Raw genomic sequence first — 55,809 nt, forward strand, 5'->3', positions numbered from 1 at the left:
TGTCGCCGTCGCCGGCCTCTCCCTGTCGCTTGTCCTCGATGGTGAGGCCGAGGCCGGGGATGAGGAACGCGGTCTGCCTGGCTCGACCGATGAGGTCGTCCATCTGGAAGGTCGCGCCCTTGGTGAAGATCTGTCTGTCGGCCCAGTAGCGGACCCTGGAGCCGGTGACACCCTTCTTGACCTTGCCGACGACGCGCAGTTCGCTGCCGAACTCGAAAGGTGTGAACGGAGCGTCAGGGCTCGGGTCCCCTGAGTCAGTGAAGATACCGGGCTCACCGCGGTGAAACGACATCGCCCAGGTCTTGCCGTCGCGGTCGACCTCGACGTCGAGTCGTTCACTCAACGCGTTGACGACGGATGCCCCGACACCATGCAGACCACCGGATGCCGCGTAGGAGCCGGAACCGAACTTTCCACCCGCGTGGAGCTTGGTGAAGACGACCTCGACACCGCTCAATCCGGTCTTCGGCTCGATGTCGACGGGGATGCCGCGTGCGCGGTCGCGCACTTCGACGCTTCCGTCTTCGTGGAGGACCACGTTGATGTGGTCGCCGTGGCCGCCGAGGGCCTCGTCGACCGAGTTGTCGATGATCTCCCAGAGGCAGTGCATGAGTCCGCGGGAGTCGGTGGATCCGATGTACATTCCCGGACGTTTGCGGACTGCTTCCAGACCCTCGAGGACGGAGAGATGGCGGGCGGAATAGTCGGAACTCACAATGTTCAAGCCTACCGACCATGCCGGCATCACCCGGAAGTGACACGATTTCACCGCTCAGCCGTACGCGCACAGCGAAATAGCAGACCCGATAGGAAGATATCCAGCCACGCGTGGTTTCATTAGTGGACAACACATGCTCGCACGCCAAGGTCAGGAGGAGCTCATGTCATCAGGAGAACGCGGTACCGGTCGAGTCGAAACCGGCAGCGTCGACACGCTTGAGCCACAGCTGACCGCCGCAGACCGCTGCGACAGCTGTGGAGCACAGGCTTACATCCGGGTGGTCGTGAACAGTGGAGAACTGCTGTTCTGCGCACACCATGGAAAGAAGTACCAGGAGAAGCTGTCAGCGATCGCGCACAGCTGGCACGACGAGTCCTCGAGGCTCCTCAACGACCAGCGCGTCTGATCCCTGCTTTCGAACGCTCAGCCGCCGCCCGCATCAGGGCGGCGGCTTCCGTTTGTCTGGAGACCTTTGCAAACCAGAATGCGGAGGCCAGACTGGTCGCGTGAATTCCGGGAACAATCCGTGGGTGCTGCATGTCGATCTCGACCAGTTCATCGCGGCCGTCGAAGTGTTGCGGCATCCAGAACTCGCCGGCAAACCGCTGATCGTCGGCGGCCGCGGCGACCCCACCGAGCGTGCCGTCGTCTCGACCGCGTCGTATGAGGCCCGTGCATTCGGTGTGGGCTCGGGGATGCCGTTGCGGATCGCCGCCGCTCGCAAGGTGCCGGATGCCGTCATTCTCCCCGTGGATGCCGAGACCTACCTCGCGGCATCGCACGAGGTCATGACGACGCTCAGAGACCAGCCGGGAGCCATCGTCCAGGTCCTCGGCTGGGACGAAGCCTTCGTCGGGATCGACACGGAGGGGCCCGAGTCGTATGCCCGTGACCTGCAGCGAGCGGTGCTCGAGCGGACCCGCCTGCACTGCAGCGTGGGAATCGGGGACACGCTGGTGCGCGCGAAGGTCGCAACCGGGTTCGGCAAACCGCGCGGTGTCTTCAGGCTGACCGCCGAGAACTGGCTCGAGGTGATGGGCGACCGCCCGACGATCGACCTGTGGGGCGTCGGGTCGAAAGTCTCCCGTCGCCTCACCGGGCACGGCATCACCACTGTCTCCGAGCTCGCCGCAGCGGATCAAGAGATTCTGGCATCGGAGTTCGGTCCGAAGATGGGTCCGTGGTACGGCCAGCTCGCCAGGGGCGAAGGAGAGCGGGAGGTCGACGACACGCCATGGGTGGCTCGTGGTCACAGCCGGGAGACGACGTACCAGCGGGACCTCACGACATCCGCTGAGGTGGATGCGGCGGTCGGTGAACTGGTCGATCGCGTGCTGCAGGACGTCCAGGCGGAGGCGCGCCCGGTTATCGGCATCACCCTCAAGGTGCGCTACGCGCCGTTCAGCACCAAGGTCTTCACGAAGAAGATCCCGGAGACCGCCGATCGTGACGTCGTGCTGGCGCGCGCCATGGACCTTGTCGACCGGATGGAAAAGGACCGTCCGATCCGGCTCCTCGGTTTCCGCGCCGAAATGACAATGCCCGCAGACGCGCGGGACGGCCACACGCCGACGCGGAGCGGCTGGTGACGGGTCAGGCGGTCGGCACCTTGGCGAGAAGGATTGAACGGGCCAGATCGACGACCTCGTCGAGGTCTGCGTGCTCAGGCCCTGGCCGGTAGTCGACACCGGCACGCTGGGCGGCGAGTCGGATCAGGTGGTCAGCCATCGCCGGGTTGAGAACGAGGAACGGCCCGTGGCAGTGCGTGCCGAGGCTGTTCTTCACCACGGCGCCGTCGGTGCCGTCACCGTTGCCGTGACCGTTGCGCACGCGGCCCAGCGACTTCTGGTCCGGGCGGCCCGTGTAGACCGAGGTGTGGTTCTCCGTGCCGATGAGCAGACCGAAGTCGCTCTCGATGGCGAACGCCTCTGTGATGATCCTGCGTGCGCTGTTGTCGACGGAACCGCCGAATACACCTGCGCCGGGGATCACCTCGGTCGGGCTGAGCCTGATCGAGGCGGAAAGCAGGTGGAAACCCGCTCCGACCGCGACGATGACCACTCCGGCCTCCGACCACTCACGCAGCGTCGGAGCGATCCGCTCGACGTCCGATGCGATCGACCGGACCGCACTTGACGTTCCTGTGCCGATCAGGACGATGTCCACAGACGAGGGAAGCTCGTCGCCGACCGAGTAGCTGAGCTCGTCGACCTCGAGGCCGGCCAGTCGCATCCGCCGGACGAGCGCCGTGCGGTTGCCGACGTCGCCGTTGAGTGACAGGTCGGCCGGGTACAGTTCGAGAACGCTGATACTCACGCGGCACCCGCTTCCAGATCCTTGTAGCCGAGATACCGGCGGGTGGCCATCATCTGGTCGTAGTCCAGGAAGAATGTGTGGCGACCGCTTGCAGGAGGCGGACCGTCCAGCATCCGCTGAACCGCCCTGGTGATGTCAGGTTCGATGACGCCGAAGTCCTTGCCCTCGTATGCCAGTCGAAGCGCAACGAACGCACCCTTCGGACCCGAGATGACGTCGACGTGGTCGAGCCGGCTGAGGTCTGCGGCGTAGAGCCACGACGGGTCCTTGCTCGACTCGTCGTAGGCGAAGAGCACCGAGTCCGGTGTTCCCTGCAGGTAGTCGAGGTTGAGCTGCAGGCTGGCCAGGTTCTTCAGCATGAGGATTTCGATCTCGACACCGTTCACCGTCAGGATCTCACCACGGCCGTAGACCGTCTTGGTGTTCTGAACGGCGGCAACGGCCTTCGCGACGTCGAACTTCTCGCCGAGATTGCGAGCAGCAAGCGTGAACGCCGCAGCGATGTCGACGGCGTAGTGGATGCCGCGCGACGGCATCCGGACGTCGTGGACGGTCTCACCGAAGCGGATCTTCGCGTCATAGCCGTCGGCGTGGACGACCTCCGCGACGGCGTGCCGTGATTCGGCGGCTGTCGCGCCGGAGAAGTCGCGTGCCGAGACCTGACCGTGGGGCGCTGAGGCCTGGACGTCGGGCGTGACACCGAAGTACTCGACCGCGAGGTGGCCTTCGGCTTCGAGTTCGCTGCCGAGGGTGCTGAGGAAGTTGTCGTCGCGGTTCAGGACGATGGACGTCCCGATCTCGGCGGCGATCCCGCGGAACATCGCCGCGACCTTGTCCGGTTCGCCGAACCGATAGATCTGGTCGACGAGGAGGTTGAGGATCACTGCGGTCTGCGGCTTCAGCTTCTTCGCGATGACGGCGCCATAGCCCTCATCGATCTCGAGGATGGCGATGTCCGCCTTGATCCTGCCGGTCAGCGACGTCTCGGCCAGCAGGGCGGATGCGATGCCCTGCGGCATGTTCGCCCCTGACGGGTTCGTGAAGACCTTGAGACCGTGCTCCCGCATGATCGCCGAAAGCAGGTTGGTCGTCGTCGACTTGCCGTTCGAGCCGAGCACGAAGACCACGCCGTACGGGAGCTGCGATGCGACATCCCTCATCACGTTCGGTGCGAGCTTCTGCACCACGACACCGGGCATCGCGCTTCCTCCGCCGCGCAGGCGCGTGACGAAACGTGTCAGGCGCCCGGCGAGGATGGGAAGTACGTAGTGCAGGCCGGTCGGTTTACTCAAGGTAGTCCCTGAGCGACTGCGACCGGGACGGGTGGCGCAGCTTGGCCATCGTCTTGGACTCGATCTGGCGGATTCGCTCACGCGTCACGCCGAACGTGTCACCGATCTGGTCGAGTGTCTTCGGCATTCCGTCGCCGAGCCCGAAGCGCATGCGGATCACACCCGCCTCACGCTCGCTCAGCGAATCGAGCAGGCTCTCCAACTGCTTCTGCAGCATGGTGAAGCCCACCGCGTCGGCCGGCACGACAGCTTCGGTGTCCTCGATGAGGTCACCGAACTCGCTGTCACCGTCTTCACCCAGCGGGGTGTGAAGCGAAATCGGCTCGCGCCCGTACTTCTGGACCTCGATGACCTTTTCAGGCGTCATGTCGAGTTCGCGGCTGAGCTCCTCAGGCGTGGGCTCGCGGCCCAGGTCCTGCAGCATCTGACGCTGGACACGGGCGAGCTTGTTGATGACCTCGACCATGTGCACCGGGATACGGATGGTGCGGGCCTGGTCGGCCATGGCGCGCGTGATCGCCTGGCGGATCCACCAGGTGGCGTAGGTCGAGAATTTGAAGCCCTTGGTGTAGTCGAACTTCTCCACGGCGCGGATCAGACCGAGGTTGCCCTCCTGGATGAGGTCCAGGAACTGCATGCCGCGGCCGGTGTAGCGCTTCGCGAGGGAGACGACGAGGCGGAGGTTGGCGCCGAGCAGGTGGCTCTTCGCCCTGGCACCGTCCTTGGCGACCCACTGCAGTTCACGGCCGAGCTGCGTGCGCTTCTCGGTATCGTCCATCTGCGAGAGCTTGTCCTCGGCGAAGAGGCCCGCTTCGATCCGCATGGCGAGCTCGACCTCTTCTGCTGCGTTGAGGAGGGCGACCTTGCCGATCTGCTTGAGGTAGTCCTTGACCGGGTCGGCGGTTGCGCCGGTGATGGCCGAGGAGTAGACGGGGACCTCGTCCTCGTCGTCGACGACCGACAGGACGAGAGCTCCCTGAGGGAGAGCCTCGGCTTCTGCCGCCTTCTTCTTACGAGCCTCTTCGGCTTCGTCGCTCTCAGCGTCGGCCGGGTCGACGTGCACTTCTTCGTCGTGCTCGTCTGCCTTTTTCTTCGCCGGACCGCGCTTCGCTGCGGCAGCCTTGGCCGGGGCCTTCGCGACAGGGGCGTCGGCCTTCGCGGCGTCTTCCGCCTTCTTGACTGCGGCCTTCGTCGGCGCTTTCGTTGCGGTTTTTGCTGGCGCCTTCTTCACGGGTGCCTTCGTCTTCGCGGGGGTCTCCTCCGCGGTGGTCGTGTCTGCTGCGGCCTTCGTTGCCGTCTTCTTTTCTTCCGTTGCCGAAGTTTGTGCGGCCTTGGTGGCCATAGGAGCACCTTTCAGTCCCGGAGCGCCGTTGTCACGGACGAGCACTTCTGGGCCCAGATTGTTTTCGGACATTACTAAGACCCATGTCAAGCCCTATGCGCTGTCCACGCGTCGGCAGACGCGGGAAGCACGGACTTGAACGGGTCCTTAGACAACATTATGTCACGCTTTGCTGTGAGGATGAGCCAACCCGCGCCGCTCGACGGGTCGCGGCCTGCTACGGGTGACGGCGACGGAAGGCTTCCATAGCTGCAACCCACAAAGGCCCCACCTGTATTCCCTCATCCTCCACGATCCTCCGCCTGGTTCGCCGCCTCGCGATCATCAGCATGACCACTCCGAATCCGATGACGAGGTACTGGACGAGGAAGGCGAGACGGAACGAATCGAGGCTGTACAGAACCGCTGCCGGCGCTCCTGGCCCTGCAAGCGAGTCGAGCACGAGACCGATGAGGAACATCATCACGAAACTCGCGGTGAAGCCGCCGACGTTGACGACGCCGTTGGCCGAACCGAGGACCCGGACCGGGTTGAAGGTGCGGGCGAAGTCGAAGCCGATGAGTGAGCCGGGTCCCCCTGCGCCGAGGACGACGAGGAGGAGGATCAGGACCCAGAGCGGAGGAGTGTCAGGCCAGAGCAGGAGGGTGGTCCACGCAGCGCCGATGGCGAGGACGATCCCGAGCACGAGGTTGCTTCTTCGATAGGGATAGCGCGCTGAGAGGAGACCGAGCACCGGTCCGATCACGACTCCTGATGCGACGATCACGAGCAGCATGGACGCGGCCATCTGCTCCGAGAGACCCAGGCCGTAGACCATGAAGGGGTACCCCCACAGAAGGGCGAATACCGTTCCAGAGGACTGCGTCACCCAGTGGGCCCAGAAACCGAGTTGCGTCCCCGGTCGCTTGAAGCTCAAGGCTAGCTGGCTGAGCGCCTCCCGGAGACTCGACACCCGGTGAGCTTCCGTCGAGTCCGCCGGGCGGTCCCTGATCACCGCGAGGCTGAGCACGAGGGCGAGAGCGACGAGGGACGCCGCAGCGAGGAAAGCCTGCGTCCAACCGGCAGTGTGCAGGAGCAGGGCGAACGGGATGGCCGAGAGAATCTGACCCACCTGCCCCAGGTTTCCCATCCACTGCGACAGCTGGGGAACGATCCGGCCGGAGAACCAGGAACTGACGAGGCGCATCACTGAGACGAAGATGGCGGCGTCGCCGGCGCCGACCAGGATGCGGCCGACCACGGCGACCGAGATGGACGGAGCGAAAGCGACGACGACCTGGCCGACGACGAGGAAGCTCAGACCTGCGGCGATGAGCACCCGAGGGCCGAGCCGGTCGATGAGGACGCCGATCGGTACCTGCAGCACGGCGTAGACGACGAGCTGGACGACAGCGAGCGTAGAGAAGGCCGAAGCGGAGGCGTCGAAACGCTCGACGGCCGAAACACCGGCGACTCCCAGGGTGGACCGCTGCATCACCGCTGCGATGTAGGCGAAGACCCCGATCCAGAAGACGAGCCAGGATTTCGCGGAATTCACCCTGTCAGCCTAGGGCAGCCGATCAGTCGGGCAGCCCGCCTGGCGACCGCCGTTCATCCGGTCCCTTGCGTCCGGCGAGGAACTTTTCGAGCTCTGCGGCGATCTCGTCGGCGGACGGCAGGGTGCCGTCTGAGTCCATGAGAGGGGATTTCAACGCGCTGCCCTCCATGTACGTGTCGTACCGTTCCTCGAGCGTGCCGACCAGCCTCTTGAGTTCGTCGTTCCCGCCGACCTGCTCGTCGATGCGCGACACGAACTCGCGACCCTCTTCACGGAGCTCGTCAGTGGGCAGGATCAGACCGGTCGCCGCGCTGATGCTGTCGATCGCGGCCAGAGCGGCCGTGGGGTATTCGGTGTCGGCCAGGTAGTGCGGGATGAGAAGGGCGAACCCGGCGACACCTGAACCACGTTCGGCGAGGCGGTACTCGAGCAGGTGGAGGACGTTCGACGGCACCTGGGTGTGCGGGCGCCAGACGCTCATCGATTCGATCAGCTCTTCGCGTGTTCCGCTCACCGTGACCCCGATGGGCCGCGTGTGAGGTACAGGCATGGGGATGGCGTGCACCCATGTCGTCCTGGCAACCCGGAACCGGTCGATCAGCTCGATCACGTCGCGGACGAACCGTTCCCAGAGGAAATCGGGCTCGTACCCGGTGAGCAGAAGGAACGGGTGGTGCAGGTCGTCGTACGCCAGCGACACCACGAGCTGAGGGGGCGTGTACTCGGTGAGGTGGTCCTGGTCGAAGTAGATGATGGGCCGACGAGCACGGTAGTCGAGCAGCAGATCGTTGTCGAAGACCGCGACAGGCTCACTCTCGACCGAGCCGCGCGAGTACTCGTTGAACTGCCCCGCCGCCCCGCCAGCGTCAGAGAAACCGGTGAGCGAAACGACGAGGTCGAGCCCGTCCGGTACGTCGGATGCCGCAGCCGTCAGCTCGTAAAGTTCGGCGGGAATACTCATGCGTCCACTCTAATCGGCGTCGCGAAACGGGGAGGGGCGCGGGGAACGCGCTCAGCGAACACGGCGGGGGTTCCATCCGACCCAGCGTCTAGCATGAGGGGCATGTCTGTCCCCGAACTTTCCGTGTCCTCCTCTGCCCCGACCGACTCGACCGCCGACGTCCTCGTCGTCGGCTCACTGAGCTCAGGCTCATCGGCCACCCTTCACGCCGCGCCCGGTTTCTCATCGCTCGGCGACGTCTTCGACGCCATCGGTGTCTCGGGTTCGGCCGACCAACTGGTGCGGATCCCCGCGTCTGTGGGGGCGGCAGGGAGTATCGCGATCATCGGTCTCGGTTCGGATGCCGGACTTGACAGCCTGCGGAATGCTGCAGGCTCCGCCGTCCGCCAGCTCGCCGGCGCAGGAACCGTCGCTTTCGCCTTCCCGACGGCTTCCGCAGCAGAGGTCGAGGCCATTCTCGAGGGAGCAGCCCTCGGAGGCTACAGCTTCACCTCCTACCGCAACACCTCGCTCGACTCCGTAAAGGAGGGGGTGGCTTCTGTCACCGTCCACCTCGATGGTCAGTTCGACGCCCCGGCATTCGACGGCGCCGTCGAGCGCGCCGGGATCCTCGCCGAGGCGATCGCCCAGGTCAAGGATCTCGTCAACACTCCCCCGGGCGACCTGTACCCGGAAACGCTGGCCCAGGCGGCCGCAGACGCCGTCGCAGACCTTCCCGTCGAGGTGACGATGTGGGACGAGAATGCTCTCGCCGCTGATGGATTCGGCGGCATCCTCGGTGTCGGCCAGGGGTCGAGCCGCGGCCCCCGCCTCGTCAAACTGTCCTACACCCCTGCCGGAGCGGCGAAACACCTCGCCCTCGTCGGAAAGGGCATCACCTTCGACACCGGCGGCCTCTCGCTGAAACCACCGGCCTCGATGGTCGGCATGAAATACGACATGGCTGGCGCGGCCTCCGCACTGGGCGTCATCGTCGCCGCCGCCCGGCTGAACCTGCCGGTGAGGCTCACCGCCTGGCTGTGCATCGCCGAGAACATGCCGTCGGGAACGGCAATCCGCCCGAACGACGTCCTCCGGATGAAGGGTGGCCGCACGGTAGAGGTTACGAACACTGATGCTGAAGGTCGCCTCGTCATGGCCGACGGCCTCGTCGCCGCCAGCGAAGAGCATCCGGACGCCATCATCGACATCGCTACCCTGACAGGCGCGGCCGTCGTGGCACTCGGCAAGCGGTACACCGGGGTGATGGGCGACGATGAGCTTGTTGCGGATGTCCTCGCGGCGGCGAAGACGCAGGGTGAGCCGATGTGGGCGATGCCGTTCCCCGCGGAGACACGCGCCCTGCTGCGTTCGGACGTCGCGGACCTCGCCAACGCCAAGGTCGGGAACACGGCAGGCGGGATGCTCGTGGCCGGCGTCTTCCTCCGTGAGTTCATCGGGAAGCAGAGCGATGCGGATGACGCGAAGGCGATCCCCTGGGCACATCTCGACATCGCCGGCCCCGCCAACAACCCCGATGCGCCGTACGGTTTCACCGCAGGCGGTCCGAGCGCAGTCGGCGTTCGCACGCTCGTCAAGGTGGCCGAACAGATTGGTCGCCCGTAGTAAGGTCGTATGGGCTAGTCAGCCCCCAACCGTCGCCAGCTCGAACCCGTGTCGGCGGCTTTAGCACGAACCCAGATGCACGAGGGAGAAGCTCAGTGTCGGAGCAGAATTTTGACATCGTTGTTCTCGGTGGTGGAAGTGGCGGATACGCGGCAGCATTGCGCGCGTCCGAGCTTGGCTTCACCGTCGGACTTGTAGAGAAGGACAAGCTCGGAGGCACCTGCCTGCACCGCGGTTGTATTCCGACCAAAGCACTCCTGCACTCGGCCGAGGTGGCTGACGTCTCGCGCGAGTCGTCGAAGTACGGCGTGAACACCACGTTCGAAGGCATCGACATCGCCGGCGTCACCGCCTACCGCGAGGGAATCGTCGCGAAGAAGTACAAGGGGCTCCAGGGCCTGATCAAGGCTCGCGGCATCACGGTCATCGAGGGTGAAGGCCGACTGACCTCCCCCACGACCGTCCAGGTCGGAGACCAGACCGTCACCGGCAAGAACGTCATCCTCGCCACCGGATCGTACAGCCGCTCGCTTCCCGGACTCGAGATCGGCGGCCGCGTCATCACGAGCGAGCAGGCCCTCCAGCTCGACTTCATTCCCCAGAAGGTCGCCGTGCTCGGCGGAGGCGTGATCGGCGTCGAGTTCGCCAGCGTCTGGAAGTCCTTCGGCTCGGACGTCACCATCATCGAGGCCCTCCCCCACCTCGTCCCGAACGAGGACGAGGCGATGTCGAAGGGACTCGAGCGCGCGTTCCGCAAGCGCGGCATCAATTACTCACTCGGCGTCCGGTTCCAGGGAGTCACGCAGGACGAGAACGGCGTGGTCATCACGCTCGAGGATGGCAAGACCATCGAAGCCGAGCTCCTGCTCGTCGCCGTCGGCCGCGGCCCGTCGACCGCCAACCTCGGTTACGAGGAAGTCGGCGTCACCATCGATCGCGGGTTCGTCATCACCAACGATCGCCTCGAGACGAACATCCCGGGGCTCTACGCCGTCGGAGACATCGTTCCCGGCCTGCAGCTCGCTCACCGTGGATTCCAGCAGGGCATCTTCGCTGTCGAGGAGATCGCCGGCCTCAACCCGGTCCTCATCCCAGACGTGAACATCCCGAAGATCACCTACTGCGACCCCGAGGTCGCATCCGTCGGCCTCACCGAGGCGAAGGCCGCTGAGCAGTACGGCGCAGACAAGATCACCGCGTACGAGTTCAACCTCGCCGGCAACGGAAAGAGTGAGATCATCGGAACGACAGGGAACGTCAAGGTCATCCGGGTCAATGACGGCCCCGTCATCGGCGTCCACATGATCGGCGCCCGCGTCGGCGAGCTCATCACCGAAGGCCAGCTCGCTGTGAACTGGGAGGCCTACCCCGAAGACCTCGCTCCCCTGATCCACGCGCACCCGACTCAGAGCGAAGCGCTGGGCGAGGCATTCCTCCACCTGGCGGGCAAGCCGCTCCACGCACTGTAGGTCACGCCCGTCCGGGTGCGATCAAACTAAGCTACATACGTAAGAACTGGTTTCAAAGGAGACAAGGTCATGGCAGAATCCGTAAGCCTTCCGGCGCTCGGTGAGAGTGTCACCGAGGGTACGGTCACCCGCTGGCTGAAGAACGTTGGAGATCGGGTCGAGGTCGACGAGCCGTTGCTCGAGGTTTCGACCGACAAGGTCGACACCGAGATCCCTTCCCCCATCGCCGGTGTGATCGAAGAGATCCTCGTGCAGGAAGACGAGACGGTCGAGGTCGGCACGGCACTCGTGAAGATCGGTGACGGTTCGTCATCCGGCGAGAGCGCCCCCGCCAATGAGGCACCGGCCGAAGAGGCACCGGCCGAAGAGGCACCTGCCGAAGACGAGCAGCCCGCTGCCGAAGCACAGGAAGAGGCGGCACCTGCCGTCGAACCGTCGACCGAGGTACCCGAGGAAGCCGAAGTGCCCGCCGAAGGCGAGTCCGCTCCAGCTGAGGCTCCAGCGCCTCCGGCTCCTGCTGCACCCGCACCAGCACCTGCCGCTCCGGCAGCACCGGCAGCGCCTGCCGCTCCGGCGCCTGCTCCCGCTGCGCCTGCTCCGGCTGCCCCTGCTGCTCCTCCTGCCCCGTCAGGGGACGCCATCGGAAGTGGCTACGTCACTCCTCTGGTCCGTCGTCTCGCCAATCAGCAGGGCGTCGACCTCTCCACGATCACCGGCACCGGTGTCGGCGGACGTATCCGCAAGGAAGACATCCTCCAGGCCGGTCAGGCGACATCCGCAAGCGGAGCGCCGGCGAAGGCCGCTCCGCTCGAGGTGTCCCCGCTCCGTGGAACCACGCAGCCGATGTCCCGTCTCCGCAAGGTCGTCGCGGAGCGCGCCGTCATCTCGATGCAGACCTCGGCACAGCTCACCAGCGTCGTCGAAGTGGATGTCACCAACATCGCCACGCTGCGCGACAGGGTGAAGTCCGACTTCCAGTCGAAGACCGGCTCGAAGCTGTCGTTCCTCCCGTTCTTCGCGCTTGCCGCCGCTGAGGCCCTCAAGGCCTTCCCGGTGATCAACGCGACGATCGATGGCGACTCGATCGTCTACCCGGACCACGAGAACATGAGCATCGCGGTCGACACGGAGCGCGGCCTGCTCACCCCTGTGGTCCGCAATGCCAGCGACCTCAACCTCGCCGAACTTGCCGGGCAGATCGCAGATCTCGCCGAACGAACCCGCGACAACAAGCTCAAGCCCGACGAGCTCGCCGGCGGCACATTCACGCTGACCAACACTGGTTCGCGCGGCGCCTTGTTCGACACCCCCGTCGTGTTCCTTCCCCAGGTCGCCATTCTCGGCACCGGCATCGTCACCAAGCGCGCAGCCGTCGTCAAGGCCGCAGGCCAGGAAGCGATCGCGATCCGTTCCATGGTCTACCTGGCACTCTCCTACGACCACCGGATCGTCGACGGGGCGGATGCCTCACGGTTCCTCGTCGCGGTGAAGAACCGCCTCGAAGAGGGCAACTTCGAGGCAGACCTCGGAATCTAGTCCGGTTCGAACAGATCACGCAGACGCCAGCCGGTGTCCGTCCTCACCACGAGGACGAGTACCGGCTGGCGTTCGCTGTTTGCAGGAATGGCTCGTGTGAGTACGGCGTCGCCGTAAGCCTGGACGAGTTCGACCCGTTCGCGCGATTGGGGCTCGGCGAGCAGTATCCCGCCCGCCCGTCGGCTCCCGAACGCGTGCCGATCGGCATCGTCGATGGCTGATCCGGCTTCGGCGAACAACCCGACGCAGGACGGCTCTGCGCGAACGGCGCAGCGACCCCGCAACTCGAGCAATGCGGCGGCAGCCGTTGCAGCATCCTCGCCGGCGACAGCGGTGGCTTCCTCTGTCGAGAAACCGAGACCGGCGATCACGCCACCCGGTGACGGCCTCCCGGCAGGCGCCGAGATGGCCGGGCTCTGCGCCGTACTCCGGCTCTGTGTCGGAACCTTCTGCCGTCCTTCGGCGGCACCGGGGATCGCCGTCAGCCCTGCGCTGACGACCAGCGCACCGACCAGAACTGCCAGACCGATCGGAAGGCCCCTGCGGCGAACGACCCGCCCCAGCCGGCCGCGGAAGGCAGCACCCGACAGCGAGACGGCGAGTCGCTTCGCCCGGGTCAGCGCCGACAGTGCGACCCGCAGCGGCGGAACCGCCGACTGGCGGACCTCCCGTATGTCCCGTTCCACCAGCTGGGTGCGCCGGTCGGCCACCAGGACGACGGGCAACGAGGGCGCCACGGCGAAGATCCTGCACTCGAGCTGGCTCGCTCGTGAGCGATCTGCCCCCGCGTCGTCGATGGAGGTGTCGAGCCATTCGGCGACCCCGCTGAACCCCGTCCTCGCCGGTTCATCCACCACTTCACCGATGGCCCGGATCAGAGTGGACAATGCCCGGTAGTCGGCGAGGATGCCGGGCGTCGACGACGAGCTGCCGTCCGCTTCGTTCGTCGTGATGGCGACTTTCCTGAGCCCGTCGAAGCCGCCGATCACCGGCCGTCCGTCCGTCGCGAAGAAGACCGACGCGGCGGTCAAACCGCCGTGGACGAGTCCGGCGGCGTGGATCTCGGCGAGCCCTGCCGTGATCGGCGCCAGGATGGTCACGGCTTCGCCGGCCGCGAGGCGAGAACGTGCGGCGAGAAGAGTGGCGAGTGACCAGTCCGTCTGTTCACACGCGAGGAGCAGCCGGCCATCCGAGATCGTTGCGATGTCGATGAGAGACAGGACGTGCGGCGAACGAACACGGGTATGCGACTCAACGCGACGCATGGCGGCTTCGTCCTCACGGCAGATCGTGAGGACGACGGCGAGGTCGCGGGCCTCCGCGTGGGCGAGCCAGACGGAATCGCTCGTGTCACTGCCCAGGCGGCGGACGAGCCGGTACCCACCGAGTACGACACCGGGTGCGAGACGCGTCCCGCCCGGTTCCGCCGGTCTCTTCGGTTCTGCCATCCGACCATGATCGCCGGGGACTGGTGGCATCCGTCAGGGTGTGATCCGGTGGTGGAGGCACGCGTTCGGGTAGCGGAGTTGTGAGGGACAGGAGCCCTCGCGTTGGTCGGCGACAGGCGCCGACGGGCATCCACATTGCCGGTATCCTTATTCACATGGCACGCAAAGAAAAACCCGTCAAGGCGGCGAAGGAACCAGGCCGTTTGAAGCAGATGGGGCAGGTCTTCCAGATGACCCGCCGCTACGACAAGAGCGTCGTGTGGTGGATGCTCCTCGGATTCCTCGGTCCCATCGCCGTCGGTGTCGCCGCGGCGCTGATCCTCTCTGGCGGCAACGTCTTCGGTCTCGTCCTCTGGATCATCGCGGGTGTTCTCGCCGGTGTCCTCGTGGCCATGATCATCCTCGGGCGCAGGGCCGAACGGGCCGCATATGGGCAGATCGCCGGTCAACCGGGAGCTGTCGGCGCCGTCTTCCGGAGTTCGCTCCCCCGCGGCTGGCAGGGCAGCGAGATGCCTGTCAACGCCAATGCGAAGACCCAGGACGCTGTATACCGTGCCGTGGGTCGCGGCGGTGTCGTGCTCGTCGGCGAGGGGCCACGCTCCCGCTCGAGTCGCCTCGTCGAAGACGAGAAGCGCAAGATCAACCGTGTCGTCCCCAACGTGCCCGTCACCGTCTTCTTCGTCGGACCAGACGAAGACTCGGTGCCCCTGTACAAGTTGACCAAGTCGTTCCGCAAGGTCAAGAACACGCTGACCAAGCCCGAGGTGCTCGCGGTCGTGAACCGGCTGGCGTCGCTCAGTGCCGGGTCCCTGCCGATACCGAAGGGTGTCGACCCGTTCAAGGTCCGCCCCCAGCGCGCGCGATAGCACTCCACGACACAGAAAACCCGCCTGGACGACACTGTCCAGGCGGATTTTCCGTTTTCACTGAGACGGATACCGCTGAGCTCATGCCCTGACGAGTACCGTTCCTGCGACCTTGTCGTGGAACCCGCGCTGGTCCGAGTCCCAGATCAGGGCGGGCAGGATGAGGACGAGGAGCAGAGTCCTGACGGCGGGTCGCCAGAGGCCGACGTACCCTCCTGTGAGCGGTACGACCCTCATGCCCAGGATGCGGTGGCCGACGCTCGCTCCCGTGGTGATGAGAAAGAGGATCTGCAGCACAGCGAAGACGAACAGGTTCGCCCAGCCGTTGCCGACGGTGTTCGCGCTGGGGAAGAACGTCGCCACGATGAGCAGGGCTGACGCCCAGTCGATGGCGAGAGCGGCAATACGGCGCCCGGCCCGGCCGACACTGCGAGGTCCGTGCTCCGGGAGGCCGAGGCGTTCCCCCGGGTATCGGCTGGGCGCGAGGTCGCCGAAACGGGGGTTGGGCTTCGGTTCGCTCGTCACACTCAAATCTTACGCGGAGCAACACGTGTAACATGCCAGAAACATGGGTGTGACCGCGGGGTAATCCCCTGTCAATACCCTCTCTAGAGGTTGCATGTCGCATCCTTCTCTCGGTACCAACCCTTTTGGAGCTATCCATATGTTCAGCGATTCATCCGAGGTGCTTAAGTTCATCAAGGACACCGACGTCAAGTTCGTCGACATCCGATTCACCGATCTGCCCGGTGTACAGCAGCACTTCAACATCCCGGCAGCGACCGTCGACGAAGAATTCTTCACCGTCGGCCAGCTGTTCGACGGCTCGTCGATCCGGGGCTTCGCCAACATTCATGAGTCGGACATGCAGCTGATTCCGGATGTCACCACGGCTTACCTCGACCCGTTCCGCGTCGAGCGCACCCTCATCATCCTCTTCGACATCTACAACCCGCGTAATGGCGAGATCTACGCGAAGGACCCGCGTCAGGTCGCCAAGAAGGCTGAGAAGTACCTCGCCTCCACCGGCATCGCCGACACCGCCTACTTCGCTCCAGAGGCCGAGTTCTACATCTTCGACGACGTCCGTTACGAGATCAACCAGCACTCGAGCTCGTATTCCGTCGACTCCAGCGAGGGCGCCTGGAACTCTGGCAAGGAAGAAGAAGGCGGAAACCTCGCCAACAAGACGCCATACAAGGGCGGCTACTTCCCGGTCAGCCCTGTCGACCAGCACGCCGACCTCCGCGACGACATCTGCCTCAAGCTCATCGACGCCGGCCTGATCCTCGAGCGCAGCCACCATGAGGTCGGCACCGCCGGCCAGGGTGAGATCAACTACCGCTTCGACACGATGGTGCACTCCGCTGACGACATCCTCAAGTTCAAGTACATCGTCAAGAACACGGCGCACCAGTGGGGCAAGACGGCGACGTTCATGCCGAAGCCGCTGTTCGGCGACAACGGTTCGGGCATGCACACGCACCAGTCGCTCTGGAACGGCAGCACACCGTTGTTCTACGACGAGGCCGGTTACGGCGGACTTTCCGACGTCGCGCGCTGGTACATCGGTGGACTGCTCAAGCACGCCCCGGCTGTGCTCGCGTTCACGAACCCGACCGTCAACAGCTACCACCGTCTCGTCCCCGGCTTCGAAGCTCCGGTGAACCTGGTCTACTCGGCGGGCAACCGTTCGGCGTCGATCCGAATCCCGATCACGGGCACGAACCCGAAGGCCAAGCGCATCGAGTTCCGCGCGCCTGACGCATCGGGCAACCCGTACCTGGCCTTCGCCGCCCAGCTCATGGCCGGCCTCGACGGAATCAAGAACCGCATCGAGCCGCACGAGCCTGTCGACAAGGACCTCTACGAGCTTCCCCCCGAGGAAGCCAAGAGCATCCCCCAGGTTCCGTCGTCGCTCGAGGGTGCCCTCCAGGCGCTCGAGGCCGACCACGAGTTCCTGCTGCAGGGCAACGTGTTCACGCGTGAGCTGATCGAGACCTGGATCGACTTCAAGCGCGAGCACGAGATCAAGCCTCTGGCTCAGCGTCCGCACCCGTTCGAGTTCGAGCTGTACTACGGCGTCTGATCACGAGAATCCATCTGACCGGGGAATCTGTGGACTCGTCCCTGGCGACTGCCCGCACATAGTCCGCTAGATCCCCGACCAGCGTTCCAGCACGCAACGCAGAACGTCCCCCGCCATCCTTTCGGAGCGGGGGACGTTCTGTTTACCTGTTGAGAGTCAGGCTGATGCGCTGGACATCAGCTCGCAGGATCGGCTTCCGGCCCGGCACGCCTTCGAAGGCGACGGACGACAAGTCCTGCCGTCGCGAGCGCGAGGACCGCGGCGGCGAGCACCAGAGCACAATTCATGCCGAACGTGATCCATGTCGGAAGAACCCCCTCGCCACCGTCGATGAATGTCGTCGTCCAGTCGGTCGTCGCCGCGGCCGTTGAGACGGCTGTCGGTATGAAGATGACCAGGGTCGTGGCGGAGATCACCAGCCAGGTGACGGTGTCGGCCAGTGAGAGTTCGCGGGACATGCCTGAGAGTTTACCTGCCGGGCCGGCGCGGGCAGGAGGAGCGGCGGGCGGTGCTCCGCCTTCCGTGGCCGCCGTGCGACACGACCGTCCTGTCGTCAGCGCGGGGTGGGATCAGGTCTCGCCTGGGTGCCGTAGAACTGCTTTTCGAAGACACTCCGCGCCCGTCGGGTGACCTGGAGGTAGTCCTGTTCGAGCTGTGCGGCCGAGCCGGGCGGGTACTCGAGCACCCTCGCGATCCCGTCGAGCTGCATGCGGTCACTCGGCAGGACGTCAGTGGTCTTGTTGAGCCACAGCGTCATGGCCGAGCGCAGGCGGGACGCGAAGATCCACGCGGCACGCAGCCGCTCGGCCGTATCCGTGTCTACGAGTCCGTCTTCCACGGCTACCCCGAGTGCGCCGAGCGTGCTCGTCGTCCGCAGCCCGGGGATCGCCGATCCGTGCTGGAGCTGAAGCAACTGCACGAACCATTCCACATCGCTCAGTGACCCGCGGCCGAGTTTGACGTGCCTCGACGGGTCAGCGCCCTGCGGCAGGCGTTCGTTCTCCACCCTGGCCTTGATCCGCTTCACTTCGCGGACGGCGTTCTCGCTGATCTCAGCCGGGTACCGGATGTCATCTGCCAGCGCCTCGAAATCGCTCCAGAGTGAGCGGTCCCCGGCGACGCCACGCGCCCGAAGCAGCGCCTGGGCCTCCCAGGTGAGGGACCAGCGCGAGTAGTACGCGCGGTAGGAGTCCAGGGAGCGGGCGACAGGGCCGTTCTTGCCCTCCGGTCTGAGCCCGACATCGAGATCGAGCGGCAGCCTGTGGTCCTCGCTCAGCCGGTTGAGCTCCGAGATGATCCGGTTCGCTGCGAGGTGCGTCTGCTCGTTCGGGAGTGCCGTGGTGCGGTACACGTACATGACGTCGGCGTCCGAGCCGAAGCCGAGCTCGGCGCCGCCATAGCGGCCCATCCCGATCACCGCGAACTCCAGGGAATCCTCGCCGAGGCCTTCCGCCCGACGCACCGTCCGCAGAAGGCCGTCGATCGTCGCGGTCGTGACATCTGTGAGGCCCTGGGCCAGGTCAGTCAGGCCGAGGGTGCCTGTCACCGAGCCGAGTGCCAGCCGGAGGATCTCGCGCCGACGCAGGCGCCTGATCGCTTTACCCGCAGGAGCATCCGTGTCGTGTCGTCGGAGGATGGCGGAGATCTCCTCGGTGAGCGCGTCGAGCGGGCGGGGCCGCAGCTCGCTTTCGTGCTCGAGCCACGCTGCGGCCTCAGGGATCTGGTCGAGGAGTTCGCCGATGAATCGAGATCCGCTCAGTACCCTGGTGAGTTTCTCTGCTACGCCGGACGAGTCACGGAGCATCCGGAGGAACCAGTGGGTCCCGCCGAGCGATTCGCTGAGCCGCCGGAACGCGAGCAGGCCGTAATCGGGATCTGCACCGCCCGCCAGCCAGCGCAGCATCACCGGGAGCAGGTTCCGCTGGATCGTGGCGCGACGTGACACGCCTGCGGTCAGAGCGGCGATGTGGGTGAGGGCTCCCTGCGGGTCGCTGAAGCCGATGGCAGCGAGCCTGGCGCCGGCCTGTTCAGGGCTGAGCAGGACCTCTTCCTCAGGGAGCGAGGCGACTGCGGAGAGCAGTGGTCGGTAGAAGAGACGCTCGTGCAGGCCGCGCACTTCGTGTTTGGTCTTCTCCCACAGCGCGACGAGGGCTTCGCCATTCGGGGCGAACGTCGAGGCGCGCGCCAGGACGCGGAGGGCGTCCGGGTCCTGCGGCATGAGGTGGGTACGGCGAAGCCGGGTGAGCTGCAGGCGGTGCTCGAGCACGCGCAGAAGCCGATAGTCACCGGCGAACTCGGCCGACTCCTCCCTGCCGATGTAGCCGCGGCTGGACAGCGCGTCGAGTGCGGCGATGGTTCCCCGTTCGCGGACCGCTTCGTCCGCTGAGCCGTGGACGAGCTGAAGCAGCTGCACAGTGAATTCGACGTCGCGGAGTCCGCCCGGCCCGAGCTTGAGCTGAAAGTGCACCTCACCCGACGGGATGTTCTCGGTGACCCGTTCACGCATCCGCTGGACGGATTCGACGAAGTTTTCGCGTCCGGCGCTGGACCAGACCAGCGGAGACACGGCGTCGACGTACCGGGTGCCGAGGTCGATGTCACCGGCGAACGCCCTCGCCTTGAGCAGCGCCTGGAACTCCCAGCTCTTGGCCCAGCGGTCGTAATACGCCAGATGGGACTCCAGGGTCCGGACGAGGGCTCCCTGCTTGCCCTCCGGCCGCAGGTTGGGGTCGACCTCCCACAGCTCCGGTTCGATGTCCGGCTGGCTGATGCCCCGCATGCTGAGCATGGCGAGCCGGGTGGCGATGTCGACAGCCCTGGCGTTGCTGAGCCCGTGCTCGTCGTCACCCTCCGCCACGAAGATGACGTCGACGTCGCTGACGTAGTTGAGCTCCCCTGCCCCTGCCTTGCCCATCCCGATGACGGCGAATCGCGTGCGCCTGACCTCGTCGGCGTCGAACTGTGCCGGGCCGGACCCTCCGGTCGTGACCTGGGTTCTGGCGACGGCGATGGATGCCTCGAGGGCCGCTGCTGCGGCATCCGACAGGGCGACGGCGACGGCGTCGAACACGTCGCGCGGGTCGGCGGCGGCGAGGTCATGGGCGGCGATCCTTGCCAGCCAGCGGCGGTATCTGACCCTGAGCCTGGTGTGTCCCTCGTCGTCGACGCAGTCGGCGAAGCCGTCGACGGCGCCGACGGCCTCGAGCAGGTCTGTGACGAGTTCGTCCCTCGTCGGCAGCCCGCCTTCCCACGCCGTGAAGGCGAGGAGCTCCTCCGGGTGGCGATGGAAGAAATCGGCGAGACCGAGGGACGCACCGAGGAGGCGGACCAGCGGCACACGCTGTGTGTCCTCGCCGAGCACGGCCACGACGGTGTCAGGGTGAGAACGGGCCAGCCCCAGCAGGCTCCTGAGGGCCTGGTCAGGGTCGGCCGCGCGCGCGAAGGCGGGCAGTACGTCGTTGACCTCGAGTGGCACCGTGTCGAACAGCTCGTCCAGCTGGGATCGGACGCTGCTCAGCGCCGCGAAACCGAGTCGGGCGAGTTCGGTGAGAGTGGCCTGGTCCCGTCGCATCCTGGTCGTTCTAGAGGATCTCGATGTTCTTCGAGAGCTCGAACGGCGTGACCTGGGCCCGGTACTCCTGCCATTCCTGCCTCTTGTTGAGCAGGACGTAATTGAAGACCTGCTCGCCGAGCGTCTCCGCAACGAGTTCGGACTCCTCCATCAGCTGGATGGCGTGGTCGAGGCTGGCGGGGAGCGCAGAGTACCCGAGGGCGCGGCGCTCGGAGTCGCTGAGGCTCCACACGTTGTCTTCGGCTTCCGGCGGCAGCTCGTAGCCCTCTTCGATGCCCTTGAGCCCCGCCGCGAGCAGCAGCGAGTATGCGAGGTACGGGTTGGCGGCGGAGTCGATGGCGCGGTACTCGACACGGGCGCTTCCGCCCTTGTTGGGCTTGTACAGCGGCACGCGAACGAGTGCGGAGCGGTTGTTGTGGCCCCAGGTGACGAAGCTCGGAGCCTCGGCCAGGCCGTTGTTGCCGACGGTTCCCCAGAGGCGCTTGTACGAGTTCACGAACTGGTTGGTGACCGCGGTGATCTCGGGGGCGTGCTGGAGCAGCCCGGCGATGAACTGACGGCCGATCTTGGACAGCTGGTACTGCGCGCCGGCTTCGTAGAACGCGTTCGAGTCGCCCTCGAAGAGTGACATGTGCGTGTGCATGCCTGAGCCGGGCTTGTCCGAGAGGGGTTTTGGCATGAAGGTCGCGTAAACGCCCTGCTCGATCGCCACCTCCTTGATGACGGTACGGAAGGTCATGATGTTGTCGGCGGTGGTCAGCGCGTCGGCGTACCTGAGGTCGATCTCGTTCTGGCCCGGACCGGCTTCGTGATGGCTGAACTCGACCGAGATGCCGAGGTCTTCGAGCATCCGAACCGAACGACGGCGGAAATCGTGGGCGGTTCCGCCGGGGACGTTGTCGAAATAGCCGGCCGAGTCGACGGGGATGGGTCCCTCGGGACCGATCTGCGCAGACTTGAGCAGGTAGAACTCGATCTCGGGGTGGGTGTAGAACGTGAAGCCCCGGTCTGCGGCCTTCTCGAGGGTGCGCTTGAGCACATTGCGCGGGTCGGAGAGTGCCGGAAGGCCGTCGGGGGTGGTGATGTCGCAGAACATCCGTGCGGTCGGGTCGATCTCACCACGCCACGGCAGCAACTGGAAGGTCGTCGGATCGGGGACGGCGAGCAGGTCGGACTCGTACGAGCGACTGAGCCCTTCGATGGCTGAGCCGTCGAAACCGAGTCCTTCGGCGAACGCTCCCTCGACCTCTGCAGGGGCGATCGCAACGGACTTGAGAGTGCCGACGACATCGGTGAACCAGAGCCGGACGAACTTCACTCCCCGCTCCTCGATCGTGCGAAGAACGAAGTCGCGTTGCTTATCCATCTGATCCCCTCGAAAGTCCGTCGGCGTCTGCATTCTTAGGCTATCCGTTTCGCGCTCCCCGCGTGGGCACCCGTGCCGACGACCGCACCGGCAAGCCTCGATAGACTGGCGCAATGTCTGAGCCATCGAAGCCCGCAGCGTCCAGTCCCGCCCGTGTCCGCACCCGCCACTTCCAGCGGGCGAAGGAGCAGGGCATCAAGATCACCGGCCTGACCAGCTACGACATGCTCACTGCGCGAATCTTCGACGAAGCAGGGATCGACTTCCTTCTCGTCGGCGATTCCGCCGGCAACAACGTGCTCGGTTTCGAGACGACGCTGCCGATCACCGTCGACGAACTCATCCCGCTGACCAGGGCGGTCGCCGGCGCAGCCAAACGCGCCCTCGTGATCGCGGACATGCCGTTCGGCTCGTACGAGAATGGCCCGGAGGATGCCCTGAAGACCGCATTCCGGTTCATGAAGGAGACGGGAAGCCAGGCGGTGAAGCTCGAGGGCGGTGAACGAAGCCACGAGCAGATCCGGCGGATCGTGTCGGCAGGCATCCCGGTGATGGGTCACATCGGCTTCACCCCGCAGAGCGAACACGGACTCGGCGGCCACATCATCCAGGGACGCGGCCCTGCCCTGGAACAGCTCCTCCGCGACGCGCGTGCGGTGCAGGATGCCGGTGCGTTCGCCGTCGTCCTGGAAATGGTGCCTGCAGAAGCCGCCGCGCGAGTGACAGCCGAACTGGACATCCCCACCATCGGTGTCGGCGCCGGTCCTGACGTCTCAGGCCAGCTCCTGGTCTGGACGGACTTCGCCGGCCTCACGACCGGTCGCATCCCCTCGTTCGTGAAGAAGTATGCGGACCTGCGGGGTGCGCTCACGGATGCCGTGACGAGCTTCCGGACCGAGGTCGCGGATGGCGTGTACCCCGGTGAGGAACACAGCTACAGCTAGAGCGGCAAGGGCCGGGGAGGCTACTTGTCTTCCGAGGCTTCCTCCGCCGCCCATGCGGCGCTGCGCTCGCGCAGGCGTTCCGGTGCGTGCGCGGCTTCCTCGGCCGAGGCGAACGGGCCTGCGCGATCGACGGACGGCGACTCGTAGCCGTGCTCGACCGCACCGGTCTTCAGGTTGTACCAGTACTGCTTCGACGGATCTTCGCTCATGAAACTGCCCTTCGCTGGGTGGCTAAGCTTGATCCTATGCCCAAGGACCGAAACGGCCATCTGATTCCCGGTGCGCGATCCGCTCAGCGAAACGTCCCCCCGGGCATCCCCCGCCCCGAGTACGTCGGCAAGGCAGGACCGAGCCCGTTCCAGGGCTCTGACGTGTACTCCGCAGAGGCCGTCGAACGTATTCGCCGTGCCGGAAGAATCGCGGCGGATGCCATCGCCCTCGTGGGCGAGAACGTCAGGCCGGGTGTCACCACAGACGAGCTGGACGAGATCGGTCACCGCTTCCTCATCGAGAACGGTGCATACCCGTCCACCCTCGGCTACCGCGGCTACCCCAAGTCCATCTGCAGTTCCGTCAACGAGGTGATCTGCCACGGCATCCCCGACGACACCGTCCTCGATGACGGCGACATCGTCAACATCGACATCACCGCGTTCATCGACGGTGTGCACGGCGACAGCAACAGAACGTTCATCGCAGGCACCCCGTCCGACGACGTGGGGCTTCTGGTCGAACGCACCGAAGAGTCGCTTCGACGGGGAATCAAAGCCGTCGCCCCCGGACGCCAGGTCAACGTGATCGGACGCGCCATCGAGTCGTACGCGAAGCGATTCGGCTACGGCGTCGTTCGCGATTTCACCGGCCACGGAGTCGGTGAGGCGTTCCACTCCGGCCTCATCATCCCGCACTACGACTCGGCACCCCAGTACGACACCGTCATGGAGGTCGGCATGGTGTTCACCATCGAGCCGATGCTCACCCTGGGCACCCATGAATGGGACATGTGGGCCGACGACTGGACAGTGACCACGAAGGACAAGAGCATCACGGCCCAGTTCGAGCACACCCTCGTCGTCACCGAGCGCGGCGCGGACGTCCTCACACTCCCGTCGCCTAAGGTGACAGCATGAACGGAACAGCCGTAGGGATCGATATCGGCGGCACGGGGATCAAAGGAGCCGTCGTCGACCTGGCGACCGGGACCCTGCTGACCGACCGGATCAAGCTCCCGACACCGAAGGGGGGAACCCCTGACGGCATCCTCGCGACGACGGTCGACCTGGTCAGGCAGTTGCAAGTACACGACCCAGATGCTCCCGTCGGCGTGTGTTTCCCAGCCGTCGTCAAACACGGGATCACGCTCTCTGCCGCGAACATCTCGAAGAAGTGGATCGGGCTGCACGCCGAGAAGCTCTTCGAAGACGCGCTCGGCCGCGACATCACGTTCGCCAACGACGCTGACGCGGCCGGCTACGCCGAGGCCGCGTTCGGTGCCGCCCGCGGCGTAGACGGTGTCGCGATCATGACGACACTCGGCACAGGGATCGGTACCGCGATTCTCCACAACGGCGTGCTCGTGCCGAACGCCGAGTTCGGCCACCTCGAGGTCGATGGCCACGACATCGAGACGAAGGCGTCGAATGCCGCCCGCGAACGCGACGACCTGTCCTGGGCAGACTGGGCGAAGCGACTCCAGAAGTTCTACTCCGCTCTGGAGGTGTACCTCTCCCCCGACCTGTTCATCGTCGGCGGAGGCATCTCGAAACAGCACGAGCACTTCCTGCCGCTACTCAAGCTGAACGCGCCGATCGTCCCGGCGATGCACCGCAACAACGCGGGCATCCTCGGCGCCGCCGCACTCGCCGTGCGCACCATCCCGCCGCTGAGCTGACGCCTGGCGCCGATCGCCTAGGTGACGATCGACCGGCTGTGGAACTCCGGCGCGTCCCACGCGCCGGAATCGAGGATGTCGCGCAGAGTTTCAACGGCATCCCAGACGTCCGTGTAGCCCAGGTACAGCGGCGTGATGCCGAAGCGCAGCACCTCGGGTTCGCGGTAGTCCCCGATCACCCCGCGGGCGATCAGCGCCTGCATGACCGCGAAGCCGTCCGGGTGACGGAAACTGACATGGCTTCCCCGGTGTGCCGGGTCCCGCGGTGTGATGAGCGTCAGTGGATGACGCGCGCACCGCTCTTCGACAAGGGCGATGAACAGCTCGCTCAGCTCGAGCGATTTGTGTCGCACGGCGGCAGGATCGGCCCTGAGCGCGATGTCGAGCCCGCTTTCCACGAGCGCAAGCGACACGACGGGCTGGGTGCCGCAGAGGAACCGCTGGATTCCGCCGGCCGGCTCGTACGACGGTTCCATGGCGAACGGCCTGGCGTGGCCCCACCAGCCGGAGAGCGGCTGGCGGAATGTGTCGTGGTGTCGTTGATTCACCCAGATGAAAGCCGGGGATCCCGGGCCACCGTTGAGGTACTTGTAGGTGCAGCCGACCGCGAAATCGGCGCCGGCGCCGGTGAGGTCGACGGGGACGGCGCCTGCCGAGTGGGCGAGGTCCCAGATCACCAGCGCGCCGGCCGCCTGGATCGCGGCCGTACAGCCTGTCAGGTCGAACATCGCGCCCGTCCGATAATTCACGTGCGAGAGCATCACGACGGCAACGTCAGAACCCAGCCCGGCGCCCAGGTCCGCCGGACTGTCGATCAGCCTGAGCTCGTAACCCCGATCGATGAACTCGATGAGCCCTTCAGCGATGTACAGGTCGGTCGGGAAGTTGTCCCGCTCGGAGAGGATCACCCGCCGCGACGGATCGAGGTGCTCCTGGATGCCGATGGCCGCTGAAAGCGCCTTGAACAGGTTCAGCGACGTCGTATCTGTGACGACGGCCTCGCCGTCTCCGCCGCCGATCAGTCGGGAAACCTTGTCTCCGAGTCGTGCAGGCATCGTGAACCAGTCCGCAGTGTTCCAGCTGCGGATCAGTCCTGTCCCCCAGTCGTCGGCGATGACCGCACCGGCTCGTTCGAGCGCTCCCACCGGTCGTGGACCGAGCGAGTTGCCGTCCAGGTAGATGACATCAGGGGGCAGAAGGAATTCTCCGCGGAACATCGCGAGCGGGTCCAGACGATCTGCGGTCAGGCACTCGTCCCGAGTTCTCGTCGGCATCGACTCTCCCTGTGTGAATGGGCCGGCTGATACGCCGGGTTCTGTTCAGGCGCTTGCGCGCCCTGGACGACCATCTCTCTCGAGACTGCGTTACCGCAGCCTTCCAGCGGCCTACCCGAGAACGGGACGAGCAGCCCCATAGTCCTCTGTCTGACCTTGCTCCGGGCGAGGTTTACCGAGCCGGCCGGGTCACCCCGGCCGCTGGTGGTCTCTTACACCACCGTTTCACCCTTACCTGGCGCTCGCGCGCCCGGCGGTTTGTTTTCTGTTGCACTGTCTCGCGGGTTGCCCCGGGTGGGTGTTACCCACCGCCCTGCTCTGTGGAGCCCGGACGTTCCTCGGCGCCATTGCTGGCGACGCGGCCGTCTTGCCGACCCATTCACACGTCGAGCCTACCGGCCCGGGTGCCGGGGACGTCGCCGCAGACCTACCAGAGGCCGGATTCCTCCGTGCGCACCATGATGGCCGAGCATTCAGGGCACTGCAGGACCTCGTCGATCTCCGCTGAACGGATCTTCTGCAGTTCGTTGCCGGTGAGGGTGATCGTGCACGCCCCGCAGGTCCCCGCACGGAACAGCGCCGCCCCGGTGCCGCCGCGGGTGCGGAGCTTCTCGTAGAGTGCCAGGAGGTCCGGCGAGACCGAGTCCTCGAGCAGCCCGCGCTGGGCGTTGAGCGTAGCTCGCTCCTGCGAGAGTGCGTCGAGCGCGGCCGTCCTGCGAGAACTGATGTCGTTGAGCTTCTCCAGCAGGTCGTCGTCTTCGCCCTGCGTCGCGGCGAGCTGCGATTCCGCCTGCTCGACCCGCTCCATCACGACGAGCTCCATGTCCTCGAGATTGTTCTTCCGTCGGTACAGCGAGTCGAGTTCGCTCTCCAGCGCCGTGACATCCTTCACCGAGGACGTGTGCGTGACCCGGTCGGTGTCGCGGGCGATACGGGCGTCGACCACTGCAGCATCCGATTCGAGCCGGCCGAGTTCGGTTCTCGCGTCCTCGAGCGTTCCGAGTTCAGCGGCCAGGCGACCGCTCAGCGCCATGCGTTCCGCCGACACCTGGGTGTGCTCCACAGTCTCCGGCAGGCTCCGCTCACGATGGGAGACACGGGCGAGCCCTGAATCGATGGTCTGCAGTTCGAGCAGTTTCTTCTGCTCGGCGAGGCTGGATTTCACGTGGGTTCTCTCTGAGTGGTGCTGCGGGTGTCCTGCAAGATTACTGGGTCACGACGAAATCCCACGGGTCGGTACGCAGGTCGCTCACGGCGACGTCGAGATCAGGCAGTAGTGCGCGCAACTGGGCTGCTGCCCGGTCGAGCCAGAGCCATTCGCTCGCCCAGTGCGAGACGTCGATCAGAGCCGGCCCTCCTCCGATTCTGGACTGCTCGATCGACTCAGAGGCCGGGTGGTGCCTGAGGTCGCTGGTGATGTAGACGTCGGATGAGAGTACGCCTGGCTCCGCGAGCAGTGAGTCCCCCGCCCCTCCACACAGCGCGACGGTGCGGACGGTCCTGTCGTAGTCGCCGGCGACGCGGATGCCCGTGGCTGTCGCCGGGAGCAGGTGCGCGATGCGGTGCGCCAGGTGACCGAGCGTGATGGGGTCCTCGAGGACGCCGACCCGCCCGATCCCCGTGGCGCCGTCCGCGCCAGGGACGAGAGGCTGGACGTCGAGAAGACCGAGCCGTTCCGCGAAGACGCCTGACGTGCCCTCGTCGACGACGTCGGCGTTGGTGTGAGCGGCGAGAAGCGCGCACCGTCCCCGGATCAGCGCCGTCAGGACGGACCCCTTGTACCGGTCGGCTGCCACGCTCGTGACCCCGCGAAGAAGCAGCGGGTGGTGCACGAGCAGCAGGTCCGTCCCCGTTCCGAGTGCCTCCTGCACCACGCCATCCACCGCGTCGACCGCGAGGAGGACTCGCGACACGGGGTCATCGGGGTGACCGGCGATCAGCCCGGAGGCGTCCCACCCTTCGGCGCCCGAAATAGGCCAGAGGTTTTCGACAGCCGAGCAGACCTCGGCGAGTGAGTAAGGCACCCACTCAGCCTAGCGAGCAGCGCTCGGCTGGATCAGTACCAGTTCATCGCGACGGAGTGCGACCACGCGGAGCAGGGGCTGCCGTATGCACGGTCGATGTAGTCGAGACCCCAGGAGATCTGCGTTGCGGCGTTGGTCTTCCAGTCCGAGCCTGCGCTCGCCATTTTGCTTCCAGGAAGGGCCTGCGGGATGCCGGTGGCACCGCTCGAGGCGTTGTACGCCGTGTATGACCAGCCGGACTCCTTCTGCCAGAGCTGGTTCAGGCAGGAGAACTCACCTGAGCCCCAGCCATAACGAGAGGAGGCGAGGGAAGCAGCGGTCGCACGGGCACCGTCAGGGGTGTTGCCGACGCGGATGGCTTCGGCCGCTGCCGCTGCCCTCGCTGCGGCGCGTGCAGCTGCGGCGCGGTCGGCTTCAGCTGCCGCGGCGGTGATCTTGTCAGCGTTCGCATCCGTATACGAGGCGAGGACGACGACAGTCTCGGGCTCGAGGGTGCGGTATCCGGACAGCGAGGCGAGAGAGGCAGTCAGGGGCGTCGTGTCGACCTTTTCCTTTGTGGCTGCGACGACGGCGTTGGCTTCGGCGATGGTCGCCTGGGCGAGCTGGTCTGCGTGTGCCTCGGTGATTGCGTCGGTCTTCTCGGCGAGGGTGCCGGTGACCTGGGCGACGGACGCGGAAAGTCTGGCCTGCGCCTCGGCCTGGGCGGCATTCGCCTGGACGGTGAAGAAGGTGGCGCCAAGGACGCCGGCTGCGGCGATCGCCGCGGTGATTTTCGTCGTACGGGTGAGCTTCTGGGCTGATCTGAGCATCTGTCTCCGGGTTTGTGTCCCCGCAGTTCAGCGCAGGCGGAAACCGAGCCGCGGTGAAGCGCTCCGGAAAAATACAGGGCAGGAGCTGCCTTCACCATGTGCGAGAACGCGGGCTGTGCCTGCACGAACTCAACGGCTGCATGGGGTGACGGGCGGTGTCGGGTCACAGCGGCTCTGGCTGGCTCGCTGCACGCCTGCACAAAAGAATCGGGTGTGTGCGCAGGCGGCTGAAGCGTCCAGTCTCAAGCACGACTCTGTGAGACCCATCCACTGGTCCTGTGTAAACCGTGTATGTGCCTCGTCCGAGGGTCAGGCTGGGGAGTCGTCCACGATCCCGATGAATCGACTGCCGATGCCATCGATCTCGGTGCGACTCAGCCCCCCTGCGGGTTCGGGCAGCTCGTCTGAGCCGTGGTGCTCGCAACTGAGGTAGGTGAACTCCGGCCACCACTTCTTCGGCCTGGCCGCCTCGGAGAAACCGCAGATGTCGCAGGTGAGCTGGACCCAGACCTTCTTCTTGCCCGTGCGGTTGGCACGGGATTGCACGAGCCACGCCGGTGGATTCTCGTCGAGTTCGGTCAGCTCGCCGGCGGTGAGTCGGGTCGGGATCCCGTGGCGCACCGCCATTTCGAGAGGAATGTCCAGGCGGAGGGCGGCTTCTCGTCGAGTGATCATGTCGTCCCCATCGTAGGCGACGAAGCATCCGTCATCTTCGACACGGACAGCAGCGGGCGCCGAGTCTAGTCGCGCCATCCGTCGACGGTCTAGCGTCTCCCGAACTTTTGCAACCAGGCGCAGAGTACGACCACGGCGACAGTCGGTCACCGATCCACAGGGGAGGACCACATGTATTTCCACGTGCAACAGCTGATTTCCGAGATCGCCCAGGACGAGCCGGATCCGGCGGCGGCCAACGCGCTGCAGGAGGGCCTCGGCGGTCAATTCGGCGAGATGCGCACGATGATGCAGTACCTGTTCCAGAGCATGAATTTCCGTGGGGCGGCGGCGAAGCCTTACCGGGACCTGATGCAGGGAATCGGCACAGAGGAGATCAGCCATGTCGAGCTCATCGGAACGACGATCTCGCGCCTGCTCGACGGGTCTCCGCGTTATCAGGGCAAGAAGACCGACCCACTGGACACACCCGGTGCCGGCGGCGCAACGCCACTGAGCATCGCGCTAGACCACAGCAACATCCACCACTACCTCGTAGGCGCGCAGGGGGCACTCCCCGTTGACGCGGCAGGGAACCCCTGGAGCGGCAGCTACGTGTACAACTCGGGGAACCTCGTCCTCGACCTCCTCTACAACCTCATGCTGGAATCGACGGGGCGCCTGCAGAAATGCAGGATCTACGAGATGACGGACAACAAGACCGCCCGCTCGACGATCTCGTACCTCATCGTCCGTGACCAGGCCCACGAGAACGCGTACGCCAAGGCGCTGGAGAGCCTCGGGGTGAAGTGGAACACGCTTCTGCCGATCCCCAAGACGAATGCCGAGAAATTTCCTGAAGTGAAGAAGCTCCTCGACCTCGGGCTGCAGAGCAAGCAGTACACGTTCGACCTGGCCGGCCAGTCGGAAGCGGGAAAGATCTTCAGGGGAATGTCGCCGTCGAACGATGGGACCGAGCTGGATGCCACAGAGCAGGCACCGACCGGGGTGCCGTCGACGATCGCGCCCGAGCGCTTTGAGGAGTTCGCGCCGGGCCTCGACCCTGAGCTGTTGAAGCTGATTCAGGCGACCGCCGACCTCGAGCTCGCCGAAGTCGACGCGATGTTCGGCCCGGTGGGCGGCGCGGCAACGTCGGCCGTTCCTGCGCCAACCGCCAACGACAAGAAGGCCTCGACGGTGAAGGACAAGAAGGCGAGGAAGTAACGCAGGCGTTCAGGCCGCGAAGTACTCCGGGAACTCGGACCGGAGCCACGGTTCCTGTTCGAGAACGTGTCCGGCGTGGCGGGTGACGAGTGCCACGCCGGGGCCGACCGACCCGACCTCGAGGTGGTCGGCGATCGCCTTGTGTTCCTCGATCAGGTCCCGGCGCTGAATCGCGAGCGGGAGCACCAGGCGGCGAATGCGGTCGATCTGGACCTTCGAACTCCTGACAACGTTCCACGCGTCCGGGAAGCCGGACAGTCGGAAGAGCTCCTGATGGAATGCCTCGTCCGCGACGAAGAACGCCTCCGCGTCGCGTGCCGAAACCGCGTCCTCCTGCTGCATCAGGATGCGGCGGAGCGCAGAGACGTCGCGATTGGTCCCGCATGCCCGGCTGAATGCCGCGCCCTCGAGCGCACTTCGGATGAACGCGGCTTCTGCGACGTCGTGCGGCTCGATCAGGCAGACCCGGGTGCCGACCTGCGGGACCACCCGGACAAGGCGCTGTTCGACCAGTCGCGCGATCGCGTCGCGCACCGGCGTCCGGCTGACACCCAGTTGGGCGGCCAGTTCGGTCTCGGACAGCGGGGCGCCCGGCGGCAGCCGCAGGTCGCGAATCGCTGTGAACAACTCGTCGTGGACGCGGTCCGACATCCGTTCGCGCCCGGGCCGCACAGCGGCCGCTTCCGCCGGGCTCGAGGAAGCACCGTCAGCGCTGCCGTGGGCGATGGGTGACATTCGGGCCATGGGGCCATCGTGCCAGTCGCGGCACTTGCATACAAGTGTGGCAGGACCTAAGGTCGAGACGCCGATCGATCGAAGGAGATTGCATGACGGTGACGGTCTACCCAGAACCCGACCTGGTCGTACGCGCTCGCGCCCTGGTTGGCGAGGGCCCGGTCTGGGACCAACGCAGCGGCCGCCTGTGCTGGGTCGATCTGGTCGCCGGGATGCTCTTCGAGGAAGATCTCGCTGCGGCACGGCACCGGCGCTGGACACTGGACACCCTCCTCGGGGCAGCGGTCCCCCGTCGATCGCAGCCCGGTTTCGCGGTCGCAATCGCCGAAGGATTCGGGTTCGTCGTCGACGGGGAGCTGTCGGTGGCCGACGCTGCTTTGCCCGAGCCGTACAGGCGGATGAACGACGCCGCGTGCGATTCGCGCGGACGGCTCTGGGCTGGGAGCACCCACCTGAACTTCACCCCGGCAGGTGGAGCGCTTCACCGCTGGGACGGAACCTCGCCGAGCACGGTCATGGCGACCGGCTTCACCCTTCCCAACGGCCTCGGCTGGTCCCCTGACGACACGACCATGTACCTGGTCGACAGCGTTCGTCACACCTTGCTCTCCGCTTCCTACTCGCCAGACGATGGGGTCGTCGGCGACTTCACCCCGCTCAGCACGATCGACGAAGGGCTCCCTGACGGCCTCACCGTCGATATCGACGGATGCATCTGGGTGGCGGTCTGGGGCGGGGCGGCTGTGCACCGCTACTCCCCCATCGGCGAGCTGATCGGCCGTGTACCTCTTCCAGTCGCGAAGCCATCGAGCTGCGCGTTCGGTCCGGACGGAACGCTCTACATCACATCGGCGTCGACGGACCTCGATGAGGCCGAACTGGCGATGCAGCCGCTCGCCGGTTCCGTCTTCGCTCTCGCGAGTGGAACCAACGGCGTCCCCGTCATGCCGTTCGCCGCGTGACCATGACCATGACCATCGAACTCGCGAGTGACGACATCCGTGTCGACATCGACGCAGGGCGGGGTGCTGACATCCTCGCTCTCGTCGATAAACGGACCGGAGTCGACGTCCTGTTCAGAACTCCGTGGCGGGATCGCGCCGACGCCATTCGAGCCGGGCAGGCACCGTCGACCACGAACCCGACCGCGGGCTGGCTCGAGGGTTACCGCGGCGGCTGGCAGACGCTGTGTCCGGTCGCGGGCGACCCCGCTATCGTCCACGGAGCACCCGTGACCTTCCATGGTGAGGCCTCCATCGTGCCGTGGACCGTGGATGCGTCCGGCGCTGACACGGTCCGCCTTCACGTCGACCTGTTCTCGGTGCCGCTCCGCATCGAACGGATCGTCGCGCTCAAGGGTCCGCGGCTCGCTGTCACAGACACGCTCATCAATCTCAGCTCGGTCGACCTCAGGATCGACTACGTCCAGCACCCCGCCTTCGGCGGACCTTTCCTGGAGGGAGAATGCGTTCTCGACACCGGGGCCAGGATGTTCGTGAACGACCCCGCCCACGACCCCCTGTTCGCCGCAGGCCAGGTGATCGCCTGGCCGATGGCGACGGCCATCGACGGCACACAGATCGACCTCAGGGAGATCCCCTCCCGTGGTGAGAGCCGCGAGCTATTCGGATGGCTCGCGGACTTCGTCGAACCGTGGGCGTCGATCACCAATCGCGACATCGGGTTGTCTGTGCGTGTCGAATGGGACGGCCAGCACCTTCCGTACGCGTGGCTCTGGCAGGAACTCGAATCGACGCCGACCTTTCCGTGGTACCGCAGGGCAAGAGCCGTCGCGATCGAACCGGCCAGTGTGCCGACCGGCGGCGTCGACCGGTCCAGTGTTGTCGTCGTCCCCGCGTCAGGCCGACGACGGATCGGCATGTCCGTCACCCTCGACCATCACCCACCAGGAGGCACCAATGCCTGAACACTCCGGCCGCGTCGCGCTCGTCACCGGCGGCTCCCGTGGCATCGGCCGCGGAGCCGCCATCTCACTGGCTTCGCATGGCGCAGCAGTTGTCGTCCACGGCCACGAACTCACCGAGGCCGAGACCACAGCCGCCGAGATCGTCGCATCCGGGGGTACGGCCATCGCCGTCGCCGGACCGATCGACGACCCCGCGACGAGCGATCGGGCGGTCGCGTCCGCGATCGACCGTTTCGGCCGGCTCGACAGCCTCGTCACATCCGCGGGGATCCAGCGGTACGGCGACGTGACGACCACGACGCTCGCCGAATGGAACGAGGTCTTCGCCGTGAACGTCACGGGGGTCTTCCTTGCGGCGAGAAGTGCGCTCCCTCACCTCAGGAGGAGCCCGGCGGGGAGCGTCGCCATCGTCGCATCCGTGCAAGGCACAGCCACCCAGAACACCGTCGCCGCGTACACGGCGAGCAAAGGCGCACTGCTCTCGCTCGCCCGCGCGATGGCCGTCGACGAGGCGGCATGGGGCGTGCGGGTCAACTCGGTCAGCCCGGGGTCTGTCGACACTCCGATGTTGAGGGCGTCGGCTCTGTCCCACAGCGACGGCAGCCCAGACGACGTCGAACGGGTCCTCGCCGAATGGGGAACGGCTCATCCGCTCGGCCGGATCGGGACGGCGTCGGAGATCGGCGAGGTGATCTCCTTCCTCTGCGGCCCCCGTGCCGCCTTCGTGACCGGTGCAGACATCCGCGTCGACGGAGGACTTCTGGCCAGGCTGGCAGCCCCCATCACCACCGGAACGGACGGGAAGACCTCATGATCCAGCTCAGCGAAATGCTCGCACCCCGACCGGAACCTCTCTGGCAACTCGTGAAGCAGTGCGGGGTGGACACTGTGGTCGCCACGCTCAACGGCGGTGAGCAGGACCAGCGGATGTTCGCCTCGGTCGGCAAGGACGGATACGTCGGACCGGCAGCGGACGAAGCACCGTGGACCGAATCCGCGATCGCACGAGATGTCGCCCTCTTCGCCGACCACGGCCTCCGGGTGATCACCATCGAGGACACGGCACCGATGGACAAGGTCAGGCTCGGTCTCCCCGGACGCGACGAACAGATCGACCAGGTCATCACCCAACTGCGTGCGATGGGCCGGTTGGGCATCGAGACGCTCTGTTACAACTGGATGGCGGTCTCGAGCTGGGGTCGGACGGCAACGGCTGAACCGGGCAGGGGCGGCGCGCTGGTGACCGGTTTCCGTGCCGCCGATGCCGATCTCCTCCCCCCTCTGGCTGCCGACGGCGAGGTGACGCACGAGCAACTGTGGGAGGGGCTCTCCTACTTCCTCGATGCCGTCGTCCCCGTAGCCGAAGAGGCGGGCGTCCGGCTCGGGATGCATCCGGACGACCCTCCGCGCGCCTGGGGCAGGAACGTTCCGCGGATCATGGGCTCCTCCGACGCGTATCGCCGCCTCATGGCCCTGCGCCCGTCATCGTCGAACGCGATCACGTTCTGCCAGGGCAACTTCGCACTGATGGGCGAAGACCTCCCCACGCTGATCCGCGAGTTCGGAGGGGCGGGGCAGATCGCCTTTGTTCACTTCAGGGATGTCGTGGGAACCCCGGACGATTTCCGCGAGGTCTTCCACGACGAAGGTCAGACGGATCTCCCCGAATGCATGAGGGCATACGCCCAGATCGGCTTCGACGGCCCGATGCGCCCCGATCACGTGCCGACGATGGCGGGCGAACCTAACGACCGGCCCGCGTACGGCACCCTCGGGCGCCTGTTCGCGATCGGCTACATCCGCGGGCTCGAACATGCGGTCTTCGGGAAGCCGCGGGTCGATACCGCGAGATGAATTGATTGTGGGCCCTACCGGGATCGAACCGATGACATCCACGGTGTAAACGTGGCGCTCTACCAGCTGAGCTAAAGGCCCTCACTGCGTGACGCAGCGAGTTCATGTTACACAGGTTCCCGAGCGGGCCGGAAACGAGCGGTGGTCAGACGGGCTGGTGCTGCAGCCGCTCGACCGCAGCGCGGTACGCGGCGAGCGAGCGGACCTCACCCGGTGCCGTGATGAAGCTGGCCCGGATGATCCCGTCGGTGTCGATCACGAAGGTCGCCCGGTTCGAGAAGCCCTTGTCCTGAAGGAAGACGCCGTACTCCTTGCTGACCTGACCGTGCGGCCAGAAATCGGCGAGGAGGGTGAAGTCGTAGCCCTCCTCCTCGGCCCATGCACGGAGGGTGAACTTGGAGTCGACGGAGATGCCGATCAACTCGATGCCCGCGTCCTGGAAGAGGGCGAGGTTGTCGCGCAGCTCGCAGAGTTCGCTCGTGCACCTGCCGGAGAACGCGAGGGGGAAGAAGACGAGGGCGACAGCGCGTTTGCCGCGAAAACTGCCGAGCTGGACGAGCTCTCCGAACTGGTTCGGAAGCGCGAAGTCGGGGGCTCGAGTGTCATTCTCGAGGGCCATGGTGGAACATCCTTTCAGGCGGATCGCCTGGATACGGTGCGGCGGGATCTGCCGCACAATGCAGTTCCACATGCTAACCCCGCTGGCCGTGTGCTCCAAGGCGGCTGGCTGTGTCGCCCAACTCGCGCGCAAGTCGCTAGGCTGATCAGTGGTGCCCGCGCGGGTCATACCCTGACCCCCACTGACAATTTGCACCGTGAGAACCAGGCACGATCTGCCCATACAGAAAGGTCGACGGTGACTGTAAACGACCAGGACCCCTACTCGGTTGACAACTTCGACGCTGATCCCGAAGAGACCGCGGAGTGGCAGGAGTCACTCGACCAACTCGTAGCGACGCACGGTCATGGCCGCGCGCGCGAGATCATGCTGAGCCTTCTGAAACGCTCGCGTGAACTGCACCTCGGCGTGCCGATGGTGCCGACGACGGACTACATCAACACCATCGCCCCGGAGAACGAACCCGAGTTCCCCGGCAACGAAGAGATCGAACGCCGATACCGTGCGTGGATCCGCTGGAACGCCGCCGTCACTGTGCACCGCGGCCAGCGCCCCGGGATCGGTGTCGGAGGACACATCTCCACCTATGCGTCCTCAGCGGCGCTGTACGAGGTGGGCTTCAACCACTTCTTCCGCGGCCACGACCACCCGGGCGGCGGGGACCAGATCTTCATCCAGGGGCACGCCTCCCCCGGCACGTACGCGCGCGCCTTCCTCGAAGGCCGCCTCTCTACCGACCAGCTGGACGGGTTCCGCCAGGAGAAGTCGCACGCGCCGAACGGCATCTCGTCGTACCCGCACCCTCGTCTCATGCCGGATTTCTGGCAGTTCCCGACGGTGTCGATGGGACTCGGCCCGATCAACGCGATCTATCAGGCCCAGGTCAACCGCTACCTGACCAACCGTGGCATCAAGGACGCTTCAGACCAGCAGGTCTGGGCCTTCCTCGGCGACGGCGAGATGGATGAGGTCGAGAGCCGTGGCCAGCTTCAGGTCGCTGCCAACGAAGGACTCGACAACCTCAACTTCGTCATCAACTGCAACCTCCAGCGCCTCGACGGCCCTGTGCGAGGCAACGGCAAGATCATCCAGGAACTGGAGAGCTTCTTCCGCGGCGCTGGGTGGAACGTCATCAAGGTCGTCTGGGGTCGCGAATGGGATGACCTGCTCGCCCGCGACGACTCAGGCGCTCTGCTCAACCTGATGAACGCCACCCCTGACGGTGACTACCAGACCTACAAGGCCGAGAACGGCGCCTTCGTGCGCGAGCACTTCTTCGGCCGTGATGAGCGCACCCTCAAACTCGTCGAGAACTACACCGACGAGCAGATCTGGAACCTCAAACGAGGTGGCCACGACTACCGCAAGGTGTACGCAGCGTTCAAGGCGGCATCCGAGCACAAGGGACAGCCGACGGTCATCCTCGCGAAGACGGTCAAGGGCTACGGCCTCGGCCCGTCATTCGAGGGTCGCAACGCGACCCACCAGATGAAGAAGATGACTCTCGACAACCTCAAGACGTTCCGCGACGAGATGCGCATCCCGTTCACGGACGCCCAGCTCGAAGAGAACCCGTACCTGCCGCCGTACTACCACCCGGGTGACCAGGACGAGGCGATCCAGTACCTGCACGAACGCCGCAAGGCGCTCGGCGGTTATGTTCCGGAGCGTCGGTCGAAGTACACGCAGCTCAACCTCCCTGACGACTCGACCTACGCGATCGCGAAGAAGGGTTCGGGCACGCAGGAGATCGCCACCACCATGGCGTTCGTCCGGCTGCTCAAGGACCTCATCCGCGCGAAGGACTTCGGCAACCGCATCGTCCCGATCATTCCCGACGAGGCACGCACCTTCGGCATCGACGCGTTCTTCCCGACCGCGAAGATCTACAACCCGAACGGCCAGCACTACACCTCGGTCGACCGCGAGCTTCTGCTCGCCTACAAGGAGAGCCCCCAGGGGCAGATCCTCCACGTCGGCATCAACGAGGCCGGCGGAGCTGCTGCGTTCACCAACGTCGGAACGTCGTACTCGACGCAGGGCGAACCGCTCATCCCGATCTACGTCTTCTACTCGATGTTCGGGTACCAGAGGACCGGCGACGCCTTCTGGGCTGCCGGAGACCAGATGACCCGTGGATTCATCATCGGAGCGACCGCAGGACGCACCACCCTCACCGGTGAAGGCCTCCAGCACGCGGACGGCCACTCGCCCCTCCTCGCTTCGACGAACCCCGCGACGGTCACCTACGACCCGGCATACGGCTACGAGATCGGGCACATCATGCGCTCGGGGCTCGAGCGGATGTATGGCGGCGAGCACGAAGACCCCAACGTGATGTACTACGTCACCGTCTACAACGAACCGATCGTCCAGCCGGCCGAACCGGAGAACCTCGACGTCGACGGCCTGATCAAGGGCATCTACAAGCTCAAGGACTCGGAAGCATCCGGTCCGAAGGCCCAGCTGCTCGCCTCAGGCGTCGCCGTGCCGTGGGCACTCGAAGCGCAGCACCTGCTCGAGCAGGACTGGGGAGTGTCGGCAGACGTCTGGTCGGTCACCTCGTGGACGGAACTGCGCCGCGACGGCATCAAGGCTGAGGAACACAACTTCCTCAACCCGGATGCCGAGAAAAAGGTCGCGTACGTCACCTCGAAGTTGCAGGACGCCAACGGTCCGTTCATCGCCGTCTCCGACTTCATGCATGCTGTGCCGGACCAGATCCGTCAGTTCGTCCCCGGTGACTTCGCAACCCTCGGTGCAGACGACTTCGGGTTCTCAGACACCAGGGCTGCCGCGCGTCGCTACTTCAAGATCGACGGCCCGTCGATGGTCGTCCGTGCGCTCGAACTCCTCGCCGATCGCGGCGAGATCGACCGCTCGGTTCCCGCCCAGGCGATCGAGAAGTACAACCTGCACGACGTGAACTCGGGAACCACCGGCAACGCCGGTGGTGAGAGCTAGACCATCAGCTCCCCGCTCGTGCCGCGTTCGAAGAGTGAGACGCTCGCCTGGCTGCGCAGGCTGTCAGGCGAACTCGCGACAACAACACTGAAGCGACTCGAAGACACGCTGCCCTGGTATGCAGAAATGCCGCCAGGGCGGCGGTCGGCGGTCGGCCTCGTCGCCCAGGCGGGCATCACGTCGTTCATCGCATGGTTCGACGACCCCAAGTCGACGCCATGGATCGCCGCTGACGTCTTCGGCGCCGCTCCACGTGAACTGCTGCGCTCGGTGAGTCTGCAGCAGACTCTTCAGCTCATCCGCGTCACCGTGGAAGTGGTCGAGGACCGTCTGAAAGACGGCGGAGGTGAGGACCTCCGTGAGGGCATCCTGCTGTACTCGAGGGAAATCGCGTTCGCCGCTGCCGACGTCTACGCTCGCGCAGCTGAGGCCCGCGGTCTGTGGGATGCCCGACTTGAAGCCCTCGTCGTCGACTCCATCCTCTCCGGCGAGGCCGATGATGAGCTTCCGAGCCGGATCGCTGCCCTCGGCTGGCACGGCCACGGCGAGGTCGCGGTTCTCGTCGGTACGACACCGCCCCAACTCGATGTCGATCAATTGCGCCGCACAGCCAGGCACATGGCAGCCGACGTCCTCATCGGCGTCCAGGGCGGACGGCTCGTGCTCGTGATCGGTCGGGCCGAGACGTCGCACGGCGTCGACGACGAGGAGATCGGCACAGCGGCCTCGCTGAGTTTCGTTGAGATCGCCACCCAGCTCGAGCCGGGCTTCGGCTCCGGGTACCTCGTCCTCGGACATGCGGTCCCCACTCTCGTCGAGGCATCGAAGAGTGCGCGCGCAGCCCTCGCGGGATTCGCCGTCGCTCGAGCATGGCGGCACGCTCCGCGCCCGGTGCAGGCAGACGATCTGCTGCCCGAGCGCGCTCTCGCCGGTGACGCTCTCGCACGGACGACGCTGATCGAGCGGATTTACCGCCCTCTCCAGGCGCACTCCACCGAACTCGTCACCACCCTGTGGTGCTACCTCGACAACGGCCGTTCACTCGAAGCGACCGCTCGCGAATTGTTCGTTCACCCGAACACCGTCCGATACCGCCTCAAACGCGTGTCCGACGTCATCGGCTGGGATGCGACAGGCGCCAGAGAGGCGCTCATCCTCCAGGCCGCCCTGATCCTCGGCTCCATCGCCGAACCGGATGCCGTCAAACGGCGACGCTGATCGCATCCGTCGCGTGGCTATGTGTGACATGCACAAGCGATCCTGTCATTCTTGTGACATGTTCAACACACCATCCGTGACGACGATTGGCAGACTGGTACGGTGATCGTTCTCGTCTGCCCTGGGCAGGGCTCCCAGACCCCCGGCTTCCTCGCTCCATGGCTCACCGCCCCGTCGAACCATGCGCTGATGGAACAGTACTCGGAGGCTGCAGGCCTCGACCTGATCCTGCACGGCACCGAATCGGACGCAGACACCATCAGGGACACCCGCGTCGCCCAGCCGCTCATCGTCGCCGCCGGTCTGCTCACGCTGCGCGCGCTCTCCGCGAACGGGCCATTGTCCGCCGATGTCGGCATCGCCGGACACTCGGTCGGTGAGATCACCGCAGCAGTCGGTGCGGGCGTGCTCGACGAGCTTGCAGCGATGCGCTTCGTCGCCGCGCGTTCCACGGCGATGGCTGCGGCAGCGGCAACCACTCCGACCGGCATGAGCGCCGTGCTCGGTGGAGACACAGACGCGCTCCTCGCACGGCTCGATGAACTCGATCTCCAGCCGGCCAACTTCAACGGTGGCGGGCAGATCGTCGTCGCCGGGGCGCTCGACGCACTGGCCGAGTTCACTGCGGCTCCCCTGTCAGGCACCCGGGTGATCCCCCTCCAGGTCGCCGGTGCATTCCACACGCGCTACATGGAACCGGCGAGGGACGTACTCGCTTCGAACGCTCACGCCTTCCAGGCATCCGACCCCGTGCGCCCGCTGTGGACCAACGCCGACGGCAGCCTGGTCGACTCCGGCTCGCGGTTCGTCGAACTTCTCGTCGGACAGGTCGCCTCACCGGTCCGCTGGGACCTGACCATGGAATCGATGCAGGCGGCAGGCGTGACCGGGGTCGTCGAACTCGCCCCGGCCGGCGCACTCACCGGTCTCGCCAGGCGCGGCCTCAAGGGCACGCCAGCCGTCGCGATCAAAACCCCTGACGACATCCCCGCAGCCATGGAGCTGCTGGCTGTCTGACATCCCCATTTCACCCGAATCAGCACCAGACGAGAGAGACGCATGACCACACCCATTCTGCGGCAGTCCCAGGGACCGGCCTTCACCCGCATCCTCGGATTGGGAGCGGCTCGCGGGGACCTTTCCGTCCCCAATGAGGACCTGATCGGCCCCATCGACTCCTCGGATGAGTGGATCCGCCAGCGCACGGGAATCATCACCAGGACGCGCGCCAGCCAGGACGTTCTCGCTGTCGATCTGGCGACGGATGCCGCGAAGGGAGCCATCGCCGCGTCCGGCGTCGACGCGGCCCAGATCGATGCGGTCATCATCGCAACCATCAGCAACATCCAGCAGACACCGTCGATGGCCGCCGTCGTCGCGGATCGCGTCGGCTCGAACCCCGCCGCTGCATACGACCTCAACGCCGCGTGCGCCGGATACCCGTACGCCATCGCCCAGGCCGACGCACTGATCCGTTCAGGTGCGGCGAACTACGTACTCGTCATCGGCGCTGAGAAGCTCTCGGACGTCGTCGATCCTGCCGACCGTTCCATCTCCTTCCTTCTCGGTGACGGTGCAGGCGCTGCCGTCGTCGGTCCCAGCGATTTCGCGGGCATCTCGAAGACGGTGTGGGGCTCGGACGGCTCGAAGGCCGGAGCCGTCGGAATGAACGCGACGCTTCAGGAGTACCGCAGGGGCGAAGCGCCCTGGCCGACTCTGCGCCAGGAAGGCCAGACGGTGTTCCGCTGGGCCGTCTGGGACATGGCTAAAGTCGCCAAGGAAGCCCTCGACGCCGCTGGAGTGACCTCGGACCAGCTCGCCGCATTCATCCCCCACCAGGCCAACATGCGCATCGTCGACGAGTTCGCCAAGCAGCTCAAACTGCCGGAGAGCGTCGTGATCGCCAGGGACATCGAGACGACAGGCAACACCTCTGCCGCCTCCATCCCCCTTGCAGCACACCGCCTTCTCACCGAACACCCCGAGCTGAGCGGCGGCCTCGCCCTGCAGATCGGCTTCGGAGCCGGTCTCGTCTTTGCCGCGCAGGTCGTCGTCCTGCCGTAGAACCCGCAATTCCGATGCGCCGCGCCGCATCAGCACCCCCATAGACTGTTCAACGGTCAATCGATACCCAAGGAGAAAAACAATGGCACTGTCCACCGAAGAAGTCCTCGCCGGCCTGGCGGAACTCGTCAACGATGAGACGGGCATCGCAGCCGACACCGTCGAGCTCGACAAGTCCTTCACCGACGACCTGGACATCGACTCGATCTCGATGATGACCATCGTCGTCAACGCAGAAGAGAAGTTCGACGTCAAGATCCCCGACGAAGAGGTCAAGAACCTGAAGACGGTCGGCGACGCCGTCGACTTCATCGTCAAGGCCCAGGCCTAAATCCGTTCCAGCGGTGCGCGGGAGACCAGGTCGAGCCTCGCCTGACCTCGTCTCCCGCCGCCGCGGACACGCCATTCCCCCTCGTATCGCTGACCACGCACCAGGAGAGTCCCACGCATGACCAAGAAGATCGTCGTCACAGGCATCGGCGCCAGTTCGCCCCTGGGAGGCACGGCCCGCGAATCATGGCAGGCACTCCTCGCCGGTGAATCCGGCATCCGCACCCTCGAATACGACTGGGTCGCCGAGCACAACCTTCCGGTCACGTTCGCCGGTGAAGCGAAAGTTCGTCCGTCAGAGGTTCTCGAGCGCGTCGAAGTGAAGCGACTCGACCCGTCCAGCCAGTTCGCCCTGGTCTCCGCCCGTGAAGCGTGGGCAGACGCAGGATCCCCCGACGTCGACCCCCTGCGGGTCGGTGTGGACTACTCGACCGGCATCGGTGGGCTGTGGACGCTCCTCGACGCCTGGGACACCCTCAAGGAGAAGGGCCCCCGCCGGGTTCTCCCGATGACGATCCCGATGCTCATGCCCAATGCCGCTTCGGCCGCGATCAGCATGGCCATCCCTTCCCGTGCCTACTCGCGCACCGACGTCTCTGCCTGTGCGTCGAGCACCGAGGCCATCGCGAATGCCTACGAGCACCTGCAGGCCGGACTCGCAGACGTCGTCATCGCGGGAGGAACCGAATCGGTCGTCCACCCGCTGCCGATCGCCTCGTTCGCAGCCATGCAGGCTCTGTCCCGCCGCAACGACTCGCCCGAGACGGCATCCCGGCCCTACGACGTCTCCCGTGACGGATTCGTCCTCGGTGAAGGTGCCGCCTCCCTGGTCCTCGAGACCGAGGAACACGCACTCGCCCGCGGCGCCCGCATCTACGCCGAGCTTGCCGGCGGTTCGGTCACCAGCGACTCGTACCACATCACAGCTCCGGACCCGGAAGGTTCGGCCGCCGCACGCGCGATGCTCGCCGCGGTCGAGCGTTCAGGTGCCAGCATCACCGATGTGATCCACGTGAACGCTCACGCCACAAGTACGCCGGTCGGCGACATCGCCGAATACAACGCGCTTCTTCGCGTCTTCGGCGACCACCTGCCGAACATCGCGGTTTCCGCGACGAAGGCAGCCACGGGCCATCTCCTCGGTGGCACCGGAGCGCTCGAGGCGATCTTCACGATCCTCGCCCTGCACGAACGCACCGCCCCGCCGACGATCAACCTCGCCGAGCAGGACCCAGCCATCCCGCTCGACGTCGTCACGTCTCCGCGCGACCTCGGTTCAGGCGACCTGCTCGCGATCAGCAACTCGTTCGGCTTCGGCGGCCACAACGCCGTCGTCGCATTCCGCAGCGTCTAGGCCCACGCACGACAGAACCCCCGACGAGCATTTTCGTCGGGGGTTCTTCTGTAGACAGGATCACGCTGTTTCAACGACGAACCGGCCGGGAAATCACCAACCGGAGCACCTGAGGCCACTGGCGCTCATCCTGCAGCTCTGTGAATCGAGGGTCAACCGACCTTGTGGAGCCAGACGACCGAGGAGTCGTCTGAGGCGTGCCTGAACGGTTCGAGTTCATCGTCCCAGGCCTGGCCGAGAGCGACGCGAAGTTCGCGCTGCAGTTCGGCGGCGTTCGACCCGGCGACCTCCATGGCGTAGCGGACGCGATCCTCCGGGATCACGACATTGCCTGCCGTATCGGTCTGGGCGAAGAAAATGCCAAGATCTGGCGTGTGCAGCCAGCGGCCGCCGTCGGATCCAGGAGTCGGATCCTCTGTCACCTCGAAACGCAGGTGTTCCCACCCGCGCAGCGATGACGCGAGAGCGGCTCCCATCCCCTGGTGGCCCTCCCAGTAGAACTCGGTGCGCTGGGCCCCTTTGAGGACCGGCTGGTCCTCCCAGGAGAAATTCACAGCACGACCAAGAGCGCGCCCAGCTGCCCATTCGACATGCGGGCAGAGCGCGCGCGGAGAAGAGTGAACCAAAATCACTCCTCGTGCGACTGATGCCACCATGATCTCCTCCATTTCCTGTGGTACGTCTTCCCCAACGACCGTGGAAATGCTTAGAGCTGCAGCATCATATGAAATTGTCGGCACAACGCCGTTGCAGTCATTATGCCTTACGGCGCTGGCAAATCACAACGGTGTCATTCGACGCGCCGTCCGGCCCGCGCGGGCAGCAGGAGGTAGGCGCCCGCGAAGAAGCAGACAGCTCCGAGGAAGGTGCCCGAATTGACGATCGTCAGATTGAGGATCTCGTCGGTCGACGGCAACGTCACGGAAGCGATCGCCGACAACATGAAGAAGACCGACCCCACATAGTTGAGCACAGCGATCCACCAATCGGGATCGTTCCTTCGAACTTGCCAGGGGCGTCCGCGCACGATCAACCAGGCCAGGTGGCTCGCGATCAGGAATGCGACCGAACCGAAGACATCCGGAGCCCAGACCAGCCTGTTCACCTCCCCCACCGACAGGTTCGAAAGCAGAGCATCGGCGGTGCTCCTGTTGAAGAAGAGTGTCCCGGCCAGCTGAACGATCGTTGCCCACCACGCCAGTAGCTGCGGTTGCCACGCGATGAAGCGGAAACGGCGCGCGGATCCTGCAGTGTCAGAATCGTTGATCACCTGGAGGAACTGGCTGTATGCCGCCGCGGTGAAGAAGATGGAGCCGATGAAGAAGGTGAGGCCGACGAGACGGGAGTCGACCAGCTGTGCGTACGGAGGGAACGAGCCCAGGGCGAAGACCGCAGATCCGACCATGAACAGGGCGGCCACCCGCCAGTCGAGCTCGCGAGGTCGCCACGACCCGTCCCGGCGCCATCGCATCGCGGTTTCCTCCGCCCGGACGGTCAGTGGCTGAAGCCCGGCTGCGGCGCAGGGTGTCCCGGCGGGAATGCCCGGAGATGATCGACGGCATGGCGCAGCGCGTCAAGCAGACCGTCTGCGAGGTCGAGGCCCAGGCCCTCCCGCACGACGATACGGAGCACAGCCACATCCGTGGCGTTGTCGGGCATCGTGTACGCGGGAACCTGCCAGCCACCTGTGCGCAGTTGCTCCGAGACGTGGAAGACGGTGAATGGCTGCGAATCCTTCATCCTGAACGCCAGGACAGGCATCGCCGATCCGTCACTGACGACATCGAACGGCCCCATCTCCGCGATCGCGGATGAGAGGTGCAGCGCGACGTCACGCAGCGACTCCATGATCCGGGTGTAGCCATCGCGACCGAGGCGCAGGAAGTTGTAATACTGCCCGATGATCTGGTTGCCGGCCTTCGAGAAGTTGAGAGTGAACGTCGGCATGTCGCCGCCGAGGTAGTTGACGTGGAAGACCAGGTCCTCAGGCAGATCGTCCTGCGATCGCCACACCACGAAGCCGATGCCCGGGTAGGTGAGCCCGTACTTGTGTCCCGAGACGTTGATCGACTTGACCTGCGGAAGACGGAAGTCCCATTCCAGTTCCGGATGCAGGAACGGTGCGACGAACCCCCCGCTGGCGGCATCGACGTGCACCGGAACGTCGAGGCCCCTGTCGGCGTTGAAAGCAACCACACGGTCGTGGATCTCCCTGATCGGCTCGAACTCTCCGGTGAAGGTGGTGCCGAGGATCGGGATCACCCCGATCGTGTTTTCATCCACCTCCTCCATGACCTCGTCAGGGTCCACCACGAACCGGTCGTGGGTGACCGGAACGTATCGCGGCTCGACGTCCCAGTAGCGGCAGAATTTCTCCCACACCACCTGCACGTTCGAACCCATCACCATGTTGGGTCGGTCCGTCGGCAAGCCGTCGGCCTCTCGGCGCTGGCGCCACCGCCATTTCATCGCAAGTCCGGCGAGCATCACGGCCTCACTCGATCCGATGGTGGACGTGCCGATCGCGTCACCCGTGTTCGGAGCGTTGAACAGGTCGGCGACGATGTTGACGCAACGCCGTTCGATCTCGGCTGTCTGCGGATACTCATCTTTGTCGATCATGTTCTTGTCGAACGACTCGGCCATCAGTCTTTCGGCCTCCGGCTCCATCCAGGTGGTGACGAATGTCGCGAGATTCAATCGGGAACTGCCGTCGAGGAGGAGCTCGTCGTGGATGAGGCGGTAGACCGCAGCCGGTTCACTCTCGAAGTCCGGCATCCGGTGTTTTGGTACCGGCGTCTGGCTGAATCGGGTCGCATATGCGGGGGTGAGAGCCCCGATATCGGGCCTGTTTTCGTGGATCATGACAAACACCTGGGCTTTCTCGTGCGGAAACGACGCGGTTTCGTGATGTGTACGCACGGGGCGGAGGGCCCGGACGGCGACCACGATGAGAGTGTGGCACGGGAGAGCGACGTCGGCTAGGGCTCTCGTGGGAACTCGTCCTTATCGGGCGACCGGCCGACCTCGTGACATATACCGGGTAGAATTTTCGCGAACTCACTTTGGAGGGCAGATGGCGGTCAAGGACGGCATCCTCGCGATCCTCTCGCTCGGCCCTGGCTACGGACTGGCGTTGCGTGACGAACTCGTGTCGAGAGCGCCGCACCGCGCGGAGCTCAACGTCGGCCAGGTCTACAGCACCCTCGATCGGCTGGGGCGTGCCGGCCTCGTCGCCGGAGGCAGCGTCACCGAGGACAACCTCCCGCTGTACACCATCACAGCGGATGGCCTGGCCGCCGTCGGGCGATGGCTGGAGTTGCCCGTCGCCCCGGAGCCGCGGTTCTGGGCAGATCTGCTGGATCAGGTACTCATCGGTTCGAGCCTTCCTGGGACCGACTGGGCGGGGCTCCTCGATCGCCACGACGTCGCGTGGCGCGCGCTGCTGGCCGCGTCCGCCGATCCCGGTTCCCTCCCCGTGCGAGAGCAGGTCGCAGCGGCAGCTGACAGACACTGGGCACGAGCCGCGCTCGGCTGGCTCGAGGAGACGCGAGCGGCATTCGCCGTCAGTGATCCCGCCCTGCCGCTCAGAGGCATCCGCCCCCAACGCGGCAGACGCCCATCGGCCACGGCGTCTCAAGGGACTTGAGCAACTTTCCTGGCGACGATACGCTGCCCCGCATGGTCCACCTGTTCACCGTCGGGCACTCGACGCATCCGATCGACGACATCATCGGTCTGCAGAGCGCCCACGTCGTCACAGACGCGCTCGTGGAAGAACCGGTCTAGGCCATGGCCGCGCGCGGAGGCTCCAGACAGATCGTGAGTGTCGACGGACGCAAGATCAGCGTCACAAACCTCGACAAGGTGATGTACCCGGAGACCGGAACGACGAAAGCCGACGTTCTGCGCTACTACGCGGAGATCGCCGATGTGATGGTGCCGTACACGGCGAACCGGCCGGCCACCCGCAAAAGATGGGTGCACGGTGTCGGCACCGCTGAGCACCCCGGCGAGGTGTTCTACCAGAAGAACCTCGACGAATCAGCACCGCACTGGGTCTCCCGGCGATCGATCGAACACTCGGGCGGGCCCAACGAGTACCCCCTCGTGAACGACAGGGCCACCCTGACCTGGCTCGCGCAGATGTCGGCGCTCGAGATCCACGTTCCGCAGTGGCAGTTCGAACGGACAGGAGGGCGTCGCAAGCCCGACCGGCTGGTGCTCGACCTCGACCCAGGCGACGGTGTCGGCCTGGCCGAATGCGCCGAGGTGGCCAGGCTCGCCCGCGAGATCCTCACGGACATGGGGCTGAAACCGTTACCAGTGACGAGTGGCAGCAAAGGGATCCATCTCTACGCCCCACTCGACGGGACGTTGACGTCCGAGCAGGTCTCGGCCGTCGCCCACGAACTCGCCCGTGCGCTCGAGGCCGACAACCGCGACCTGGTCGTGAGCGACATGAAGAAGACGCTTCGCACCGGCAAGGTCCTGGTCGACTGGAGCCAGAACAACCAGGCCAAGACGACCATCGCACCGTATTCTCTCCGCGGACGGATGCGACCGATGGTCGCCGCACCCCGGACCTGGCGCGAACTGTCGTCACCGTCACTCCGCCAGCTCGACTTCGAGGAGGTTCTCGACCGGGTCAGTGAACGCGGGGACCTGCTCGCCCCTCTCCTGTCGTCGCGCGATGCCGGACTCGAACCGACACCGAGCCACCAGGCCGCCTTCGAAGCGACCCCGGCCTCACTCGACCGGCTGGCGACCTACCGCAGCATGCGGGACGGCGCGAAGACTCCCGAGCCGGTTCCGGATGCCGTCGCTCCGCTGACGAGCGGCAACTCGTTCGTCATCCAGGAACACCACGCGAGGCGCCTGCACTACGACTTCCGCCTGCAATATGAGGGCGTCCTTGTCTCGTGGGCGGTCCCGAAGGGGCCGCCGCTCGATGGCTCGACGAATCATCTCGCGGTGCAGACCGAGGATCATCCACTCGAGTACGGCACTTTCGAAGGCGTCATCCCGAAGGGTGAGTACGGCGCAGGCGAAGTGACGATCTGGGATTCAGGCACGTTCGACCTCGAGAAATGGCGCGAGGGCAAAGAGGTCATCGCAACACTCACCGGCCAGCCCGATGGTGGACTCGGTGGAGTACCGCGCAAGTACGCCCTCATCCACACCAGCAGGCCCGGCGCAGAGAACAACTGGCTGATCCACCTCATGGACGGGTCGAAGAAGAAGGCCGGGGCGCACCGTTCGTCGTCGCGGCCGATGGCGCTGGCGGCGAATCTGGCGGACGACGTCGCGCCGATCACGAGGCCACTCCGCTCCCCCATGCTCGCGACCAACGGGACACCCTCAGACCTCGACGCGGACGAGGACTGGGCCTTCGAGATGAAGTGGGACGGATACCGCGCCGTGGCGTATCTGGACGGCGACGACGTCCGGCTGGTGAGCCGCAACGGCAAGGACCTGACAGCCACGTTCCCCGAACTGGTGAAACCCCTCCGCGCCGCCGTCAGCCCGACGTCGGCTGTGCTCGACGGCGAAATCGTCGCGCTGGATCGCAAGGGGCGGCCGAACTTCGGATTCCTGCAGTCCAGGGCGGGCCTGAGCGAGGACGAGTCCGCTGCCCGTTCGGCCACGATCGAGATGATGATCTTCGACCTGCTCGAACTCGACGGTCATGACATCACCGCGGACGACTACGACGTTCGACGTGCCGCGCTGGCCGCCAGCGTGACCCCGACCGGGCCGATCCAGGTTCCCGAGGAGTTCGACGGCGACGTCGAGGCCGCACTCGCATCCAGCACCGCTCTGAACCTGGAGGGCGTCATCGCGAAGGTTCGCGACAGCCGATACGCGGAGGGCAGGCGGTCGCGCGCCTGGATCAAGCTCAAACACCAGAGCACACAAGAGGTCGTCGTCGTCGGATGGAGACCGGGGGCGGGCAGCGCGGCCGGTGGAATCGGATCGCTGGTGCTCGGTATCCCGGATGCCGCCGGCATCCGTTATGCAGGACGCGTGGGGACCGGCTTCTCCGATGCTGAACGGCGCGCGATGGTCACCCGGTTCCGCGGGATGGCCCGACAGACTCCGCCCGTGCACGACGCGCCCCGAGACGAGCTCCTGCACGTGCACTGGATCGAACCGGACCTCGTCGGTGAGGTGACCTTCATGGAGTGGACGAGCGCCGGCGCACTGCGTCACTCGTCGTGGCGCGGCTGGCGCCCGGACAAGTCACCGGAAGAGGTCCGGGTCGAATGACCTCGGTCTCGTCAGAGACTCTCGAGCAGGCGCGCGCAGGCCGCTTCGCAACGCCGGCAGGCCTCGGCACAGACCCGGCAATGGCTGTACGTCTCCGCCTGGAGCTCGCATTGGTCTGCGGAGAGGGCACAGGCAGCCCGGCAGGCAGCGAGCAGGGCACGACGGAGATTCGCATCGTAGCCCGGGTGGCGTGACAACACCCTCGCGGTCGCCCCTGTGACGTCGGCGCAGTCGAGCCCGATGCGGATGCAATCGCTGAGGTCGGCGACCCTCTCCTCGCTCAGGCAGGCCTCCGCGCACGCCGTGCAGGCCTGGGAACACTGGAGGCAGGCCTCGATGCAATCGGCCAGGACAGCGCGGTCGTCACTGTCGAACGGGCGCGGGTCCGCTCGAAGAATGGATGTCGCGTAGCTCATCGCACTCACCTCCTGTGCCGGGTGTCTCCGTCGTGGTCGACACACTCTGAACAGTAAGGGTGACCCTGCCGAGCGTCCAGCCCTTCCGCAACGTCGCAGATCATGCATGTCATGCTGGGGTCATGCCCTTCGGTACCGCGTACAACTTCACCGGAGAGCCTTCGATCGACGGCCCAGGTCCCACCGGTTACCGCCTGATCACGCGGTCCCGGGTGATCGGAACCGGCCGGGACCGTTTCGAGTCGGCAGCGGCTGCCGTCCGGCGATGGCGCGTCCACTACGGATCCGGGTTCCACCCGGTCGACGTGCCCGAGCGTGTTGCCGTCGGCGCGACGTCGGTCTGGGCGATCCCATTCGGCCCCCTGCGCCCGCGCGTGGCCTGCCGCGTCTTCGCGGTGGTCGACGAACCGAGACGATCCGGCTTCGGCCACGGGGCTCTCGTCGGGCATCCGCAGAGCGGATGGGAGAGCTACACGGTGTCGATCGACGACACCGATGTCGTTCGCCTCGACATCCGGGTCGTGTGGCGCCCTGCCGCGTGGTGGATGCGGGCCTCCGGGCCGTTCGGGCGACTGGCCCTGGACCTGATCCTTCGGAGGAATCTGCGGGCGCTGGATTCTTATCGGTGACGGATGGCTGGCATCCGTGTCCGAGGATGGCGGCCTGTCGGGCGCTAATGCTTAGCTGGGGTCATGTCACCGAATGCACCTCTCGGCTACGACCCGGGTTTCCTCGCCGTTCCCGTCCCGCTCCCGATCGCAGATCGTGACGTCGTCCGGCTCGACTACGTGCACTTCAGCGTGCTCCTGGACGCCCGTCGTCGACTGGCGGCGGCGACCGCCGTCAACATCGACGGACCGTCCCTGGTAGACCTCGGGCGCGGTGACGACTGGCACCTCGACCCGCGGGTCGCAGATGACGAACAGGCAGGACCCGAGTTGTACCGCGCCAACGACCTCGACCGCGGCCATCTCGTTCGGCGCCGTGACCCCGTGTGGGGACCGAGCGATGTGGCCGCAAGGGCGAACACCGACACCTTCGCGTACACCAACGCCGCGCCTCAGGCGGCGGAGTTCAACCAGTCCAAGGAGTTGTGGCTCGGACTCGAGGACTACCTCATCGGTTACGCGGCTGAGACCGACCAGAAGCTCTCCGTGTTCACCGGTCCGGTTCTCGCCGACGACGACCCGGTCTACAGGGGCGTAGGCATTCCGCAGGCGTTCTGGAAGATCGCGGCCTGGACCGTTCCCGGCCCGGACGGACCGGAACTAGCCGCAACCGGCTATCTGCTGGATCAGCGTCCCCAGTTGGACGAGATCGATCTCACCGACGCCAGGCTTCGGGCCTCGTCGACGGATGCCCCGCCTCCGCTCGGACCGTATCGCACGTTCCAGGTCCCGATCCGTGACATTGCCGACCTCACGGGCCTCGAGGTCGGGCCTCTGCTTTCTGCTGACCGCCTCGAGGCGGTTCAGGGCATCCGTCCTCCGTCGACCGGCTGGGTCCGCCTCGAGTCGTTCGGCGACGTCCGCGTCTGATCGAACGGGTCCTCGCGGCCGCATCCCCGTTGTCAGCGACGACAGGTCGGAGTAGCTTTTCTTGCACAGGCGCCATCGGCGTCACCGGCCGGCACGATCGAACCGGCCGCGCGTCAGGCGCCCCTCGTCGAGGGAGGCCGAGATGCCACGACCGTTCAGGTGCCGGCTGATGATCCACAAGTGGGTCGTCAAACAACTCTCCCCGGATGCTCCGCCGTATGTCGCGTGCGCATACTGCGACGCACTGCGCGACAATCGCCCGGAGAACATGCAGAAGTCGCCTAACATGTACCTCCGCCTCGGCCGCGATCATCGGTGATGACGATGAATCGGCCACTGCGGTGCCGGCTGATGATCCACAGGTGGGTCGTCAAACAGGAGGCATCGGACTCCCCGAGATATGTCGGCTGCGCCCGGTGCGACGCGATCAAGATGGTGGATTCCCGACCGGAGGCGATCCTCGGCGACGGTGGACGGAACCTCCTGTTCGACGACGACCCGCACGATAACAACAGGTGACGCGACCACATCACCCGGCGAGATGGCAGTTTCGCACCCAAGACCCGTGAACGTGCGTGTTTTGGGTACAGATGTGCCATCTCGCGCGCCGTGCGCTGTCTGGGGATGGACGTAGCGTTGCAGAATGACTTCGTGCACGATCGAGCTGGACTCTGGCGCCCCCTGTGGCGCGGACGTCGAACCGGGTGCTCCGCTGAGCCTGTGCCCGCACCATCTCCTTGTCGCCTACGACTGGGCGTCACGGGATCTCGGGGTCACAGACGTCCTTCCGAGTCCGTGCCTTGCCTGCGGCTCGCGCCTGGGGGTGCGGTACCCGGCCGGCTGGCTGTGCGCTGTCTGCGAATGGAAAGTCGGCGACATCCCAGACGGAGACGCGTTCCTCAACCGTGTGGATGTCGTCTACTACCTCCGATTCCGGGACCGGATCAAGATCGGGACGACCGCCAACCCACGCCAGCGGCTCGCGAGCATCCGTCATGACGAGCTCCTGGCCTTCGAACGTGGGAACCGGCTGACCGAGCAGAAACGGCACGCGCAGTTCGCCGCGCACCGGTTCGACCGCACCGAGTGGTTCGACGCTCACGATGACATCATCGCCCACGTCGATGTACTGCGGGCGGGCATCGACGATCCGTGGGCCCGGTACGCCCTGTGGCTCAGCCAGCAGGCTGCACTGCACGGCTGACAGTGCGGAGTGGGCTCAGGGAGCGTCCGATCCCTGTCCGATGCTCAGCCACGAGTCCGAACTCTCACCCGGTGAACGGGAACGGCCGGACTCCGAACCCCGGGTGCTCCTCATCGTCTGCAACTGGCGTTCGACATCGGCATCCGTCGCGAGTGCTGCCAATTGACGCTCGAGGTCGGCGTCGGGGGCTTCGGTGAGGTCACGCAGCGCACCGCTGGACAGCAACTCATCGGTCGCGGCCGCGCGCGCACGCATCTGTGCAACCCGGTCGCGCGCTCGCTCGAGACTGTTGCTGACATCATCCATCTGGGAACCGATGCCGCCCAGCGTCTCGTTCACTTTCACCTGCGCCTGGGATGCGGTGTATGTGGCCTTGATCGTCTCTTTCTCGATCCGGAACGCGACGACGCGCTCGGCGAGATGACGCTCCTTGTCTTGCAACCCTGCTGTCTGCTTCTGCAATGCGACGTACTGAGTGCGGAGGGTGGCCACCTGCCCTTCCAGGAAGACACGTCGCTCCAGCGCGGCGCGGGCGAGATCCTCGCGACCCAGATCCATTGCCTCCTGAGCCTGACCTGCCAGACGGCTATGGCGGGCGCCCATCTCCTGCCCTTGCAACTCGATCCGCTTCTTCGCGGTCGCGACCTCGGCGAGTCCCTGCCTCACCTGTTGCAGCATGTTCACCAACTGGTCGTAGCTGTCGTCGAGCAATTCACGCGGATCCTCCAGCTTGTCGATCCCGCGGGACGTCTTGCTGCGCAGGATGCTTCGAATCCGTGATGTGTTGCTCATGCTCGCTCCCAGGTCATTCCTTGGTGAAGGGTTCCGTCAACGGCCGCCGGTCGGCATCGGAGATCAAATCCCGCCCGTTGAGGTCGTGCAGTTCCTGCATGCCGGCGCGCACCGCCGTCACCTCCCTGTCGACGTCGGATCGCAGCGCCGTGAGGCTGTCATCGGAGAGGTCTCCGAGACCGGAACCGACAACCGAGCGCAGCCGGCGTACGAGGTGCGTCACCTCGTCGACACGATGGCGAGCCGCTGGGAGCATCTCGGCGAGTACCGCCTCGTCGTTCTCACTCTCCAGAAGCCGCAACTGTGACTCCAACCGACCGCCTTCACTGGTGACTCGGCGAAACAGCTGCGGGAGCTCACCACGTGGGCCCTCGCTGCGCACCGCGAGGTCGATCGCTGCCTGTCCGCTATCGAGAGCGTCCTTCAGTCGCATCCGCAGTTTCAGCACCTCGCGTCGTGACCCATGGCTGAGTTGGGCGCGAACACGCAACGTGCTGCCGGAGATGCTGAGATTGCGGCGGATTCGGCGGTACAGGGAGCGGGCCGCGACGAACACCGCGACCCAGGCCCCGACGACAACCGACGCAAGAGCGAGGAGGAGCCATCCGAGGTCGTTCACGAGAACCACCGCGAAGGTGTGAGAGGGCGGATGAGCGTGCCGGCGCAGTATCGCATGGTCATCGACCCAACCAGGGTTGCCTCGTGATGTTCATCGGCTTGCCTTCATCGTGCAGCTTCGTGGTGCGACAGCGCCACACCTGTCACCGGTAACGCTACCCTCCTCGGCGCTCTTCATCTAGGGTGCGGTGCATCAGCGCTTGCACGCTGTCGACGTCGGAGAATACCGTCTGAGCGCGCGCCATTCACCAGCGCGCTTCAGCGGGTCCGGTAGCGCGCGTAGACCAGTCCGCTGGCGAAGGCACGTTCCTCGACCAGGTCGAGATCGAGGCGCACACCATCCGGGAAGAATCGTTTGCCCCCACCCACCACGCTGGTGGTGATGAACAGGTGATATTCGTCGACCAGACCGGCCCTGATCGCCTGCGCAGCGAGGTTCGGTCCGTCGACGGTGAGGTCGTGTTCAGACTCGGCCTTGAGCTTGCGTACCGCGTCGGGATCGAAGGTCCGCTCGATCCTGGTCTTCGCGCTGGACACCGATTCAAGCGTCGTCGAGTAGACGACCTTCTCCGCGGCCTGCCAGTCGCGAGCGTACTGCAGAATGTGCGGGGGCAGATCGGGCTCGGCATCGGCGGTCTCCCAATAGACCATCGTCTCGTACATCCGGCGGCCATAGAGGTACGTGCCGACCGGCCGGAACAGGTCGCCGATGAAGGAATGCACCTCCTGGTCGTCGGCCCCGGTACCGAGATCTCCGTCCGCAGCCTCTGCGAACCCGTCGAGCGAGGTGATCATTGAGTAGATGAGCTTGGCCATGGGTCTCCTCTGGCGATGTCTTCTGGGACCATAGCGGCGGTCAGGAGCGCAGCACAACACCCCCATCCGTCGATCACCATGCGGTGATCGAGGAGGAGAAGAGAGCCCTCGCAGAGCGGAACGAAGCGAAACACAGGGGGCAGGACGGGGG

The 55,809-nt window shown here is 65.7% G+C and carries 54 protein-coding genes, 1 tRNA gene and 1 other RNA gene (1 of these 56 running past the window's edge); 28 read left to right on the forward strand and 28 right to left on the reverse strand.

Features of this window, described 5'->3' with window-relative positions:
• A protein-coding gene (locus AC1M0F_RS02305) for a DNA gyrase/topoisomerase IV subunit B (RefSeq protein WP_480237348.1) crosses the window boundary here: on the reverse strand, positions 1-718 show its 5' end (the start). Its footprint begins 1,373 nt before the window's first position; 718 of the gene's 2,091 nt are visible here — the first part of the coding sequence; it begins with the start codon at positions 716-718; the stop codon falls past the left edge of the window.
• A 163-nt stretch (positions 719-881) separates the two neighbouring features.
• Between AC1M0F_RS02305 and AC1M0F_RS02310 the strand changes: the two genes are divergently transcribed.
• A complete protein-coding gene (locus tag AC1M0F_RS02310; RefSeq protein WP_480236587.1) occupies positions 882-1,127 on the forward strand; it encodes a DUF7455 domain-containing protein in 246 nt (81 codons plus the stop codon).
• Between the two features lie 100 nt (positions 1,128-1,227).
• Positions 1,228-2,310 carry a DNA polymerase IV gene (locus AC1M0F_RS02315; RefSeq protein ID WP_480236588.1) on the forward strand — a complete coding sequence of 361 codons (1,083 nt, stop codon included), beginning with the start codon at positions 1,228-1,230 and terminating at the stop codon, positions 2,308-2,310.
• A gap of 4 nt (positions 2,311-2,314) precedes the next feature.
• Here the strand turns inward: AC1M0F_RS02315 and AC1M0F_RS02320 are convergent, their stop codons facing one another.
• From AC1M0F_RS02320 to AC1M0F_RS02340, 5 genes are all read right to left on the reverse strand, one after another.
• Entirely contained in the window at positions 2,315-3,037 is a 723-nt protein-coding gene (locus AC1M0F_RS02320) for a type 1 glutamine amidotransferase (protein ID WP_480236589.1), read from the reverse strand.
• Positions 3,034-4,329 carry a Mur ligase family protein gene (locus tag AC1M0F_RS02325; protein ID WP_480236590.1) on the reverse strand — a complete coding sequence of 432 codons (1,296 nt, stop codon included), beginning with the start codon at positions 4,327-4,329 and terminating at the stop codon, positions 3,034-3,036. The genes AC1M0F_RS02320 and AC1M0F_RS02325 overlap by 4 nt, the downstream gene beginning before the upstream one ends.
• Entirely contained in the window at positions 4,322-5,671 is a 1,350-nt protein-coding gene (locus AC1M0F_RS02330; RefSeq protein ID WP_480236591.1) for an RNA polymerase sigma factor, read from the reverse strand. Before AC1M0F_RS02330 ends, AC1M0F_RS02325 begins: the two co-directional genes overlap by 8 nt.
• Positions 5,672-5,888: 217 nt before the next feature.
• Positions 5,889-7,208: an MFS transporter gene (locus AC1M0F_RS02335; RefSeq protein ID WP_480236592.1), complete on the reverse strand. Its 1,320-nt coding sequence runs from the start codon at positions 7,206-7,208 to the stop codon at positions 5,889-5,891.
• 22 nt (positions 7,209-7,230) lie between these two features.
• Entirely contained in the window at positions 7,231-8,169 is a 939-nt protein-coding gene (locus AC1M0F_RS02340) for a proteasome assembly chaperone family protein (RefSeq protein WP_480236593.1), read from the reverse strand.
• 102 nt (positions 8,170-8,271) lie between these two features.
• Between AC1M0F_RS02340 and AC1M0F_RS02345 the strand changes: the two genes are divergently transcribed.
• The 3 genes from AC1M0F_RS02345 (at position 8,272) to sucB (ending at position 12,779) form a co-directional block, all read left to right on the forward strand.
• On the forward strand, positions 8,272-9,774 hold the full coding sequence (locus tag AC1M0F_RS02345; RefSeq protein WP_480236594.1) for a leucyl aminopeptidase: 1,503 nt from the start codon (positions 8,272-8,274) through the stop codon (positions 9,772-9,774).
• A gap of 95 nt (positions 9,775-9,869) precedes the next feature.
• Positions 9,870-11,243 (forward strand): dihydrolipoyl dehydrogenase, encoded by a 1,374-nt coding sequence (gene lpdA, locus AC1M0F_RS02350; RefSeq protein WP_480236595.1) that lies wholly within the window; start codon positions 9,870-9,872, stop codon positions 11,241-11,243.
• 69 nt (positions 11,244-11,312) lie between these two features.
• The gene (gene sucB / locus AC1M0F_RS02355; RefSeq protein ID WP_480236596.1) at positions 11,313-12,779 is read left to right on the forward strand and encodes a 2-oxoglutarate dehydrogenase, E2 component, dihydrolipoamide succinyltransferase; all 1,467 of its coding nucleotides are present in this window, start codon (positions 11,313-11,315) and stop codon (positions 12,777-12,779) included.
• Here the strand turns inward: sucB and AC1M0F_RS02360 are convergent.
• Positions 12,776-14,227 carry a serine/threonine-protein kinase gene (locus AC1M0F_RS02360; protein ID WP_480236597.1) on the reverse strand — a complete coding sequence of 484 codons (1,452 nt, stop codon included), beginning with the start codon at positions 14,225-14,227 and terminating at the stop codon, positions 12,776-12,778. The genes sucB and AC1M0F_RS02360 overlap by 4 nt on opposite strands.
• A 155-nt stretch (positions 14,228-14,382) precedes the next feature.
• On the opposite strand from AC1M0F_RS02360, the gene AC1M0F_RS02365 reads away from it, so the two are divergent.
• A complete protein-coding gene (locus tag AC1M0F_RS02365) occupies positions 14,383-15,093 on the forward strand; it encodes a DUF4191 domain-containing protein (protein WP_480236598.1) in 711 nt (236 codons plus the stop codon).
• Positions 15,094-15,174: 81 nt separating this feature from the next.
• Here the strand turns inward: AC1M0F_RS02365 and AC1M0F_RS02370 are convergent, their stop codons facing one another.
• Entirely contained in the window at positions 15,175-15,618 is a 444-nt protein-coding gene (locus AC1M0F_RS02370; protein ID WP_480236599.1) for an RDD family protein, read from the reverse strand.
• A 139-nt stretch (positions 15,619-15,757) separates the two neighbouring features.
• Here AC1M0F_RS02370 and glnA point away from each other — a divergent pair, with 139 nt between their 5' ends.
• Complete coding sequence (gene glnA, locus AC1M0F_RS02375) at positions 15,758-17,182, forward strand: type I glutamate--ammonia ligase (RefSeq protein ID WP_480236600.1); 1,425 nt, start codon at positions 15,758-15,760, stop codon at positions 17,180-17,182.
• Between the two features lie 176 nt (positions 17,183-17,358).
• Here glnA and AC1M0F_RS02380 read toward each other — a convergent pair whose 3' ends face one another.
• From AC1M0F_RS02380 to AC1M0F_RS02390, 3 genes are all read right to left on the reverse strand, one after another.
• Positions 17,359-17,640, reverse strand: coding sequence for a hypothetical protein (locus tag AC1M0F_RS02380; RefSeq protein WP_480236601.1), 282 nt, complete (start codon positions 17,638-17,640; stop codon positions 17,359-17,361).
• A 95-nt stretch (positions 17,641-17,735) separates the two neighbouring features.
• Entirely contained in the window at positions 17,736-20,753 is a 3,018-nt protein-coding gene (locus AC1M0F_RS02385; RefSeq protein WP_480236602.1) for a bifunctional [glutamine synthetase] adenylyltransferase/[glutamine synthetase]-adenylyl-L-tyrosine phosphorylase, read from the reverse strand.
• A 10-nt stretch (positions 20,754-20,763) separates the two neighbouring features.
• Positions 20,764-22,119 (reverse strand): glutamine synthetase family protein, encoded by a 1,356-nt coding sequence (locus AC1M0F_RS02390; protein WP_480236603.1) that lies wholly within the window; start codon positions 22,117-22,119, stop codon positions 20,764-20,766.
• A gap of 113 nt (positions 22,120-22,232) precedes the next feature.
• Here AC1M0F_RS02390 and panB point away from each other — a divergent pair, with 113 nt between their 5' ends.
• On the forward strand, positions 22,233-23,063 hold the full coding sequence (panB, locus tag AC1M0F_RS02395) for a 3-methyl-2-oxobutanoate hydroxymethyltransferase (RefSeq protein WP_480236604.1): 831 nt from the start codon (positions 22,233-22,235) through the stop codon (positions 23,061-23,063).
• Between the two features lie 20 nt (positions 23,064-23,083).
• On the opposite strand, the gene AC1M0F_RS02400 is transcribed toward panB, so the two are convergent.
• Positions 23,084-23,272: an SPOR domain-containing protein gene (locus tag AC1M0F_RS02400; RefSeq protein WP_480236605.1), complete on the reverse strand. Its 189-nt coding sequence runs from the start codon at positions 23,270-23,272 to the stop codon at positions 23,084-23,086.
• A 36-nt stretch (positions 23,273-23,308) separates the two neighbouring features.
• Here AC1M0F_RS02400 and map point away from each other — a divergent pair, with 36 nt between their 5' ends.
• Both map and ppgK read left to right on the forward strand, forming a co-directional pair.
• On the forward strand, positions 23,309-24,193 hold the full coding sequence (gene map / locus AC1M0F_RS02405) for a type I methionyl aminopeptidase (RefSeq protein WP_480236606.1): 885 nt from the start codon (positions 23,309-23,311) through the stop codon (positions 24,191-24,193).
• Entirely contained in the window at positions 24,190-24,954 is a 765-nt protein-coding gene (gene ppgK, locus AC1M0F_RS02410; protein WP_480236607.1) for a polyphosphate--glucose phosphotransferase, read from the forward strand. Before map ends, ppgK begins: the two co-directional genes overlap by 4 nt.
• Before the next feature lie 17 nt (positions 24,955-24,971).
• Here the strand turns inward: ppgK and kynU are convergent, their stop codons facing one another.
• The 6 genes from kynU to AC1M0F_RS02440 all read right to left on the reverse strand — a co-directional run bounded on the left by kynU (position 24,972) and on the right by AC1M0F_RS02440 (position 29,736).
• Positions 24,972-26,228 (reverse strand): kynureninase, encoded by a 1,257-nt coding sequence (gene kynU / locus AC1M0F_RS02415; RefSeq protein WP_480236608.1) that lies wholly within the window; start codon positions 26,226-26,228, stop codon positions 24,972-24,974.
• Between the two features lie 14 nt (positions 26,229-26,242).
• Positions 26,243-26,606: RNase P RNA component class A (gene rnpB / locus AC1M0F_RS02420), an RNA gene on the reverse strand.
• Positions 26,607-26,655: 49 nt separating this feature from the next.
• Complete coding sequence (locus tag AC1M0F_RS02425; RefSeq protein WP_480236609.1) at positions 26,656-27,393, reverse strand: zinc ribbon domain-containing protein; 738 nt, start codon at positions 27,391-27,393, stop codon at positions 26,656-26,658.
• 40 nt (positions 27,394-27,433) lie between these two features.
• Complete coding sequence (locus tag AC1M0F_RS02430) at positions 27,434-28,252, reverse strand: Nif3-like dinuclear metal center hexameric protein (RefSeq protein WP_480236610.1); 819 nt, start codon at positions 28,250-28,252, stop codon at positions 27,434-27,436.
• Positions 28,253-28,284: 32 nt separating this feature from the next.
• Positions 28,285-29,061 (reverse strand): aggregation-promoting factor C-terminal-like domain-containing protein, encoded by a 777-nt coding sequence (locus AC1M0F_RS02435; protein WP_480236611.1) that lies wholly within the window; start codon positions 29,059-29,061, stop codon positions 28,285-28,287.
• A gap of 309 nt (positions 29,062-29,370) precedes the next feature.
• On the reverse strand, positions 29,371-29,736 hold the full coding sequence (locus AC1M0F_RS02440; protein ID WP_480236612.1) for a hypothetical protein: 366 nt from the start codon (positions 29,734-29,736) through the stop codon (positions 29,371-29,373).
• 171 nt (positions 29,737-29,907) lie between these two features.
• Between AC1M0F_RS02440 and AC1M0F_RS02445 the strand changes: the two genes are divergently transcribed.
• Positions 29,908-30,939 carry a manganese catalase family protein gene (locus tag AC1M0F_RS02445; protein WP_480236613.1) on the forward strand — a complete coding sequence of 344 codons (1,032 nt, stop codon included), beginning with the start codon at positions 29,908-29,910 and terminating at the stop codon, positions 30,937-30,939.
• Positions 30,940-30,948: 9 nt separating this feature from the next.
• Here the strand turns inward: AC1M0F_RS02445 and AC1M0F_RS02450 are convergent, their stop codons facing one another.
• A complete protein-coding gene (locus tag AC1M0F_RS02450) occupies positions 30,949-31,683 on the reverse strand; it encodes a GntR family transcriptional regulator (protein ID WP_480236614.1) in 735 nt (244 codons plus the stop codon).
• Positions 31,684-31,766: 83 nt separating this feature from the next.
• Here AC1M0F_RS02450 and AC1M0F_RS02455 point away from each other — a divergent pair, with 83 nt between their 5' ends.
• From AC1M0F_RS02455 to AC1M0F_RS02470, 4 genes are read left to right on the forward strand one after another with little or no spacing between them, the layout of a single operon-like run.
• Positions 31,767-32,636: an SMP-30/gluconolactonase/LRE family protein gene (locus AC1M0F_RS02455; protein ID WP_480236615.1), complete on the forward strand. Its 870-nt coding sequence runs from the start codon at positions 31,767-31,769 to the stop codon at positions 32,634-32,636.
• Positions 32,633-33,601 carry an aldose epimerase family protein gene (locus AC1M0F_RS02460; RefSeq protein WP_480236616.1) on the forward strand — a complete coding sequence of 323 codons (969 nt, stop codon included), beginning with the start codon at positions 32,633-32,635 and terminating at the stop codon, positions 33,599-33,601. Before AC1M0F_RS02455 ends, AC1M0F_RS02460 begins: the two co-directional genes overlap by 4 nt.
• Positions 33,594-34,415 carry an SDR family NAD(P)-dependent oxidoreductase gene (locus AC1M0F_RS02465; RefSeq protein ID WP_480236617.1) on the forward strand — a complete coding sequence of 274 codons (822 nt, stop codon included), beginning with the start codon at positions 33,594-33,596 and terminating at the stop codon, positions 34,413-34,415. Before AC1M0F_RS02460 ends, AC1M0F_RS02465 begins: the two co-directional genes overlap by 8 nt.
• Positions 34,416-34,429: 14 nt before the next feature.
• The gene (locus AC1M0F_RS02470; protein WP_480237349.1) at positions 34,430-35,455 is read left to right on the forward strand and encodes a mannonate dehydratase; all 1,026 of its coding nucleotides are present in this window, start codon (positions 34,430-34,432) and stop codon (positions 35,453-35,455) included.
• Positions 35,456-35,463: 8 nt separating this feature from the next.
• Here the strand turns inward: AC1M0F_RS02470 and AC1M0F_RS02475 are convergent.
• Both AC1M0F_RS02475 and AC1M0F_RS02480 read right to left on the reverse strand, forming a co-directional pair.
• Positions 35,464-35,536 (reverse strand) — tRNA-Val (locus AC1M0F_RS02475).
• Positions 35,537-35,600: 64 nt separating this feature from the next.
• Positions 35,601-36,074 carry a peroxiredoxin gene (locus AC1M0F_RS02480; protein ID WP_480236618.1) on the reverse strand — a complete coding sequence of 158 codons (474 nt, stop codon included), beginning with the start codon at positions 36,072-36,074 and terminating at the stop codon, positions 35,601-35,603.
• Positions 36,075-36,311: 237 nt separating this feature from the next.
• Here AC1M0F_RS02480 and aceE point away from each other — a divergent pair, with 237 nt between their 5' ends.
• The 6 genes from aceE (at position 36,312) to AC1M0F_RS02510 (ending at position 44,004) form a co-directional block, all read left to right on the forward strand.
• On the forward strand, positions 36,312-39,038 hold the full coding sequence (aceE, locus tag AC1M0F_RS02485; protein ID WP_480236619.1) for a pyruvate dehydrogenase (acetyl-transferring), homodimeric type: 2,727 nt from the start codon (positions 36,312-36,314) through the stop codon (positions 39,036-39,038).
• Between the two features lie 18 nt (positions 39,039-39,056).
• Complete coding sequence (locus AC1M0F_RS02490) at positions 39,057-40,256, forward strand: PucR family transcriptional regulator (protein ID WP_480236620.1); 1,200 nt, start codon at positions 39,057-39,059, stop codon at positions 40,254-40,256.
• A 102-nt stretch (positions 40,257-40,358) separates the two neighbouring features.
• Positions 40,359-41,273: an ACP S-malonyltransferase gene (locus tag AC1M0F_RS02495; protein WP_480236621.1), complete on the forward strand. Its 915-nt coding sequence runs from the start codon at positions 40,359-40,361 to the stop codon at positions 41,271-41,273.
• Between the two features lie 42 nt (positions 41,274-41,315).
• Positions 41,316-42,320, forward strand: a complete 1,005-nt coding sequence (locus tag AC1M0F_RS02500; protein ID WP_480236622.1) for a beta-ketoacyl-ACP synthase III — start codon at positions 41,316-41,318, stop codon at positions 42,318-42,320.
• Between the two features lie 82 nt (positions 42,321-42,402).
• The gene (locus tag AC1M0F_RS02505) at positions 42,403-42,651 is read left to right on the forward strand and encodes an acyl carrier protein (RefSeq protein WP_090711896.1); all 249 of its coding nucleotides are present in this window, start codon (positions 42,403-42,405) and stop codon (positions 42,649-42,651) included.
• Positions 42,652-42,768: 117 nt separating this feature from the next.
• The gene (locus AC1M0F_RS02510) at positions 42,769-44,004 is read left to right on the forward strand and encodes a beta-ketoacyl-[acyl-carrier-protein] synthase family protein (RefSeq protein WP_480236623.1); all 1,236 of its coding nucleotides are present in this window, start codon (positions 42,769-42,771) and stop codon (positions 44,002-44,004) included.
• 152 nt (positions 44,005-44,156) lie between these two features.
• Here the strand turns inward: AC1M0F_RS02510 and AC1M0F_RS02515 are convergent, their stop codons facing one another.
• The 3 genes from AC1M0F_RS02515 to gad form a co-directional block, all read right to left on the reverse strand.
• Positions 44,157-44,660, reverse strand: coding sequence for a DUF3145 domain-containing protein (locus AC1M0F_RS02515; RefSeq protein ID WP_480236624.1), 504 nt, complete (start codon positions 44,658-44,660; stop codon positions 44,157-44,159).
• A gap of 134 nt (positions 44,661-44,794) precedes the next feature.
• Entirely contained in the window at positions 44,795-45,475 is a 681-nt protein-coding gene (locus tag AC1M0F_RS02520) for a hypothetical protein (protein WP_480236625.1), read from the reverse strand.
• 23 nt (positions 45,476-45,498) lie between these two features.
• Positions 45,499-46,869, reverse strand: coding sequence for a glutamate decarboxylase (gene gad / locus AC1M0F_RS02525; RefSeq protein WP_480236626.1), 1,371 nt, complete (start codon positions 46,867-46,869; stop codon positions 45,499-45,501).
• Between the two features lie 211 nt (positions 46,870-47,080).
• Here gad and AC1M0F_RS02530 point away from each other — a divergent pair, with 211 nt between their 5' ends.
• Complete coding sequence (locus AC1M0F_RS02530; protein ID WP_480236627.1) at positions 47,081-47,653, forward strand: PadR family transcriptional regulator; 573 nt, start codon at positions 47,081-47,083, stop codon at positions 47,651-47,653.
• A 143-nt stretch (positions 47,654-47,796) separates the two neighbouring features.
• Entirely contained in the window at positions 47,797-50,274 is a 2,478-nt protein-coding gene (locus tag AC1M0F_RS02535) for an ATP-dependent DNA ligase (RefSeq protein ID WP_480236628.1), read from the forward strand.
• Between the two features lie 11 nt (positions 50,275-50,285).
• Here AC1M0F_RS02535 and AC1M0F_RS02540 read toward each other — a convergent pair whose 3' ends face one another.
• Complete coding sequence (locus AC1M0F_RS02540; protein ID WP_480236629.1) at positions 50,286-50,798, reverse strand: four-helix bundle copper-binding protein; 513 nt, start codon at positions 50,796-50,798, stop codon at positions 50,286-50,288.
• Between the two features lie 14 nt (positions 50,799-50,812).
• Between AC1M0F_RS02540 and AC1M0F_RS02545 the strand changes: the two genes are divergently transcribed.
• From AC1M0F_RS02545 to AC1M0F_RS02565, 5 genes are all read left to right on the forward strand, one after another.
• Positions 50,813-51,319, forward strand: a complete 507-nt coding sequence (locus AC1M0F_RS02545; RefSeq protein ID WP_480236630.1) for a DUF1990 family protein — start codon at positions 50,813-50,815, stop codon at positions 51,317-51,319.
• A 63-nt stretch (positions 51,320-51,382) separates the two neighbouring features.
• Positions 51,383-52,228 carry a DNA/RNA non-specific endonuclease gene (locus tag AC1M0F_RS02550; RefSeq protein WP_480236631.1) on the forward strand — a complete coding sequence of 282 codons (846 nt, stop codon included), beginning with the start codon at positions 51,383-51,385 and terminating at the stop codon, positions 52,226-52,228.
• 169 nt (positions 52,229-52,397) lie between these two features.
• Entirely contained in the window at positions 52,398-52,547 is a 150-nt protein-coding gene (locus AC1M0F_RS02555) for a hypothetical protein (protein WP_480236632.1), read from the forward strand.
• Between the two features lie 32 nt (positions 52,548-52,579).
• Positions 52,580-52,747, forward strand: a complete 168-nt coding sequence (locus AC1M0F_RS02560; RefSeq protein WP_480236633.1) for a hypothetical protein — start codon at positions 52,580-52,582, stop codon at positions 52,745-52,747.
• Positions 52,748-52,871: 124 nt separating this feature from the next.
• The gene (locus AC1M0F_RS02565) at positions 52,872-53,432 is read left to right on the forward strand and encodes a GIY-YIG nuclease family protein (protein WP_480236634.1); all 561 of its coding nucleotides are present in this window, start codon (positions 52,872-52,874) and stop codon (positions 53,430-53,432) included.
• A gap of 15 nt (positions 53,433-53,447) precedes the next feature.
• On the opposite strand, the gene AC1M0F_RS02570 is transcribed toward AC1M0F_RS02565, so the two are convergent.
• The 3 genes from AC1M0F_RS02570 to AC1M0F_RS02580 all read right to left on the reverse strand — a co-directional run bounded on the left by AC1M0F_RS02570 (position 53,448) and on the right by AC1M0F_RS02580 (position 55,658).
• The gene (locus AC1M0F_RS02570) at positions 53,448-54,224 is read right to left on the reverse strand and encodes a PspA/IM30 family protein (RefSeq protein WP_480236635.1); all 777 of its coding nucleotides are present in this window, start codon (positions 54,222-54,224) and stop codon (positions 53,448-53,450) included.
• Positions 54,225-54,237: 13 nt separating this feature from the next.
• Positions 54,238-54,843 (reverse strand): hypothetical protein, encoded by a 606-nt coding sequence (locus tag AC1M0F_RS02575; protein ID WP_480236636.1) that lies wholly within the window; start codon positions 54,841-54,843, stop codon positions 54,238-54,240.
• Between the two features lie 257 nt (positions 54,844-55,100).
• Complete coding sequence (locus AC1M0F_RS02580; RefSeq protein ID WP_480236637.1) at positions 55,101-55,658, reverse strand: dihydrofolate reductase family protein; 558 nt, start codon at positions 55,656-55,658, stop codon at positions 55,101-55,103.
• Between the last annotated feature and the right edge of the window lie 151 nt (positions 55,659-55,809).

Source organism: Mycetocola sp. Y719 (assembly GCF_056713205.1).

What these genes read in the sequence shown, in the direction of transcription:
- AC1M0F_RS02465 (WP_480236617.1), top strand. Translation starts at nt 33,594, where the DNA reads ATGCCTGAACACTCCGGCCGCGTCGCGCTCGTCACCGGCGGCTCCCGT.
- ppgK (WP_480236607.1), top strand. Translation starts at nt 24,190, where the DNA reads ATGAACGGAACAGCCGTAGGGATCGATATCGGCGGCACGGGGATCAAA.
- AC1M0F_RS02365 (WP_480236598.1), top strand. Translation starts at nt 14,383, where the DNA reads ATGGCACGCAAAGAAAAACCCGTCAAGGCGGCGAAGGAACCAGGCCGT.
- AC1M0F_RS02530 (WP_480236627.1), top strand. Translation starts at nt 47,081, where the DNA reads ATGGCGGTCAAGGACGGCATCCTCGCGATCCTCTCGCTCGGCCCTGGC.
- gad (WP_480236626.1), bottom strand. Translation starts at nt 46,869, where the DNA reads ATGATCCACGAAAACAGGCCCGATATCGGGGCTCTCACCCCCGCATAT.
- panB (WP_480236604.1), top strand. Translation starts at nt 22,233, where the DNA reads ATGTCTGAGCCATCGAAGCCCGCAGCGTCCAGTCCCGCCCGTGTCCGC.
- AC1M0F_RS02505 (WP_090711896.1), top strand. Translation starts at nt 42,403, where the DNA reads ATGGCACTGTCCACCGAAGAAGTCCTCGCCGGCCTGGCGGAACTCGTC.
- AC1M0F_RS02535 (WP_480236628.1), top strand. Translation starts at nt 47,797, where the DNA reads ATGGCCGCGCGCGGAGGCTCCAGACAGATCGTGAGTGTCGACGGACGC.
- AC1M0F_RS02480 (WP_480236618.1), bottom strand. Translation starts at nt 36,074, where the DNA reads ATGGCCCTCGAGAATGACACTCGAGCCCCCGACTTCGCGCTTCCGAAC.
- AC1M0F_RS02515 (WP_480236624.1), bottom strand. Translation starts at nt 44,660, where the DNA reads ATGGTGGCATCAGTCGCACGAGGAGTGATTTTGGTTCACTCTTCTCCG.
- AC1M0F_RS02550 (WP_480236631.1), top strand. Translation starts at nt 51,383, where the DNA reads ATGTCACCGAATGCACCTCTCGGCTACGACCCGGGTTTCCTCGCCGTT.
- AC1M0F_RS02340 (WP_480236593.1), bottom strand. Translation starts at nt 8,169, where the DNA reads ATGAGTATTCCCGCCGAACTTTACGAGCTGACGGCTGCGGCATCCGAC.
- AC1M0F_RS02400 (WP_480236605.1), bottom strand. Translation starts at nt 23,272, where the DNA reads ATGAGCGAAGATCCGTCGAAGCAGTACTGGTACAACCTGAAGACCGGT.
- AC1M0F_RS02435 (WP_480236611.1), bottom strand. Translation starts at nt 29,061, where the DNA reads ATGCTCAGATCAGCCCAGAAGCTCACCCGTACGACGAAAATCACCGCG.
- AC1M0F_RS02555 (WP_480236632.1), top strand. Translation starts at nt 52,398, where the DNA reads ATGATCCACAAGTGGGTCGTCAAACAACTCTCCCCGGATGCTCCGCCG.
- AC1M0F_RS02310 (WP_480236587.1), top strand. Translation starts at nt 882, where the DNA reads ATGTCATCAGGAGAACGCGGTACCGGTCGAGTCGAAACCGGCAGCGTC.
- AC1M0F_RS02330 (WP_480236591.1), bottom strand. Translation starts at nt 5,671, where the DNA reads ATGGCCACCAAGGCCGCACAAACTTCGGCAACGGAAGAAAAGAAGACG.
- AC1M0F_RS02450 (WP_480236614.1), bottom strand. Translation starts at nt 31,683, where the DNA reads ATGGCCCGAATGTCACCCATCGCCCACGGCAGCGCTGACGGTGCTTCC.
- AC1M0F_RS02385 (WP_480236602.1), bottom strand. Translation starts at nt 20,753, where the DNA reads ATGCGACGGGACCAGGCCACTCTCACCGAACTCGCCCGACTCGGTTTC.
- AC1M0F_RS02390 (WP_480236603.1), bottom strand. Translation starts at nt 22,119, where the DNA reads ATGGATAAGCAACGCGACTTCGTTCTTCGCACGATCGAGGAGCGGGGA.
- glnA (WP_480236600.1), top strand. Translation starts at nt 15,758, where the DNA reads ATGTTCAGCGATTCATCCGAGGTGCTTAAGTTCATCAAGGACACCGAC.
- AC1M0F_RS02445 (WP_480236613.1), top strand. Translation starts at nt 29,908, where the DNA reads ATGTATTTCCACGTGCAACAGCTGATTTCCGAGATCGCCCAGGACGAG.
- map (WP_480236606.1), top strand. Translation starts at nt 23,309, where the DNA reads ATGCCCAAGGACCGAAACGGCCATCTGATTCCCGGTGCGCGATCCGCT.
- AC1M0F_RS02570 (WP_480236635.1), bottom strand. Translation starts at nt 54,224, where the DNA reads ATGAGCAACACATCACGGATTCGAAGCATCCTGCGCAGCAAGACGTCC.
- AC1M0F_RS02540 (WP_480236629.1), bottom strand. Translation starts at nt 50,798, where the DNA reads ATGCATGATCTGCGACGTTGCGGAAGGGCTGGACGCTCGGCAGGGTCA.
- AC1M0F_RS02565 (WP_480236634.1), top strand. Translation starts at nt 52,872, where the DNA reads ATGACTTCGTGCACGATCGAGCTGGACTCTGGCGCCCCCTGTGGCGCG.
- sucB (WP_480236596.1), top strand. Translation starts at nt 11,313, where the DNA reads ATGGCAGAATCCGTAAGCCTTCCGGCGCTCGGTGAGAGTGTCACCGAG.
- AC1M0F_RS02360 (WP_480236597.1), bottom strand. Translation starts at nt 14,227, where the DNA reads ATGGCAGAACCGAAGAGACCGGCGGAACCGGGCGGGACGCGTCTCGCA.
- AC1M0F_RS02510 (WP_480236623.1), top strand. Translation starts at nt 42,769, where the DNA reads ATGACCAAGAAGATCGTCGTCACAGGCATCGGCGCCAGTTCGCCCCTG.
- AC1M0F_RS02345 (WP_480236594.1), top strand. Translation starts at nt 8,272, where the DNA reads ATGTCTGTCCCCGAACTTTCCGTGTCCTCCTCTGCCCCGACCGACTCG.
- AC1M0F_RS02520 (WP_480236625.1), bottom strand. Translation starts at nt 45,475, where the DNA reads ATGCGATGGCGCCGGGACGGGTCGTGGCGACCTCGCGAGCTCGACTGG.
- AC1M0F_RS02545 (WP_480236630.1), top strand. Translation starts at nt 50,813, where the DNA reads ATGCCCTTCGGTACCGCGTACAACTTCACCGGAGAGCCTTCGATCGAC.
- AC1M0F_RS02380 (WP_480236601.1), bottom strand. Translation starts at nt 17,640, where the DNA reads ATGTCCCGCGAACTCTCACTGGCCGACACCGTCACCTGGCTGGTGATC.
- AC1M0F_RS02455 (WP_480236615.1), top strand. Translation starts at nt 31,767, where the DNA reads ATGACGGTGACGGTCTACCCAGAACCCGACCTGGTCGTACGCGCTCGC.
- AC1M0F_RS02580 (WP_480236637.1), bottom strand. Translation starts at nt 55,658, where the DNA reads ATGGCCAAGCTCATCTACTCAATGATCACCTCGCTCGACGGGTTCGCA.
- kynU (WP_480236608.1), bottom strand. Translation starts at nt 26,228, where the DNA reads ATGCCGACGAGAACTCGGGACGAGTGCCTGACCGCAGATCGTCTGGAC.
- AC1M0F_RS02500 (WP_480236622.1), top strand. Translation starts at nt 41,316, where the DNA reads ATGACCACACCCATTCTGCGGCAGTCCCAGGGACCGGCCTTCACCCGC.
- AC1M0F_RS02560 (WP_480236633.1), top strand. Translation starts at nt 52,580, where the DNA reads ATGATCCACAGGTGGGTCGTCAAACAGGAGGCATCGGACTCCCCGAGA.
- AC1M0F_RS02470 (WP_480237349.1), top strand. Translation starts at nt 34,430, where the DNA reads ATGCTCGCACCCCGACCGGAACCTCTCTGGCAACTCGTGAAGCAGTGC.
- AC1M0F_RS02440 (WP_480236612.1), bottom strand. Translation starts at nt 29,736, where the DNA reads ATGATCACTCGACGAGAAGCCGCCCTCCGCCTGGACATTCCTCTCGAA.